Source organism: Streptomyces cyslabdanicus (genome assembly GCF_052663305.1).
In genome coordinates, this window is record NZ_JBQRUW010000002.1 from 1 (window position 1) to 56332 (window position 56332).

Below are 56332 nucleotides of genomic sequence, written 5' to 3' on the forward strand. Positions count from 1 at the left end.
GGGGGGGGGGGGGGGGGGGGGGGAGGGGGGGGGGGGGGACAAAAAACCCCCCCCCCCCCCCCCCACGACCCGCAGCCCGTCCCCCGCCAGCCGTGCGAAGCCGGCGAACGTCACGGACGTGCGGCCGCGCAGGCAACCCGCGCAGACGGCGGTCAGCGCCCACCAGCCGGGCCTGCCCCAGCCCGCGTCGGCCAGGGCGGAGGCGGGCGCGCCGCACGCGCACGGGCCGACCGTCGCCGTGTGCACCCGCTGGCGGGCGTAGCGGAATCCGCGTTCGTAGCGGATGTAGCTGCCGAGGACGGAGACCTTCAGCAGGACGGCGCCGCGGTGCTCGGCCGTGCAGAGCAGGGCCTCGGCGGCGGCGCGTCCGCACACGCAGTGGAAACCGCAGTCGCACCGGCGCACGGGTGGCCGGTGGCGACGGCCGTAGACGCAGGCCGCGTCCGCGACGACCCCGTACGGCAGCGCGCCGCCGAGCGACACACCCGTGAAGCGGGCCCGGGCTCCGTCGTGGGACAGCACCGGGTGGGCGATCTTGTATCCGGTCGGCGGCTCCGTCGGGCGTTCCGCGGGCAGCCGCAGCCTCATCGGGCGGCCGGAGCCTCTTCGGGCGCGACGGCGGCCTGCGGTGCCCGGATCTCCTGGCTCGCCCGGAATTCCCCGGCCTCCTGGATCCCCTGGCTCGTCTCGGGGAGTCCGGACTTCTCCGCGCGGACCGGCGACCGTTCCTCCGCGACTCCGGTGGCCAGTGCCTTGCCGAGCTTCATGACGCCTCCCGTACCTGCCCGTCGGTGACCTCCAGCCCATGGTGACGCATGACGGGCAACTTGGACACGGGACACCTTCGATCCAGCTTTGCTTAGGGGTATCCGGTAGAAGAATTAAGTGGAGCTTCACAATCGACCGGTCGACACTGCTCTCATGACGACCACAACCCCTCCCGCCCCTCCCTTCGGCCGCGCCCTGTGCGCCATGATCACGCCCTTCACCGACGCGGGCGCGCTCGACCTCGACGGCGCCCAGCGGCTCGCCGACCGCCTGGTGGCCGACGGGTGCGACGGTCTCGTGCTCAGCGGCACGACGGGCGAGTCGCCGACCACGACGGACGCCGAGAAGTCGGCGCTGGTCCGGGCCGTGCGCGAGGCGGTCGGTGAGCGCGCCTCGATCGTCGCGGGCGTGGGCACCGCCGACACCCGGCACACCGTGGAGCTGGCGCTGGAGGCGGAGAAGGCGGGCGCGGACGGGGTGCTGGTGGTGACGCCGTACTACAGCAGGCCACCGCAGGACGCCGTGGAGGAGCACTTCCGCACGGTGGCGGACGCCTCCGGGCTGCCCGTGGTGCTCTACGACATCCCCGGCCGCACCGGCACACGCATCGAGCCGGACACCATGCTGCGACTGGCCGCGCATCCCCGGATCGTGGCGGTCAAGGACTGCTCCTACGACTTCCTCGGCACCCAGAAGGTCCTGGCCCGCACCGAGTTGGCGTACTACGCGGGCTGCGAGGAGCACATCCTCGCGCTGTACGCGGTGGGCGGGGCCGGATACGTCAGCACGGTCGCGAACCTCGTCCCACGCCAACTGCACTCTATTCTCGACGCGTTCGACGCGGGCGACACCGCTGGCGCCGCCCGCCTCCAGCAACAGGCCACCGACCTCATCGAGTCGACGATGTCCGCCGGCCTGCCCGGCACGGTCACCGTCAAGGCCCTCCTGAACGACCTGGGCCTGCCCGCGGGCCCGGTCCGCGCCCCCCTGCGGCCCGCCGACCGCGAGACGACCGACGGGCTGCGGGCAGCGTACGAACGACTGCAAGCGGCGTAGTCACGGCTACGCGCCCGCCGTCATGACACCACGTCAGTCATGGCTGTTCAGCTCGCCCGCATACGCCACGTTGTCCCACGCCTGCCGCTGCTCGTGGCGCCCAGCACAGCGGCGGACGACCACGAACGTTGGCGCGACCACCCGCCCAAGCGGCGGGTGAGTTCCGCCAGCACCCTGCCCTCCGCGGGCTGACGGGGCCGTTTCTGTCTGCAACGGTACCCGGCGGAGGCCCGCCTGCGCGGCGGCGGACGGTCGGGAAGCCTGAAGCCGACGGGGTCCAGCCCTCGCGCAGGGCGCGTTCGATGACTTGGGCAACGTCGGATGGCAGTACCGCCTTGCCCTCGCGTCCGACCCAGTTGCTCGGGTGCGCCTGGCTGGTCGCAACCACGAGCGTTGTCCCCGGAATGTCAGCATGCTCAACCGCGAGCGTGCAGGCACACGTTGGTGGGACGGCTGGCCCAAGACCGTCCCGCGCATGCCACACGCAGAAGTCCGGCTGGAGAAACTAGAACCCCGCCAGTAGGGCGGCGATCAGGAGGAGAGCGACCACGGCCCCGAAGATGACACCCGCCATGGAGAGAACTTTCCAGGTGGGGGCCAGAGCGGTGCGGGCGATTTTAAGGTTGATGACCGCGCCGAGCACGCCGATGAGGCCGCCGAGCAATCCACCGATGAGGGGCAGGCCCAGGGGGAGGGTCGCGAGTATGCGTTGCCATCCAGGAAGATTACGGATTTGAGTGAGCCAGTTCTCTTTTGAGGTATCCAGGCGGAGATCGGGCATTTCAGCCATGTGGGCTTCCTCGGTAGCTTGAGAGTGGAAAGCGTGAAGATCCCAGAGCTGCCGGACACACATGGAAACTGTCCATTAACGATCAAGTGGAGCTGGATGTCATCGCAGGGAATTCGCCACTCCTCCACGGGCCGAAGCCTCACGACGGGAGTCGGCGCACTCAACTCGGGCCATTTCACGCTCGTTTCTCGCGCGTTGGCACGCGTCGTCCAGCCTTCATCCGATGCGACTAACCACCTCGACTGGTCCGAGTGGAGGCGTCGCCACCAGGCCGTGAGGCTGTCGGGGATCTTGAAGAGCGGGAGCGGCGACAGCGTCAGGCATTGAGGTTCTCGGCAAGCGCCGCCGGTATCGCTGCGGGTGAGTGCCGTCGTTACCCGGGGCCGGCCCATCTGGGCTGCCGATCTCTCCCGCCGGGTGTCTCCGCCAGCCTTGCCGCCGACTGCCAACTGGGGCTGCAATGAAGCCGGGAGAAGGGACATCGTGGTGAAGACGCTTGTCGCGGGAGGAGCCGGTTACATCGGCAGCACCGTCGCCTCGGCCTGCCTGGACGCAGGCATCACCCCCGTGATCCTGGACAGTCTTGTCCGGGGCCGCCGCGAGTTCACCGTAGGCCGTACCTTCTACGAGGGCGATATCGCGGACGGCGCGCTGGTCGACCGGATCTTCGCGGAGCACCCGGACATCTCCGCGGTGGTGCACTGTGCGGCGCTGATCGTGGTGCCCGAGTCCGTCGCGGACCCGATCGGCTACTACGAGGCGAACGTGGCCAAGAGCCTGGCCTTCGTCGGTCACCTGCACCGCAACGGCTGCGACCGCATCATCTTCAGCAGCTCGGCCTCCATCTACCAGGCCGAGGATGGCTCGCCCGTCGACGAGGACTCACCGCTGGCGCCGCAGAGCCCCTACGCACGGACCAAGGCCGTGTGTGAGGAGATGTTCGCCGACATCGCCGTGACGGGACCGCGTGTGCTGTCGCTGCGCTACTTCAACCCGGTCGGGGCCGACCCGCAGCTGCGCACCGGGCTCCAGCTCAAGCGGCCCAGCCATGCTCTGGGCGTACTGATCCAGGCACATGACGAAGGCCGTCCGTTCCCGGTCACGGGCACGGACTACCCGACACGCGACGGCTCGGGCATCAGGGACTACGTGCACGTCTGGGATCTCGCCGCCGCCCACATCGCGGCGATTGAACGCTTCGACACCATCCTCGTGGGGGCGGCACGCTCGATCGCGATCAACCTGGGTACGGGCTCGGGGACCACAGTTCGCGAGTTGTGCGCCGCGTTCAACAACGTCGTCGACACACCTCTGGCGACCATGGACACCGACCGGCGGCCCGGTGACGTCGCGGGCGGCTACACGCAGAGCGACCGGGCGGACAGGCTGCTGGGGTGGAGGCCGAAGTTGTCCCTGGAAGACGGCATCCGGTCGGCCCTGGACTGGATGCCGGTGCGCGACAAGCTGTTGAAGGACTGAGTGCCTGACGCTCTCGAGGGTCTTGAGGGTCAGGACTTCCCTGCGGTGCGCCATGCGGTTGGCCTTGGGATGCGCTGCCGGTCCAGGAAGCTCTGGGGACGAAGGGGCTGGCCAAGCTCCGAATATGAACATCCCCATCCCGTCTCCGGGGCCAATCACAGCTCCGTCGGCAGTCTCTCAGGCAGTGGGCAGGCGGTGTGGTGCTGCGCGGCGATGTCGAGGGCGGTCTCCAGGCGGGTTGCGGCGACGGCGTTGGCGATGTGCCCGCGGCGCATTGGAGCAGCCGACGACGGCACCGGGGACGGGTTCAGATCGAACTCCCCGTTCGGTGCTCACGCACGAGCGCCCTCCCAGGCCGTCCTCGGGCTGTGGAAGGGCGCTCAACCATGACCGACGTCGACCTCTGTCGTCGGCTCAGAGCGGCAGGTCAGAGCGTTGGTCCAGTACGCGGCCGCAGGTCACGGCCGCCCATGGTCAGTTGTGGCTGTGCAGGATCTCGTTCAGGCCGCCCCAGACCGCGTTGTTCGGGCGGGCCTCGACGGCGCCGGTGACCGAGTTGCGGCGGAAGAGGATGTTGGAGGCGCCGGACAGCTCGCGCGCCTTGACGATCTGGCCGTCGGGCATCGTCACCCGGGTGCCGGCGGTGACATAAAGGCCGGCCTCGACCACGCACTCGTCGCCGAGCGCGATGCCGACGCCCGCCTCGGCGCCGACCAGGCAGCGCTCGCCGATGGCGATGATCACGTTGCCGCCGCCGGAGAGCGTGCCCATGGTGGAGGCGCCGCCGCCGATGTCGGAGCCGTCGCCGACCACGACGCCGGCGGAGATGCGGCCCTCGACCATGGAGGTGCCGAGGGTGCCCGCGTTGAAGTTCACGAAGCCCTCGTGCATCACGGTGGTGCCCTCGGCGAGGTGCGCGCCGAGCCGCACCCGGTCGGCGTCGGCGATACGGACGCCCTTCGGGGCGACGTAGTCGGTCATGCGCGGGAACTTGTCGATCGAGGTCACCTGGAGGTGCAGGCCCTGGGCGCGGGCGTTGAGCCGCACCTTCTCGATGTCTTCCACGGCGACCGGGCCGAGCGAGGTCCAGGCGACGTTGGCGAGGTGACCGAAGATGCCGTCCAGGCTCTGGCCGTGCGGCTTGACCAGCCGGTGCGAGAGCAGGTGGAGGCGCAGGTAGACGTCGTGCGCGTCGATCGGCTTCTCGTCGAGCGAGGCGATGACCGTGCGGACCGCGACCACCTCGACGCCCCGGCGCGCGTCCGGTCCGATCGCCGCGGTGGCGCCGTCGCCGAGCAGCTCCGCGGCCCGCTCGGCGGACAGCCGCTCGCTGCCGGCCGGGCCGGGCTGGTCCGTCAGCTCGGGGGCGGGGAACCAGGTGTCGAGAACGGTGCCGTCGGCGGCGATCGTGGCGAGTCCGGCGGCCACGGCGCCGATGGTGCGGGGAGCAGTCGTGTCGGTCATAGAAGGAAACCTAACGTGAGGCGGCGCGCACCGGCGAACCGGTGCGGTGGGCGTCTCATGTGCCGGTCCGCGGCCCACGCGGGAGGTGGCGCGGCGGGCGCGCCAACCCTGCTCAGGTGTCCGCGGACGGCGGGATCACCCGCGCCAGGATCTCGCGCGCGTAGCCCTCGTCGTACGGGGTTCCGGTCAGCAGCACCTGGAGGCAGATGCCGTCCATCAGGGCCACCAGGGCGCGGGCGGTGGTGGGGTCGGTGCGGCGGGAGAGCAGGGCCGCGACGTCCTCGGCCCACTCGGCGGCGACGGGACGGAGCGCGGGGCGACGCAGGGCGGCGAGGTACAGCTCGTACTCCAGCTCGACTCCAGTGCGGTCACCGGCCAGCCACTGCCCCATCCAGCCCGCGAGCGCGTCCGCGAGGTCGGTGCGCGGGTCGTCGAGGCCGCCGCGCGCGGCGATCACCTTGGCGAACCCCTCGTTCGCCTGCCCGAGGGCCGCGACCATCAGCTCGTCCAGGGTCCGGAAGTGGTAGGTGGTGGAGCCCAGCGGTACGTCCGCCTCCTCGGCCACCGTGCGGTGGGTCAGCCCGGCGAGGCCCTTGGCGCCGACGACGCGCAGCGCCGCGTCGATGATCCGCTGCCGCCGCTCGGGGTCGTACCGCCGGGCCATCAGTGGGCCCCGCCCAGGCTGAGCACGACCACTCCGCCGATGATCAGGACGATCCCCGCGACCTTGGCGAGGCCCATCCCCTCCCCGAACAGCACCAGACCGAGGGCGGCGACGGCCGCGGTGCCGATGCCGGACCAGATCGCGTAGGCCGTGCCGATGGCCACGGTCCGCAGGGTCCGGGCGAGCAGCACGAAGGACAGGACGTACCCGAGGACGGTCACCAGCGAGGGCCCGAACCTGCTGAAGCCGTTGCTGTACTTCATGGCCGTCGTGGCGGCGACCTCCGCGGCGATGGCGCCGACGAGCAACACGTATCCCATGGGGGCGAGCGTATCCACCGATGTGTACGGTCGTACATATCGAGGGGCCGCGATGTCGATGCCGTCACGAAGAGCGGAACGACGAACGGGTGAGCGGAACGACGAACGGCGAGGCCCGTTCGGACCTCGCCGTTGGTCGTCGTGCTCGTGGATCTCAGACGTTGAAGCCGAGCGCCCGCAGCTGCTCGCGGCCGTCGTCCGTGATCTTGTCGGGGCCCCACGGCGGCATCCAGACCCAGTTGATGCGCAGCTCGTTGACGAGGCCGTCCGTGGCGGACTTGGCCTGGTCCTCGATGACGTCGGTGAGCGGGCAGGCCGCGGACGTCAGGGTCATGTCGACGGTCGCGATGTTCGACTCGTCGACGTGGATGCCGTAGATCAGGCCGAGGTTGACGACGTCGATGCCCAGCTCGGGGTCGACGACGTCCATCAGGGCCTCGCGGAGCTCCTCCTCCGAGGCCGGCTTCATCTCCACGGTCTCGCTCATGCGGTCTTCCTTTCGGCGTCGGCGCCGCCCAGCGCCTGGGCCGTCGCGTCCTTCCAGGCCATCCAGCTCAACAGGGCGCACTTGACCCGGGCCGGGTACTTGGACACCCCGGCGAACGCCACCGCGTCCTCCAGGGTCTCCTCCATCGCGTCGTCGGGCTCGATCCGGCCCTTGGACTGCATCAGCTCCAGGAAGGTCTCCTGGATCTTCTGCGCCTCGGCCAGTTCCCTGCCGACGAGCAGGTCGTTCAGCACGGAGGCCGAGGCCTGGCTGATCGAGCAGCCCTGGCCCTCGTACGAGACGTCCTCGATCGTCGTGCCGTCGTACTTCACTCGGAGCGTGATCTCGTCGCCGCACGTCGGGTTCACATGGTGCACCTCGGCGTCGCCATCCCTCAGACCACGCCCGTGCGGGTGCTTGTAGTGGTCCAGGATGACCTCCTGGTACATCGAGTCCAGCTTCATCCGATCGCTCGTCCCGTCAGCCGAAGAAGTTCCGTACGTGCTCCAGGCCGTCGACCAGAGCGTCGATCTCGGCCGGCGTGGAGTACAGATAGAACGACGCTCGCGTGGTCGCAGGAATTCCGTACCGCAGGCACACCGGCCGCGCGCAGTGGTGGCCCACGCGCACCGCGATGCCCTGCTCGTCGAGGACCTGGCCCACGTCGTGCGGGTGGATGTCACCGAGCGTGAAGGAGATCGCCGCGCCCCGGTCCTCGGCCGTGGTCGGGCCGATGATCCGCAGGTCGGGCACCTCCGCAAGCCGCCGCACCGCGTACTCGGTGAGCGCGTGCTCGTGGGCGAGGACCTTGTCCATCCCGATGGCGCTCAGGTAGTCGATCGCCGCGCCCAGACCGACCGCCTGCGCGATCGGCGGCGTGCCCGCCTCGAACTTGTGCGGGGCGGGGGCGTACGTCGACGAGTGCATCGACACCGTCTCGATCATCTCGCCGCCGCCGAGGAACGGAGGCAGGTCCTCGAGCAGCTCCTGGCGGCCCCAGAGCACACCGATGCCGGTCGGGCCGCACATCTTGTGACCGGTGAAGGCCACGAAGTCGGCCTGGAGGGCCTGCACGTCCAGCGGCATGTGCGGCGCGGCCTGCGAGGCGTCGATGCAGACCAGCGCGCCGACCTCCTGCGCGCGCCGGACTATCGCCTCGACCGGGTTCACGGTGCCGAGGATGTTGGACACCAGCACGAAGGAGACGATCTTCGTCTTCTCGGTGATGATCTCGTCGATGTTCGACAGGTCGAGGCGGCCGTCGTCGGTGAGGCCGAACCACTTCAGCTTCGCGCCCGTGCGCTGCGCCAGCAGCTGCCAGGGAACGATGTTGGAGTGGTGCTCCATCTCGGTGATGACGATCTCGGTCTCGTGGTCCACCCGGTAGGGCTCCTCGGCCCAGCCGAGCATGTTGGCCACGAGGTTGAGCGACTCGGAGGCGTTCTTGGTGAAGATCACCTCGTCGCGGCTCGGCGCGTTGACGAACGCGGCGACCTTGTCGCGCGCGCCCTCGTACAGCGCCGTGGCCTCCTCGGCGAGCACATGCACACCGCGGTGGACGTTGGCGTTGTAGCGCTCGTAGTACTCGCTCAGGGCGTCCAGCACCTGGCGCGGTTTCTGCGAGGTCGCCGCGTTGTCCAGGTACACGAGCTTCCGGTCGTCGTGGACCAGCCGGTCCAGGACGGGGAAGTCCTTGCGGATCGCCTCTGTGTCGAGGAGGCCCGGCAGCTGTGTCACGCGGATGCGCCACCCTTCACGTATGCCTCGTAGCCCTCGTTCTCCAGCTTGTCCGCGAGCGCGGGGCCGCCGGACTCGACGATCCGGCCGCCCGCGAACACGTGGACGTGGTCGGGCTTGATGTAGCGCAGGATGCGCGTGTAGTGGGTGATCAGCAGGGTGCCGACCTGGCCGCTCTCGCGGACCCGGTTCACGCCCTCCGACACGATGCGCAGGGCGTCGACGTCGAGGCCGGAGTCGGTCTCGTCGAGGATCGCGATCTTCGGCTTGAGCAGCTCCAGCTGGAGGATCTCGTGCCGCTTCTTCTCACCGCCGGAGAAGCCCTCGTTCACGTTGCGCTCGGCGAAGGCCGGGTCCATGGAGAGACGCTCCATGGCCTCCTTGACCTCCTTCACCCAGGTGCGCAGCTTCGGCGCCTCGCCGCGGACGGCGGTGGCGGAGGTGCGCAGGAAGTTGGAGACCGAGACGCCGGGGACCTCGACCGGGTACTGCATCGCCAGGAACAGGCCCGCGCGGGCGCGCTCGTCGACGGGCATCTCCAGGACGTCCTCGCCGTCAAGGGTGACGGAGCCGCTGGACACGGTGTACTTGGGGTGGCCCGCCAGGGCGTAGGCGAGAGTCGACTTGCCCGAGCCGTTGGGGCCCATGATGGCGTGCGTCTCGCCCTGCTTCACGGTGAGGTCGACGCCCTTGAGGATCTCCTTCGTGGCGTTGTCGGCCTCGACGGTGACGTGCAGGTCTCGGATTTCAAGCGTTGCCATGGATGCCTCAGGACTCCTGGGTGAGGGAGACGAGCACGTCGTCCCCTTCGATCTTTACGGGGTAAACGGGGACAGGGCGCGTCGCGGGGAGGCCGGACGGCTTGCCGGTGCGGAGGTCGAAGCTGGAGCCGTGCAGCCAGCACTCGATCTGGCAGTCCTCCACCTCGCCCTCGGAGAGGGAGACGTTCGCGTGCGAGCAGATGTCGTTGATGGCGAACACCTCCCCCTCGGTCTTCACGACCGAGACCGGCGTGCCGTCGAGTTCCACCCGCTTCGGGGTGTCCTCCTCCAGCTCGCTCAGTCCACAGACGCGTACGAAGGTGCCGCTCATCCGACCGCCGCCTCCAGTTCCTCCTCGATCTTGGCGATGAGGCGCTCCTCGATGTCCGTGACACCGATCTGCTGGACCAGCTCGGCGAAGAAGCCGCGGACCACCAGACGGCGGGCGTCCTGCTCCGGGATGCCGCGGGCCATCAGGTAGAAGAGCTGCTCGTCGTCGAAGCGGCCGGTCGCGGAGGCGTGGCCGGCGCCGACGATCTCGCCGGTCTCGATCTCGAGGTTCGGCACGGAGTCGACGCGGGCGCCGTCGGTCAGCACGAGGTTGCGGTTCATCTCGTAGGTGTCCGTGCCCTCGGCCTTGGCCTCGATCAGGACGTCGCCGATCCACACCGCGTGCGCGTCGTCGCCCTGGAGGGCGCCCTTGTAGGCGACGTTCGACTTGCAGTGCGGGGCGTTGTGGGTGACCAGGAGGCGGTGCTCCTGGTGCTGGCCGGCGTCGGTGAAGTACAGGCCGTACAGCTCGGCCTCGGCGCCGGGGCCGGCGTAGGTCACGCGCGGGTTCAGGCGGACGAGGTCGCCGCCGAAGGTGACGACGACCGACTTGAAGGAGGCGTCCCGGCCGATCAGCGTGTTGTGCTGGGCGACGTGCACGGCCTTGTCGTCCCAGTCCTGGATGGAGACGACGGTCAGCTTGGCGCCGTCGCCGAGCAGGTAGTCGACGTTGGCGGCGAGCACCGCGTCACCGGTGTGGTCGATGACGACGACGGCCTCGGCGAAGGCCCCGAGCTCGATGACCTGGTGGGCGTAGGCGACCCCGCCCTCGCCGTGCACCGCGATGCGGATCGGCTCGGTCAGGACGGCCTCCTTGGGGACGCTCACGACCGAGGCCTTCTCGAAGGCGGAGTAGGCCTGGGCGGCGACGCGGTCCACCGGGGTGCCGGCCTTGCCGAGCCGCGCGTCGTCGCGGCCGACGGTCTCGACGGTGACGCCGTCGGGGGCCTGGACGTCCACCTTGACGCCCTCGCCGGTGGCGGTCGCGGTGCCGTCGTGCAGACCGCGCAGCCGCTCCAGCGGGGTGAAGCGCCACTCCTCCTCGCGGCCGTGCGGGACCGGGAAGTCCGCCACGTCGAAGGAGGGCGGCGCGCTCATGCGCGTGGCGACGGTCGACTCGGCGGCGACCGCGATCTGGCCCGCGGTCGTCGAACCGACGGGGATGTTCTGGGCCTCAGCCATGGCTGTCGTATTGCTCGCTTTCTTGCGTATGGGCTGGATGGCGGACTGCGGGCCGGCGAATCGCCGGCCCGGGTCGGTGCTTAGCCGACCGCGCCCTCCATCTGCAGCTCGATCAGCCGGTTGAGCTCCAGCGCGTACTCCATGGGCAGCTCCTTGGCGATCGGCTCGACGAAGCCGCGCACGATCATCGCCATCGCCTCGAACTCGCTCAGACCACGGCTCATCAGGTAGAAGAGCTGGTCCTCGGAGACCTTGGAGACGGTCGCCTCGTGGCCCATGGACACGTCGTCCTCACGAACGTCCACGTAGGGGTACGTGTCGGAGCGGGAGATGGTGTCCACGAGCAGCGCGTCGCAGAGCACGTTGGACTTGGAGCCCGCGGCGCCCTCGCCGATCTCGACCAGGCCGCGGTACGAGGTACGGCCGCCGCCGCGCGCCACCGACTTGGAGACGATGTTGGACGAGGTGTTCGGCGCCATGTGGACCATCTTGGAACCGGCGTCCTGGTGCTGGCCCTCGCCCGCGAAGGCGATGGACAGGGTCTCGCCCTTGGCGTGCTCGCCCATCAGGTAGACGGCCGGGTACTTCATCGTCACCTTGGAGCCGATGTTGCCGTCGATCCACTCCATGGTCGCGCCCTCGTAGGCCACGGCGCGCTTGGTGACCAGGTTGTAGACGTTGTTCGACCAGTTCTGGATGGTCGTGTAGCGGCAGCGGGCGTTCTTCTTGACGATGATCTCGACGACCGCGCTGTGCAGGGAGTCGCTCTTGTAGATCGGGGCGGTGCAGCCCTCGACGTAGTGCACGTAGGCACCCTCGTCGACGATGATCAGGGTCCGCTCGAACTGGCCCATGTTCTCCGTGTTGATGCGGAAGTAGGCCTGGAGCGGGATCTCCACGTGCACGCCCTTCGGCACGTAGATGAAGGAGCCGCCGGACCACACGGCGGTGTTCAGCGCGGCGAACTTGTTGTCACCGGCGGGGATGACGGTGCCGAAGTACTCCTTGAAGAGCTCCGGGTGCTCCCGCAGCGCGGTGTCGGTGTCGAGGAAGATGACGCCCTGCTCCTCCAGGTCCTCGCGGATCTGGTGGTAGACGACCTCCGACTCGTACTGGGCCGCGACACCGGCGACCAGGCGCTGCTTCTCCGCCTCGGGGATGCCGAGCTTGTCGTACGTGTTCTTGATGTCCTCGGGCAGGTCCTCCCAGGACTCCGCCTGCTTCTCCGTGGAGCGCACGAAGTACTTGATGTTGTCGAAGTCGATCCCCGACAGGTCCGAGCCCCAGTTCGGCATGGGCTTCTTCTCGAAGAGCTTCAGGCCCTTCAGGCGCAGCTTGGTCATCCACTCCGGCTCCGACTTCTTGCCGGAGATGTCGCGGACGACGTCCTCGTTCAGACCACGCCTGGCAGAGGCACCGGCCTCGTCGGAGTCGGCCCAGCCGTATTCGTAGTTGCCCAGGCCCTCGAGTTCGGGGTGGGCAGTCTCCGTGGGGAGAGTCATGCGGGGTTCCTCCCGGCCGTGCTTGCGGATGCGTTGTGGCTGTGGTGATCGGTCTGGGAAATCTTGGGGATGAACGTCGTGCAGACGCCGTCGCCGTGCGCGATGGTCGCCAGTCGCTGGACGTGGGTCCCCAGCAGCTCTGCGAAGATCTCCGTCTCCGCCTCGCACAGCTGCGGGAACTGCTCCGCGACGTGGGCGACCGGGCAGTGGTGCTGACAGAGCTGCTCACCCCGCTGCGGGAGGGGCGCGTTGCGCGCCGTAGCAGCGTACCCGTCCACGCTCAGGGCCTTGGCCAGCGCCGCGGTGCGCTGGTCGGGAGCGACGGCCTCGATCGCCTTGCGGTACGCGCCCGCCTGCGCGGCGATCCGCGCCCGGGCGAAGGCGGCGACCGCCCCCTGCCCGCCCTCGTGCTCGGCGATCCAGCGGAGCGCGTCCACGGCGAGCTTGTCGTACGACTGGTCGAAGGCGTCCCGCCCGCAGTCGGTGAGCGCGAAGACCTTGGCGGGCCGGCCGCGCGTCCGCGCGCCGTACACCCGCTGCTCCCGCGCCTCGACCACGTCGTCGGCTACCAGGGCGTCCAGGTGGCGCCGCACGGCGGCCTGGGTGAGCCCGAGCCGGCCGGCCAGCTCGGCGACCGTCGACGGGCCGTGGTCCAGGATGGACCGCGCGACCCGGTTGCGCGTGGAGTGATCCGAGCGCAATCCGGTCGCGAACTCCTCCTGCGGGGCCCCCGTGGGGGTCTCCCGAGCCTGGCCGACGTTTTTCACAACGCCATTGTTGCGTAATTCCTCGAGACCTGACAAGCGGCGCTGCTCCGCCCGGGCGGTGCCCTGCATCACTTAGGCAAACCTAATCCCACCTGCGGAAACGATCTCCGGTCGAGCAAAGCGGTGGCATCCCCCCGCAGCCGTGCGCCAGACTGCCCGACCATGCCCACACCCCTGCCGACCGGCCCACTCGTCACCCGGGGCACGATCGCCGAGGCTCTGCGCGACCTCGGCGTCCGCCCCGGCGAGACCCTCCTCGTCCACTCCTCCCTCAGTTCGCTCGGCTGGGTCTGCGGCGGTCCGGTCGCGGTCGTCCAAGGGCTGCTCGACGCGCTCGGTCCCGAGGGCACGCTCGTGGTCCCCACCCAGTCCGGCGACCTCTCCGACCCGGCGCACTGGAGCAGACCGCCGGTACCCGAGGAGTGGTGGGACACCATCCGGGCCACGATGCCCGCCTACGACCCGCGGATCACCCCCACCCTCGGGGTCGGAGTGATCCCGGAGACCGTGCGCACCTGGCCGGGCACCCTGCGCAGCGCGCACCCGCACACCTCGTTCGCGGCGATCGGGCCCCGCGCCGCCGAGATCGTCGACGGGCACGCCACCGACTGCCGGCTGGGCGAGCGCAGCCCGCTCGCCCGGCTGGAGGCGCTCGGCGCCCGGGTGCTGCTGCTGGGCGCCGGATACGACTCCTGCACCTGCTTCCACCTGGCCGAGTACCGGATCCCCGCGCCGCTCGTGCGGGTGGGCCGGCCGGGGCCGCACGGCTGGGAGGTCGTCACCGACGTGTCCATCACCTCCGAGCGGTTCGACGAGCTCGGGCACGACTTCGAACGCGACCGGCCGGTGGTCCGCGGCACGGTGGGTGCCGCCCGGTCGCGGCTGTTCCCCCTGGCGGACGCGGTGGCGTACGCGCAGCGGTGGCTTCCGGTGCACCGGCCCCGGGAGGATGACTTCCCTCACCCGGCCGCCTGAGCCGTCCGGCGCGTCCCTAGACTTTGGCCTCATGCGAAGTGAGCCCGTGGTCCAGGTCCAGGCCCTGGTGAAGCGGTACGGCACGAAGACCGCGGTGGACGGCCTCGACCTGGTGGCCCGGGCGGGTGTGACCGCCGTGCTCGGCCCCAACGGCGCGGGCAAGACGACGACGGTCGAGACCTGCGAGGGGTACCGGCGGCCGGACTCCGGCACGGTGCGCGTCCTGGGCCTCGACCCGGTGAGACAGTCCGCGCGGCTCAGGCCCCGTATCGGCGTGATGCTCCAGTCCGGTGGCGTGTACTCCGGGGCCCGGGCCGACGAGATGCTGCGGCACGTCGCCAGGCTGCACGCCCGCCCGCTGGACGTGGATGCCCTCATGGAACGGCTCGGGCTCGGCAGCTGCGGGCGCACCTCCTACCGCCGGCTCTCCGGCGGCCAGCAACAGCGGCTCGCGCTCGCCATGGCCGTCGTCGGCCGGCCCGAACTGGTCTTCCTCGACGAGCCGACCGCCGGACTCGACCCGCAGGCCCGCCATGCCACCTGGGACCTCGTGCGCGACCTCTGCGCCGACGGCGTCTCGGTGATCCTCACCACGCACTACATGGAGGAGGCCGAGCAGCTCGCCGACGACGTCGCGATCATCGACGCCGGCCGGGTCATCGCCCAGGCCTCCCCGGAGGAGCTGTGCCGCGGTGGCGCCGAGAACACCCTGCGCTTCACCGGCCGCCCGGGACTCGACGTCGCCTCCCTCCTCAAGGCACTGCCGGCCGACTCCTCGGCCGCCGAGCTGACCTCGGGCTCCTACCGCGTCGTCGGCAAGATCGACCCGCAACTGCTGGCGACCGTGACGTCCTGGTGCGCGCAGCACGGCGTGATGCCGGACCACATCTCCGTGGAGCGGCACACCCTGGAGGACGTTTTTCTGGAGCTGACCGGCAAGGAGTTGCGCTCATGATTCCGGTGATTCCGGCCCACTTGAAGCACGGCCGGGGGTCCGGGGGTTGTCCCCCGGGAGAACACAGCCTGGAGCTGACCGGCAAGGAGTTGCGCTCATGATTCCGGTGATTCCGGCCCACTTGAAGCACGGCCGGGGGTCCGGGGGTTGTCCCCCGGGAGAACACAGCCTGGAGCTGACCGGCAAGGAGCTGCGCTCGTGACCACCGTCACCGCCACCGGTACGTACACCCCGGAGCCCGGCGCGGCCCCGCTGACCCGCATGATCGCGGCGCAGGCGGCGCTGGAGACGAAGATGCTGCTGCGCAACGGGGAGCAGCTTCTTCTCACCGTCGTCATCCCCACCCTGCTGCTGGTGCTGTTCAGCTCCGTGGACATCGTCGACACCGGCGCGGGCAGGGCGGTGGACTTCCTCACCCCCGGCGTCCTCGCGCTCGCCGTGATGTCGACCGCGTTCACCGGGCAGGCCATCGCGACCGGCTTCGAGCGGCGCTACGGCGTGCTGAAGCGGCTGGCCGCCTCGCCGCTGCCGCGCTGGGGACTGATGACCGCCAAGACGGCGTCGGTGCTGGTCACGGAGGTGCTTCAGGTCGTACTGCTGACCGTGATCGCCTTCGCGCTCGGCTGGTCGCCGCACGGCAACCCGTTCGCCGTGCTGCTGCTGATGGTGCTCGGCACCGCCGCCTTCTCCGGTCTCGGCCTGCTGATGGCGGGGACCCTGAAGGCCGAGGCGACCCTGGCCGCCGCCAACCTGGTCTTCCTGCTGCTGCTGGTCGGCGGCGGGGTGGTCGTACCGCTGGACAAGTTCCCGCCCGTCGCCCAGGACGTGCTCGGCCTGCTGCCCATCTCGGCGCTCTCCGGCGGACTGCGGGACGTGCTCCAGCACGGCGCCGGGATGCCGTGGGGCGACCTCGCGATCCTCGCCGTCTGGGCGGTGGCCGGTCTCGCGGCCGCCGGGAAGTTCTTCCGCTGGGAGTAGGACGCGATGGACCCTCGTGAAACCGTGCACAAGCGGACGCCTACGATGGATCGCGTGCCGAACCTGACCCGCGCCGACGCCATGGCCGCCGTGCGCAACCCGCTCGCCTTCATCGCCGAACGCTGGACCCCGCACCCGAGGACCGTCCGGCGGGCGGCCCTCTGCGCGCTCGTGATGGCGGTGGTCATCGTCGTCACCGGCGGCGCCGTCCGCCTGACCGGCTCGGGCCTCGGCTGCCCGACCTGGCCCACCTGCACGGACGACTCGCTGACCACCACCCGCGAGATGGGTGTGCACGGCGTGATCGAGTTCGGCAACCGGATGCTGACGTACGTGCTGTGTGCCGCCGTGGGCTGGGCGATCGTCGCCGCACGCGCCCAGAAGCCGTGGCGGCGCAGCCTCACCCGGCTGGGCTGGGCGCAGTTCTGGGTGGTCATGGGCAACGCGGTGCTCGGCGGCATCGTCGTCCTCGTCGGCCTGAACCCGTACACCGTCGCGGCGCACTTCCTGCTGTCCACGGCGCTGATCGCGGTCGCCACGGTGATGTGGCAGCGCACCCGCGAGGGTGACGCCGAGCCGCGCCCGCTGGTCGGCAAGCCGATCCGGCAACTGGTGGGGTTCCTGGTCCTCGCGAGCGTGCTGCTGATCGCGGTGGGCACGGTGGTGACCGGTGCCGGGCCGCACGCGGGCGACTCGAAGGAGGTCTCCCGCATCCCGATCGACTGGCAGACGGTCGCGAAGATGCACGCCGTGCTGGCGTGGATCGTGGTCACGCTGACGTTCGCCCTGTGGTTCATCCTCAAGGCCGTCGACGCGCCGCGGGGCCCGCTGCTGCGGACCCGCGACCTGTTCCTGATCCTGCTGGCCCAGGGCGCTCTCGGCTACGTCCAGTACTTCACGCACCTGCCCGAGGTCCTGGTCGGCCTGCACATGCTGGGCTCGTGCGTCATGTGGATCTGGGTGCTGCGCGTGCTGCTGTCGCTGCGCGAGCGGCCGCAGGCGGTGGCCGGCCTTCCGGGTCCCCTCGCCGAGGCGACGCCGGCCAGGGCCTGACGGCCGACGCCCAGCCGGGGCTCACCCCGGCCCGCACCCACGCTTCCAGCCGGCCGACCGGTCAGAACCCTGTATCCCAGAGGCCCTGACCGGTCGGTCGGCTGTCGGTGTCGCCGAGCCCGGTCCCGACGCTCCGCACCGGGGGTCAGCGGTTGGCGGGGCCGCCCAGCTGGAGGCCCGCCATGCGGCTCCACTCGTACGGGCCCGTCCGCACCTTGGCCGCGAACTCGCCGTCGAACGCCTCGTGGACGGTGATCCCGGACTTCTCCATCGCCTTCTCGGCGATGGCGTACGTCGGTGCCACGAGGTCGCCCCAGGTGCCGTCCTCGCCGACCAGGACGATCCTGGCGCCGCGCTCCCCCAGGTACGCGACCTGTCCCTCGGCCCCTCCATGGGCCTTGGAGAAGGAGCCGATCCGCCGCGCGAGGCGGGCGGCCCTGCGCTCGTTCTTGGGGTCAACCTGCTGCGTGTCTGCCATGTCTGGATGCTACCCACGAGTAGATCAAACGGCGACGGGCGGGGTGCGTGGCCTCGACCACGCACCCCGCCCGAGAAGAACCGCTACCACCCCCGCGCCCCCGCGCGGCAGGTCAGCGCAGGAACGGATCCACCGCCACCGCCACGAACAGCAGCGACACATAGGTGATGGACCAGTGGAACAGGCGCATCTCCTTCAGCTTCGTGCCGGTCGCCTCGGCCTTGGCCCGGTTCTGCAGCGCGTGCGCCTCCCACAGCCACCAGCCGCCCGCGGCCAGCGCCACCACCGTGTAGAACCAGCCGGTGTAGCCGAGCGGGGTCAGCAGCAGCGAGACCGCCACCATCACCCAGCTGTAGAGCACGATCTGCCGGGCGACGACCTTGTTCGAGGCGACGACCGGGAGCATCGGCACGCCCACACGCGCGTAGTCCTCCCGCACCTTCATGGACAGCGGCCAGTAGTGCGGCGGCGTCCAGAAGAACATGACGAGGAAGAGGATGACGGGCGCCCACGACATCGAGTTCGTGACCGAGGACCAGCCGATCAGGACCGGCATGCAGCCGGCGATGCCGCCCCACACGATGTTCTGCGACGTACGGCGCTTGAGGATCATCGTGTAGACGACGACGTAGAAGAGGAGCGCTGCGAGCGACAGCCACGCGGACAGCCAGTTGACGGTGAGGCCGAACAGCAGCGTGGAGACGACCGCCAGCGTGATGCCGAAGGCCAGACACTCGCGCGGGCTGACCATGCCGGTGACCAGCGGGCGCTGGGAGGTCCGGTCCATGAGCGCGTCGATGTCGCGGTCGATGTACATGTTCAGCGCGTTGGCGCCACCCGCCGACAGGTAGCCGCCGAGGCAGGTGATCAGGACCAGCCCCAGGTCGGGCACACCCCGCTGGGCCAGGAACATCACCGGCACGGTGGTGATCAGCAGCAGCTCGATGATCCGCGGCTTGGTCAGCGCCACGAACGCCTTGACACGGGCCCCGAACGGCCGGTGGCTCGGGCTCTGGCTCGCGAGCACCCCCGCTGGACGGGATTCGACGGCCGTCACGCACACCCCTGACAGAGACATCCCAGCGAGCCGACCGTGTGAACCGACGGTGAGGACTCGCGCGTACCACGCCACTGTAGACGTTGCCCAGACCCGGACATTCGCGGGGGTGGCGTCGTGTTGGCGGGGCCCTCCGGACGGGCGCGATCCGGCTCGATTGAGCGATCGGATGAGCACCCCCGTATTCATGTGTCCCATGGGATTCCGGCCGGTGGGGAGGCGGATCGAGAAGAGTCCCGGCACTCTGGAACGACGCGGAAAAACGCACGTTCTGACGGGATAGGCTCACATCGGCCGGCCGACGCCGAGAACGCCGGCAACCGGTGCGCGGTCCCCCCGCACGCCGGCATCCGACATGTGGAGAGGAGCCCTGACCCAGGGTGAGCACCAAGCCGACCACCACAGACCTCGAGTGGACCGAGTTGGACCAGCGTGCCGTGGACACCGCGCGCGTCCTGGCCGCCGATGCCGTACAGAAGGTCGGCAACGGCCATCCCGGCACGGCGATGAGTCTGGCTCCCGCCGCCTACACCCTCTTCCAGAAGGTGATGCGGCACGACCCGGCCGATCCGCAGTGGGTGGGGCGCGACCGCTTCGTGCTGTCCGCCGGCCACTCCTCCCTGACCCTCTACACCCAGCTGTACCTGGCCGGTTTCGGGCTGGAGCTGGACGACCTGAAGGCCTTCCGCACCTGGGGCTCGAAGACGCCCGGCCACCCGGAGTACGGGCACACGGCGGGCGTGGAGACCACGACCGGCCCGCTCGGCCAGGGTGTCGCCAACGCGGTGGGCATGGCGATGGCCGCCCGCTACGAGCGCGGCCTGTTCGACCCGGAGGCCCCCGCGGGCGAGTCCCCGTTCGACCACTTCGTCTTCTGCATCGCCGGTGACGGCTGCCTCCAGGAGGGCATCTCCGCCGAGGCGTCCTCGCTGGCCGGCCACCAGAAGCTCGGCAACCTGATCCTGCTGTGGGACGACAACCACATCTCGATCGAGGGCGACACCGAGACGGCCGTCTCCGAGGACACCGCTCTGCGGTACGAGGCCTACGGCTGGCACGTGCAGCGCGTGGAGGCCAAGGAGGACGGCGACCTCGACCCGCGGGCGATCCACGCGGCCGTCGAGGCGGCCAAGGCCGTCACCGACCGGCCGTCCTTCATCGCGATGCGCTCGATCATCGCCTGGCCGGCCCCGCACGCGCAGAACACCGAGGCCGCGCACGGCTCGGCGCTGGGCGAGGAAGAGGTCGCGGCCACCAAGCGCGTCCTCGGCTTCGACCCCGAGCAGCACTTCGAGGTCTCCGACGAGGTGCTGGAGCACACCCGCGCCGCCGTCGAGCGGGGCCGCCGGGTCAGGACCGAGTGGGAGAAGTCGCTCCAGGTCTGGCGCGAGGCCAACCCCGGGCGGGCCGCCGAGTTCGACCGGATCGCCGCGGGCGAGCTGCCCGCCGGCTGGGACGAGAAGATCCCGGTGTTCGAGGCGGGCAAGGGTCTCGCCACCCGCGCCGCGTCCGGCAAGGTGCTCCAGGCGCTCGGCGACGTGATCCCGGAGCTGTGGGGCGGCTCGGCGGACCTGGCCGGCTCTAACAACACCACCATCGACAAGACCTCGTCGTTCCTGCCCGAGGGCAACCCGCTGCCGGAGGCGAACCCGTACGGGCGCACCCTCCACTTCGGCATCCGTGAACACGCGATGGCCGCGGCGATGAACGGCATCACGCTGCACGGCAACACCCGCGTCTACGGCGGCACCTTCCTGGTCTTCTCCGACTACATGCGCAACGCGGTGCGCCTGTCGTCCCTGATGCACCTGCCGGTGACGTACGTCTGGACGCACGACTCCATCGGCCTGGGCGAGGACGGCCCCACCCACCAGCCGGTCGAGCACCTCGCCTCGCTGCGCGCCATCCCGGGCCTGAACATCGTCCGCCCGGCCGACGCCAACGAGACCGCGATCGCCTGGCGCGAGATCCTGCGCCGCTGGACCAAGGAGTTCGGCAAGGGCGCGCCGCACGGTCTGGCGCTGACCCGCCAGGGCGTGCCGACGTACGAGCCCGACGACGACGCCGCGCGCGGCGGTTACGTCCTGTTCGAGGCCGAAGGTGGCGAGCCCCAGGTCGTCCTGATCGCCACCGGTTCCGAGGTGCACGTGGCCGTGGAGGCCCGCGAGCAGCTCCAGGCCGAGGGCATCCCCACCCGGGTGGTGTCCATGCCGTCCGTGGAGTGGTTCGAGGAGCAGGACCAGGGGTACCGGGACAGCGTGCTGCCGCCGGCCGTGCGGGCCCGTGTGGCGGTCGAGGCAGGCGTGGGTCTGACCTGGCACAAGTACGTGGGAGACGCCGGCCGCATCGTTTCCCTCGAGCACTTCGGTGCTTCGGCCGACGCCAAGGTGCTCTTCCGCGAGTTCGGTTTCACCGCCGAGAACGTGGCGGCCAAGGCCCGGGAATCCATCGCCGCCGCCCAGCGCTGACGCTCATACACGACCCGTAGGAGATGCAATTTCCATGACAGACGCACTCAAGCGCCTTTCCGACGAAGGCGTCGCGATCTGGCTGGACGACCTGTCGCGCAAGCGGATCACGTCCGGCAACCTCGCCGAGCTGATCGACCAGCAGCACGTCGTGGGCGTCACCACCAACCCGACGATCTTCCAGAAGGCCATCTCGCAGGGGGACGGCTACGCACAGCAGGTCGCCGACCTGGCCGCCCGCCGGGTCACGGTGGAAGAGGCCATCCGCATGATCACCACGGCGGACGTCCGGGACGCCGCCGACATCATGCGTCCGGTCTTCGACGCCACCGGTGGCAAGGACGGTCGGGTGTCCATCGAGGTGGACCCGCGCCTGGCCCACAACACCAGGGCGACGGTCGCCGAGGCCCGCCAGCTGGCCTGGCTGGTCGACCGGCCCAACACGCTCATCAAGATCCCGGCCACGAAGGCGGGCCTGCCGGCGATCGCCGAGACCATCGGCAACGGCATCAGCGTCAACGTCACCCTGATCTTCTCGCTGGAGCGCTACCGCGCGGTGATGGACGCGTACCTGAGCGGCCTGGAGAAGGCCGCGGAGCGCGGCCTGGACCTGTCGAAGATCCATTCGGTGGCGTCCTTCTTCGTGTCCCGCGTGGACACCGAGATCGACCGGCGGATCGACGAGCTGGGCACCGACGAGGCCAAGGCGCTGCGCGGCAAGGCGGGCGTGGCCAACGCGCGTCTGGCCTACGAGGCGTACGAGGAGGTCTTCGCCTCCGACCGGTGGAGCGCGCTGGAGCGGCACGGCGCCAACAGGCAGCGTCCGCTGTGGGCGTCCACCGGTGTGAAGGACAAGGCGTACAAGGACACCATGTACGTCGAGGAGCTGGTGGCGCCGAACACGGTGAACACCATGCCCGAGGCCACGCTGGAGGCCACCGACGACCACGGCGCGATCCGCGGCGACGCCGTCACCGGCACCTACGAGCAGGCCCGTGCGGACATCGACGCGCTGGAGAAGATCGGGATCTCGTACGACGACGTGGTCCAGGTCCTGGAGGACGAGGGCGTCGAGAAGTTCGAGTCGTCCTGGAACGACCTGCTGAAGTCCACCGAGGCGGAGCTGGAGCGCCTCTCCCCCGCGGAGGGCTGAGAACCTTGGCGCCCCTTTCCGTCACCGGAGCGAACCCGCTCCGTGACCCCGCCGACCGACGGCTCCCGCGTATCGCGGGGCCGTCCGGCCTGGTCATCTTCGGCGTCACGGGCGACCTGTCGCGCAAGAAGCTCATGCCCGCGGTGTACGACCTCGCCAACCGGGGTCTGCTGCCGCCGGGCTTCTCGCTCGTCGGATTCGCCCGCCGCGACTGGGAGCACGAGGACTTCGCCCAGGTCGTGCACGACGCCGTCAAGGAGCACGCGCGCACGCCGTTCCGCGAGGAGGTCTGGCAGCAGCTCATCCAGGGCATGCGCTTCGTGCAGGGCACGTTCGACGACGACGAGGCGTTCGAGCGGCTGCGCGGCACGATCGAGGAGCTGGACAAGGCGCAGGGCACGGGCGGCAACTTCGCCTTCTACCTGTCGGTGCCGCCGAAGTCGTTCCCGGTGGTCATCCAGCAGCTGAAGAAGCACCAGCTGGCCGACCAGAGCCAGGGCTCGTGGCGGCGCGCGGTCATCGAGAAGCCCTTCGGCCACGACCTGAGGTCGGCCGAGGAACTCAACAAGGTCGTGCACGAGGTCTTCGCCCCGGACCAGGTCTTCCGTATCGACCACTACCTGGGCAAGGAGACCGTCCAGAACATCCTGGCCCTGCGCTTCGCCAACACCATGTTCGAGCCGATCTGGAACCGGTCCTTCGTGGACCATGTGCAGATCACCATGGCCGAGGACATCGGCATCGGCGGCCGGGCCGGCTACTACGACGGCATCGGCGCCGCCCGTGACGTCATCCAGAACCACCTGCTGCAGCTCCTGGCGCTGACCGCGATGGAGGAGCCCGCCTCCTTCGGCGCGGACGCGCTGGCCGCGGAGAAGACCAAGGTGCTCGGCGCGGTGAAGCTGCCCAAGGACCTGGGCAAGTCGACCGTGCGCGGGCAGTACGCGGCGGGCTGGCAGGGTGGCGAGAAGGTCATCGGCTACCTCGAGGAAGAGGGCATCGACAAGAAGTCGAAGACCGACACGTACGCGGCCGTCAAGCTGGAGATCGACAACCGCCGCTGGGCGGGCGTCCCCTTCTATCTGCGCACCGGCAAGCGCCTGGGCCGCCGGGTCACCGAGATCGCGGTGGTCTTCCAGCGGGCGCCGCACTCCCCCTTCGACACCTCGGCCACCGAGGAGCTCGGGCAGAACGCCATCGTCATCCGCGTCCAGCCGGACGAGGGCGTCACGGTCCGCTTTGGCTCCAAGGTGCCCGGCACGTCGATGGAGATCCGGGACGTGTCGATGGACTTCGCCTATGGCGAGTCCTTCACGGAGTCCAGCCCGGAGGCGTACGAGCGCCTGATCCTGGACGTGCTGCTCGGCGACTCCAACCTCTTCCCGCGCACCGAGGAGGTCGAGCTGTCCTGGCGGATCCTCGACCCGATCGAGACGTACTGGGACAAGCACGGCAGGCCCGCGCAGTATCCCTCCGGGACCTGGGGGCCCACCGAGGCGGACGAGATGCTCGCACGAGACGGACGGAGCTGGCGCCGGCCATGAAGATAGACCTGACCGACACCACGGCCAGCAAGATCAACAAGGCGCTGGTGCAGGGTCGCCGGGCGATCGGCACCCCGGCGGTCGGCATGGTGCTCACGCTGGTCGTCGTCACCGACGAGGAGAACGCCTACGACGCCCTGAAGGCCGCCGGCGACGCCTCGCGCGAGCACCCCTCGCGCAAGCTGGTGGTCATCCGGCGGGTCTCGCGCACGATCCGCGACCGCACGTCCTCTCGGCTGGACGCCGAGGTGCGGGTGGGCGCGGACGCGGGCAGCGGCGAGACGGTGGTGCTGCGGCTGTACGGCGAGGTGGCCGACCACGCCCAGTCGGTGGTGCTACCGCTGCTGCTCCCCGACGCGCCGGTCGTCGTCTGGTGGCCGGTGAACGCGCCGCTCGACCCGGCCAAGGACCCGCTGGGAGCGCTGGCGCAGCGCCGGGTCACCGACACCTACGCCTCCGAGCAGCCGGTGCGGGAGCTGTCGGCGCGAGCCGACGCGTACACGCCCGGCGACACGGACCTGTCCTGGACCCGGATCACGCCCTGGCGCTCCATGCTGGCGGCCGCCCTGGACCAGGTCACCTGCGAGGTCAGGGCCGTGGAGGTGGAGGGCGAGGAGTTCAACCCGAGCTGCGAGCTGCTGGCGATGTGGCTCGCGGACCGGCTGGACGTGCCGGTCAGGCGCGCGCAGTCCGCGGGTCCCGGTCTGACCGCGGTCCGCATGGACACCAGTTGCGGCCCGATCGCCCTGGACCGCGCCGACGGCAGGCTGGCGACCCTGTCCATCCAGGGGCAGCCGGAGCGGGCCGTGGCGCTGAAGCGGCGGGAGACGGCCGAGCTGATCGCGGAGGAGCTGCGGCGGCTGGACCCGGACGACACCTACGCGTCCGCGCTGCGGTTCGGCGTGGACCGGCTGGAGGGCGCCGGGGCGTCCGCGGGCTCCACGGCGTCCGCGAAGGAGCCGGTCGCGGTGCCCGTGCCGCAGGAGGAAGCCGCCAAGTGAGCACTCCGCAGCTGGTCGTCCACCACGACAAGGAACTGATGGCGCAGGCCGCCGCGGCCCGGCTGATCACCCGGATCGTGGACGCGCAGGCCTCGACGGGTTCGGCGTCCGTGGTCCTCACCGGCGGACGCAACGGCAACGGGGTGCTGGCCGCGCTGGCGGCCGCGCCCGCCCGCGACGCGATCGACTGGGGCCGCCTCGACCTGTGGTGGGGCGACGAGCGGTTCCTGCCGGAGGGCGACCCGGAACGCAATGTCACGCAGGCCCGCGAGGCCCTGCTGGACTCGGTGCCGCTGGACCCCGGGCGCGTGCACGCCATGCCCGCGTCGGACGGTCCCTACGGCACGGACGTCGAGGCGGCGGCGGAGGCCTACGCCGAGGAGCTGGCCCGCGCGGCCGGCCCCGAGAACCACGGCGCGGTCCCGGCGTTCGACGTCCTGATGCTGGGCGTCGGCCCGGACACCCATGTCGCCTCCCTCTTCCCGGAGCACCCGGGGGCGCGCGAGACGGAGCGTACGGTGATCGGCGTGCACGGCTCCCCCAAGCCGCCGCCCACCCGCGTCTCCCTCACCCTGCCCGCCATCCGCTCGGCCCGTGAGGTGTGGCTGCTGGCGGCCGGCGAGGACAAGGCCAACGCGGTGGCGATGGCCCTGTCGGGCGCGGGCGAGATCCAGGCCCCGGCAGTGGGCGCCCGGGGCCGCGCCCGCACCCTGTGGCTCCTGGACACGGCGGCGGCCTCCCAGCTGCCGCGGTCGCTGTATCCGCCGGCGTCGGCGTGAACGACACAGGTGCGGCGGCGGTGAGAACACCGCCGCCTCCCCCGTGTTGTTTTTCGTTTTAGGAAGAGGGCGTACCAGCCGAAGCGGGGGTCCGGGGGCGGCAGCCCCCGGGGACGGGAAGGGAAGGGGCGGCGAGGGCGAGAACCCTCCCCCGCCGCCGCCCACCGCACCGTCACTTCACCGACCCCGCCATCACCCCCTGCACAAAGTGCCGCTGGAAGGCGAAGAACACGACCACCGGCACGACCAGCGACAGGAACGCCCCCGGCGCCAGCACATCGATGTTGCTGCCGAACTGCCGGATCTGCGACTGGAGTTCCACCGTCAGCGGCTGCGACGAGGTGTCGGCGAACAGCAGCGCCACCAGCATGTCGTTCCACACCCACAGGAACTGGAAGATGGCGAGGCTCGCGATCGCGGGCCGCCCCACTGGCAGCACCAGCCGGGTGAAGATCCGCCACTCGTTGCCCCCGTCCATGCGGGCCGCCTCCAGCATCTCCTTGGGCATCTCGGCGAAGTAGTTCCGCAGCAGGAACACCGCGAACGGCAGTCCGTAGGCGACGTGGAAGAGGACCACACCGGGGATCGTGCCGAACAGGCCGAGCTGTCCGAAGAGTTTGGCGACGGGCAGCAGACCGATCTGCACGGGCACCACCAGCATGGCCACCACCAGCAGGAACAGCGGCTCACGGGCCGGGAAGTCCAGCCAGGCGAAGGCGTATCCGGCCAGCGCCGCGATGACCACGACCAGGAACGTCGTGGGCACCGAGATCAGCACCGTGTTCCAGAAGGCCCTGGTGATGCCCGAGTTCTTCAGCAGCGCCGAGTAGTTGTCGAAGGACAGCTGCCCGGGGCTGGCCAGCGCCGTCCACCAGCCGCCCTTCGCGGTGTCCGCAGCCGAACGCAGCGACGACAGGAACAGTCCCGCGAGCGGGGTCATCCAGACCAGGCCGATCACCACGAGGACGGCCTGGACCAGCCCGTTGCCCAGGCTCCGCCTGACCGCGTTCATCGCTGACTCCTTCGGAAGCGGCGGACGTTGAACACCATCGCCGGGATCACCAGGAGCAGCAGCAGCACACCGAGCGCGCTGCCCAGGCCCTGGTTGTTGCCACCGCCGAACGACACCAGCCACATCTGGGTCGCCAGCACGGTGGCGTCCTGCTGCACCGGGCCGGGCGCGATGATGTAGACGAGGTCGAAGACCTTCATCACGTTGATCACGAGGGTGACGAAGACGACGGTGAGGACGGGGGCGAGCAGCGGCACGGTGATCCGGCGGAAGATCTGCCACTCGTTGGCCCCGTCGATGCGCGCCGCCTCCAGCGCGTCACGCGGCAGCGCGGACAGTCCGGCGCCGATCAGCACCATCGCGAACCCGGTCCAGATCCACAGGTAGGCGCCGATGATCATCGGAGTGACGAGGGTCGGGCCGAGCCAGGAGACGCCCTGGTAGGGCTGCGCGAAGTTGGCCTGGGGCAGCTTCACCTCGTACGAGCCGGCCGTCAGGCCCGTGAAGCGGAAGGTGCCGTCGGAGCCCGTGGTGGTGCTCGCGACCGTCCGGCCGTCGCGCACCGCCTCGACCTCCATGCCGGGCAGACCGCTCTCGCCGTGGTCGACCTTGCCCTGGGTGCCGCCTCCGCCGGGCGCGAAGTCCAGGTAGACGACACCGCGCAGTTCGTCCGCGGCGGCCTTCTCGCCCTCCACCGGGCGGGCGGGCGCGGCATCGCCGGGCAGGTCCTTGGGCAGCACGCCGACCATCGGCAGGGTCACCGTGGCGCCCGGGGACAGGCTCGCGTCGGTGAGGTACGAGCCGTCCCGGCCCTGGGTCAGCCCGAACCCCTCACGGGCGCGGGCGCTCGGGTAGGACGGGGATCCCTTGAAGACGTCGTGCACGGAGACCACGGCGGCGTTGAGGACGCCCTTGTCCGGGTCCTCGTCGTAGGCGAGCCGGAAGATGATGCCGGCGGCCAGGAAGGACACGGCCATCGGCATGAACAGCAGCAGCTTGAACGCCGTCGCCCAGCGGACCTTCTCCACCAGCACGGCGAGGATCAGTCCGAGCCCGGTGAGCAGCGCCGGGGCGACGACGACCCAGATCGTGGTGTTCCGGACGGCCTTCAGCGTCGCCGGGTCGCGGAACATCTCGGTGTAGTTGTCCCCGCCGACGAAGCGGGTGCCGGAGGCGTCGAAGAAGCTCCGGCCGACGGAGAACAGCACCGGGTAGGCGACGAGCGCGCCGAGCAGCAGCAGTGCGGGGAAGACGAACAGCAGCGCGACGACCCGCCCCCGCCGCCGCGCGCGCCGGGCACGCTCGGCGTGCGCGGCGGGCGACGGGGGGCTCGCGCCCTTCTCCTTCGCGGGCATGGTGGCGGTCATGGTGGGTCAGCCCTGGTTCTTGTACGCCTTGGCCGCCGCGGCCTCCAGCTTCGCCGCGGTGCCCTTCGGGTCCGACGGGTCGCGCAGGAAGTCCTGGAGCAGCTTCCACTCGCCGACGCCGGCGGTGCCGCCGAAGGCCGCCGGGGCCTGGTCGGACATGTCGAACCGGACCGCGTCCGAGTCACCGGACTCGATCAGGGACTTGGCGGTGGCGCGGGTGACGTCGTCGCCGTAGGAGGCGAGGTCGAGGTTCTTGTTCGGGGACAGGAAGCCGCCGGCCTTGGCCCACACGGCCGCGGCCTCCGGAGTGGCCAGGTACTCGAGGAGCTTCATGCCGGCCTTGGCGTTCTTGCCGTCCTTGAGGACGACGGCCGCGTCACCGCCGCTGACGACCGGAGCGTTGCCGCCGTCGACCGGCGGGAAGGGGAAGAAGTCCGCGTCCTTGCCGATGGTCCGGTTGAACTGGTCGTGGGCGACGCCCGCGACGAAGTCGCCCTCGTAGACCATGCCGGCCTCGGGCTTGGGTCCGAAGACCTTCTCCACCGAGCCCGGGAAGTCGGTGTTGAGGGCGCCCTTCTGGCCGCCCGCGATCAGCTGCTTGTCCTTGAACAGCTTGCCGAGCGTGGTGAGCGCCTTGACCACGCTGTCGTCGGTCCACTTCAGCTCGTGCGCGGCGAGGGCGTCGTACTTGTCGGCACCGGCCTGGGAGAGGTAGATGTTCTCGAACCAGTCGGTCAGGGTCCAGCCGTCCTGTCCGGCGACCGCGAAGGCGGCGAGCCCGGAGTCGGAGAGGGTGTGCCCGGCCTTGAGCATCTCGTCGTACGACTTCGGCGCCTCGACCCCGGCCTGGCTCAGCGCGTCCGGGCTGAACCAGACGGTCGACTTGTGGGCGGCCTTGAAGTAGAGGCCGTACAGGGCGTCGTCGACGCTGCCGTACTGCTTCCACACGGGCGCGAAGTTGGCGTCCACCGACTTCTGGGTGGTGGCGGACAGCGGCTCGAGCCAGCCCTTCTTGGCGAACTGCTGGAGCACGCCGACCTGCGGGACCATCACGACGTCGGGGGCGTTGCCGCCCTCGATCTTGCTGCCGACGACGGTGGAGACGTTGTCGCCGGTCGACATGAACTGGGTCTTGGCGCCGGTCTTCGTGGAGAACGCGTCCAGCACCTTCTGGAAGTTCTTCTGCTCGCTGCCGGACCAGACGCCGGCCACGGTGACCGTCTGGCCGCTGAGCGTCTTGTCGCCGCCGCCCGCGGAGACGGGGTCGTCGCTGCCGCAGGCGGTGGCGCCGAGGGCGAGGACGAGGGCGGTGCAGCCGGTGAGCAGGGTGGTACGTCGTCGCATCATCGTTGATGTCCCTTCGGAAGGTGGGGAATTGACGAGGTTCAGAGGTCGGTGCCGTCGGTGATCCACCAGGCGGCGGAGGACCCGGCGAGCACCCCGGGCGGGCAGTCGCCGCTGGCCAGGAGCGGAGTGCCGGAGACCGGCGCGGCCGTGGGCGACGTGCCGAAGTTGACGGCGCAGACCAGTCCGTCGCCGCGGACGAAGGCGAGCACGTCGGGCTCGGTGTCCAGCCAGCGCAGTGTGCCGTCGCCCAGCTGGGGCAGGGCGGAGCGCAGTTGCAGGCCGTCGCGGTACAGGTGCCAGAAGGAGCGGGTGTCGGCGAGGGCGCGTTCGGTGACGTACTCGGCGAAGTACGCGGGCTGCGGCAGCCAGGGCTTGGCGCCCCCGGGTCCGGAGGTGAAGCCGAACGGGGAGGCCTGTCCCGACCAGGGCAGCGGCACCCGGCAGCCGTCGCGGACGTGGGTGCGGCTTCCGGTGCGGTGGAAGATCGGGTCGGTGAGCACGTCGTCGGGCAGGTCGACGACCTCGGGCAGGCCGAGTTCCTCGCCCTGGTAGACGTACGCGGCTCCGGGCAGCGCCAGCATCAGCAGGGCGGCGGCGCGGGCGCGGGCGGCGCCCAGGCCGCTGCCCTCGAGGGCCGGTTCGCCGTAGCGGGTGACCGTGCGGACCTGGTCGTGGTTGTTGAGGACCCAGGTGACCGTGGAGCCGGTGCCGGCGATGTCCTCCATGGCCTCGGAGATGACCTTGCGGAAGGCGTCGGCGTCCCAGGGGGCGCCGAGCAGGTCGAAGAAGAAGGCCTGGTGCAGCTCGTCCGCGCGGACGTACTGGGCGTGTTCGCGGGCGCTGGGCACGGACACCTCGCCGACCAGCAGGCGTTCGCGGCCGTCCCGCGCGGTGTACTCCTCGCACACCGCACGCCAGTGCCGCCACACGTCGTGCACCTCGGGCTGGTTCCAGGCGAGCGGGTTGACCGAGTCGCGGGTGCGGGCGTCGGCCTCCGGGTCCGGGGAGTCGGGCAGTTCGGGGTGCTTGAACAGGCCGGCGGCGACGTCGATGCGAAAGCCGTCCACGCCCCGGTCCAGCCAGAAGCGCAGGACGCGCTCGAACTCGGCGGGGATCTCCGGGTTGCGCCAGTTCCAGTCGGGCTGCTCGGGCGTGAACATGTGCAGGTACCACTGGCCGGGGCGGCCGTCCGACTCGGTGACCCGGGTCCAGGCGGGGCCGCCGAACATGGCGTGCCAGTTGTTGGGCGGCTCGGCGCCGTCCGGGCCGCGGCCGTCGGTGAAGTGGAAGCGGGCGCGCGCGGGACTGCCGGGTTCGGCGGCGAGCGCCTCGCGGAACCACGGGTGTTCGCTGGAGCAGTGGTTGGGGACGATGTCGAGAAGCACCCTGATCCCGAGCCGACGGGCGGTGTCCGTCAGCAGGTCGAACTCGGCGAGGTCGCCGAAGAGCGGATCGACGCCGCAGTAGTCGGCCACGTCGTAGCCGTGGTCGTGCTGCGGGGACGGGAAGAAGGGGCTCAGCCAGATGCCGTCGACGCCGAGCTTCTTCAGATAGGGCAGCCCGGCCCGGACCCCGGCGAGATCGCCGATGCCGTCGCCGGTGCTGTCCAGGAAGCTGCGGACGTACACCTGGTAGATCACCGCGTCGCGCCACCAACCATGCCTGTTCAATCCATTGACCTGTTCCTGTGAAGGCAGCAGTTATGCATGCATGTTAGGTAGCGGTGTCACGAAGGTGTCAATGAACGGAACAGAAGCTCCCGGGGAGTTGACTGCCCATGTCCGGACTTGTCCAGTCGAGTCGGACGCAGATGTGATGGCGGCGTTACCTAACAAGTAACTAGGGGCGGGGCTCCTGACGGCGCTTCCGCCGCACGCCCTTGCCGAATGTCCTACGAGCGGTCGGCGATGGCGTCGAGCTCGCGCGCGAGGCGCCGCACGGCCGCCTCGGGGGTCTGCCGCCCGGCCAGCGTGTCGTGCACGACCGCCTGCACCACCAGGCTGACCTGGTCGTAGTGCGGGCTCTTGGGGCGCGGCGCGGCGGCCAGCACGGAGGCACGCAGGGTCGGCAGGTACGGGAACCGCCGCACGAGCGCGGGGTCTTCGTACAGCGCGGCGCGCACGGGCGGCAGCGCGCCCTTGGTGAGCACCTGGCGCTGGACGGGCTCGCTGGTGAGGTACGCGATGAGGCGCGCGGCCGAATCGGGGTGCCGCGCATGTGTGTTGACGGCCAGATTGGAACCGCCGAGGACACTGGTGCCCGGCCCGTCGGGGCCGGGCAGCTGCACGGCCCCGACCTTCCCGGCGACCGCGGACCCCTCGCCGGAGGCGACGACGTACGCGTACGGCCAGTTGCGCAGGAAGAGCAGCCGGCCGTCCCGGAAGGCCTGCTTGGACTCCTCCTCCTTGTACGTCAGCGCCTCCTTGGGGATCCAGCCCTCACGGAAGCCGCGCGCCAGGAAGCCGATGCCCTCGCGGGCCGCGCCCGAGTCGACGGTGACGCGCTCGCCCTCGTCGCCGAGGATCGTGCCGCCCGCCGAGTACACGGCCTCCGCCGCGTTGACCGTCAGCCCCTCGTACGGCAGGAACTGGCCCGCGTAGCCGTCCAGTCCGTACTTCGGTGCGATCGTCCTGGCGGCGTGCTCCAGCTCGGCCCAGGTACGCGGCGGCGCGACGCCCTCCTTGTCCAGGATGTCCTTGCGGTACAGCAGCAGCCCCGCGTTCGTGACGTAGGGGACCGCGTACAGCCGTCCGTCGTAGGTGGCCGTGTCGACGACCGGGGGCAGGAAGGTGTCCAGCGGGAAGCGCTCGCGCGGCAGCGGGCGGATCCAGCCGGCGGCGGCGAACTCCGAGGTCCAGTTGACGTCGATGTTGAGCACGTCGAACCGGCTGCGGTTGCCGCCACGCAGGTCGGTGGCCATCTGCGCCCGGGTCTCGTCGGCCGCGTCGGGCAGCTCGACGAGGGTGACCCTCTCGGCGGGGTGGGTGCGGTTCCAGCCCTCCAGCAGCGGGCCGAGGTAACCGGTCAGATCGCCCGCGGTGGCCAGGGTGAGCGGGCCGCGGCCACCGCCCCCCTCGGTCGCCCGGGCCCCCGATGCCGTGTAACCGGTCATGATCACGACGAGAACGAGGAGGCCCCTACCAGCGGCGTGGATCCACCGCATAGGTTCCTCCTTGCACACCGGCGCCGGGCATCTTCGCGCGGCTCAGGCCATGTATACCTGTTAGGTATGGGCGATACTAGGGCCTGGCGTCAATCTCACGCCGTCCACCCCGAGACACCACGCATGACGCGTCTGACGAGGACCTAGGAGGAAAGCACGCGTGCGCCTGCCCCTCCTGGCACTTCTCGCGCGCGGTCCCGCCCACGGCTACGAGCTGAAGCAGGACCTTGAGCAACTGCTGGGCTCCGCGTACCCTCAGCCGAACGTCGGCCAGATCTACGTGACCCTCGGCCGCCTCGAGAAGTCGGGACTGATCGAGGGCGAGGAGGTCGAGCAGTCCAGCCGGCCCAACAAGAAGATCTACCACCTCACCGACCCCGGGCGGGAGGCGCTGCGCGCCTGGTTCGCGGAGCCCGAGGACGAGCCGCGGGTGCGGGACGAGTTCTTCATGAAGCTCGCCCTCGCCCCGCAGACCGGTCTCGCCGACCAGGTCGCCCTCATCAACAAGCAGCGGCGCCAGTACCTCAACACCATGCGCAACCTGTCCAAGCTGGCCGCCGCCGAGAGCCGGGACAACCGAATCGCCCATCTGCTGATCGAGGGCGCCATGCTGCACCTTCAGGCCGACCTGGACTGGCTGGAGCGGTGCCAGGAGGAACTGGAGGGGCTGGAGTGAGCGACGTCCGAGCTCCCGTGCTGCTGCGGGCCGAGGGCCTGGTCAAGACGCACCACGGCCAGGGGGCGCCCGCCCGGGCCGTGCGCGGGGTGGATCTGTCGGTGACCCGCGGCGAGTTCGTGGCGGTCACCGGCCCGTCGGGGGCGGGCAAGTCGACACTGCTGCACCTGCTCGGCGGGCTGCAACGGCCGGACGAGGGCAGCATCTGGCTGGACGGCCGGTGCACCGACGCCTACAGCGAGGCCCGCTGGGCCGAGGCGCGCCGCAACGGCATCGGGATCGTGTTCCAGTTCTTCAACCTGGTCTCCAACCTGTCCGTCGCCGACAACGTCGAACTGCCCGCCCTGCTCGCCGGCCGCTCACCGCGGCAGGCGCGTGCCGAGCGGGAGGAACTGCTGGCCGAGCTGGGCCTGGAGGGCAAGGAGCGCAGCATGCCGGGCGAGCTGTCCGGCGGGGAGCAGCAGCGGGTCGCGCTGGCCCGCGCGCTGGTCAACCACCCTCCGCTGCTGCTCGCCGACGAGCCCGCCGGCAGCCTCGACAGCAAGGGGACCCGCGAGGTGATGCGGCTGCTGTCCCGCTTCCACGGGCGCGGTCAGACGATCGTGCTGGTCACCCATGACGCCCGGCTGGCGAGCGCCGCGGACCGGGTGATCAGTTTCTTCGACGGCCGGATCGCCGACGACGCGGAGCTGGACGGGACGACGCCGTCGCGGAGCACCGGGATCTCCGGCGTGCTGGAGCTGAGGGACTGAATGCGGTGTACGACGACCTGATGTGCCCGGGTCCGCGCTCCGGACCGAGGGACTGAGGCCGGTGCGAGCCATGTTGCGCTGGGCGCACTCCGATCTGCGCGCCCACCGGGGGGAGGCGCTGTTCATCGTGCTGGCCACGGCCGGCATCGTCGCCTCGCTGCTGCTGGCCACCGCGCTGTTCGGCTACGCGACCAACCCCTGGCAGCGGGTGTTCACCCAGTCCCACGGGGCCCATGTGTGGCTGCACACGGCGCGGTCCGCCGAGACGGGACGGCTCGCCGGGCTGGACGGCGTGGAGGCGGTCACCGACGCCTACCTCGTCGAGTCCACCACCGTCGTCGCCCGCGGCACCCGCGCCACCGTGGAGTTGCGCGGTACGCCCTCGGCTCCCACCGTGGGCCGCCCGCTGCTCACCGCGGGGCACTGGCCGACCGCCGGGGAGCCGGACGGCGTGGTCCTGGAGAGCCGCCTGGCCACGGCGCTGCTCGCCGAGCCCGGGGACACCCTCGCCCTGCCCGGCACCGGACGCACGCTGAGCGTGGTGGGCATCGCCGACAGCGCCGAGCCCCGCTACGTCCCCGGCGAGCAGCCGGGGCTGGTGTGGGCACAGCCGTCCGCCGTGCGCGAGCCCGGCGGACGGGTGGTCGGGCTGCGGCTGACCGATCCCGGCGACACGGACTACGCCGTGCAGCGCGCCGTCACCGTGCTGGGCGCCGGCGTGGTCGGCGAGGTGTCCACCTGGCAGCAGGCGCGGGCCGAGGCGCAGGGCGACAACCGGCTGCTCGGGCAGGTGCTGGGCCTGTTCGGGCTGGGCGCGCTGGTCGCGGCCGGGCTGGCGGTGCACGGCGCGATCGGCACCCGTATCCGGGGGCATCTGCGGGACATCTCGGTGCTGAAGGCGATCGGTTTCACGCCCGCCCAGGTGGTCCGGATCTTCCTGCTCCAGCATGTGGCGTACGCCGTGCTGGGCGCCGTGGCGGCCGTGGCGCTGACCGCGGGTCTTGGCGCGCGGATCCCGGGCCGGCTGGGCGACGCGGTCGGGGTGTGGCAGGGCCTGCCGGGTCACACGGTGGCCGTGTTCGCCGTTCCGGTGGGCGCGGTGCTGTTCATCGGCGCGGTGACCGGGCTCGCGGCGTGGCGGGCGGGCCGGGTGCCACCGGTCCCGGTGCCGCGCCCCGTGGCGGTGCCGGGCGGCGGCCTGACCGCGGTCGCCCGCCGGGCGCTGGGTCTGCGCCTGCCGCCCGCGCTGGTCCTGGGCTGGCACCGGGCCTTCACCCGCCGCCCCCGCACGCTCGCCACCGTGGGACGGCTGGCGCTGCCGCTGCTGCTGATCGTGGTGGCGATGAGCGCCTGGACCACGATCGACCGCTTCCACAGCAGGCCGGAGGAGCTGGGGCTGCCGGCCGCGCTCACCGTCCGCCCCGACAGCACCCTGAACGATCCCGGGGCGCGGGAACTGCTGGCGCGGGAACCCGGGGTCGCCGCCGTCTACCCCGGTGTGGAGGTGGCCGCCCTGGTCCCCGGGCAGACGGCCACGATCGCCCTGCGGGGCCTCGGCACCCGCGCGGCCCCCTACCCGTTCGCCCTGGCCGAGGGCCGCCGTGCCGACGGCCCCGACGAGGCGGTGGCCGGGCAGGGCCTGCTGGACCTGCTCGACGTCCGGGTCGGCGACTGGGTGCGCATGACGGTGGGCGACCAGCCGCAGATCCTGCACATCGTCGGCCGCAGCATCGAGCCGGAGAACGCCGGCCGGGTCATCTCCACGTCCCTGGACACCCTGCACGAGAACGACCCGAACCTCAGCCCCACCTTCTACCAGCTCCGCCTCGGTCAGGGCGCCGATCCGCGCCAGGTCGCCACGGCCCTGTCCGCCACCGCCCACGGCCACCTGGACGTCCACCCGGTGACCAACCCGGCCGACGGCCTGTCGTCAATGCGCGCGGTCATCGCGGGCCTGATCTGCGTCCTGGCCCTGATCGGCCTGATCGAGCTCCTCTCCGCGATCGGCGGCACGATCCGCGAGGGCGAACGGGACCTGCTGGCGCTGAAGGCCATCGGTCTGTCCCCCCGCCAGATCACCGCGATCACGGTGACCTCGACCAGCTGCACCGCCCTGGCCGCCGCGGCCGCCGCCACCGCCCTGGCCCTCCCCCTCTCCACCTGGCTGATCAACACCCAGGGCCGCTCCAGCGGCGTCGGCGCCGGCATCGCCAGGACCCCCTCCCCGCTGCTGCTGCTCCTCTTCGTCGCCTCGGCGGCCCTGGGTGCCGCGGCCCTCTCCGCCCTTCCCGCCACCAGGGCTTCCCACCGCCGCCTGGCAGACACGCTGACGGCGGTGGCTTGAACCCTCAGGAGGGACCGGCGGGAGCGAGGGACGCGCTGCTCAGCGGGAGCGAAGGGCGCGGTACTTGGCGACCAGGGTCGTCGTGGACGGGTCAAGACCCTCCACCCGCGCGCCCTCCGTCAGAGCCGGCTCCACCCGCTTCGCCAGGACCTTGCCCAGCTCGACCCCCCACTGGTCGAAGGAGTCGATGTTCCAGACGGCGCCCTGGACGAACACCTTGTGTTCGTACAGCGCGATCAGCTGCCCCAGCACCGACGGAGTCAACTCGCGCGCGAGGATCGTGGTCGTGGGGTGGTTCCCCCGGAAGGTCTTGGGCGGCACCAGCTCCGGCGCCACCCCCTCCGCCCGCACCTCCTCCGGCGTCTTGCCGAAGGCCAGCGCCTGGGTCTGCGCGAAGAAGTTGGCCATCAGCAGATCGTGCTGCGCCCGCAGTTCGCCGCTCAGCTCGGCCACCGGCTCCGCGAAGCCGATGAAGTCCGCCGGGATCAGCTTCGTGCCCTGGTGGATCAACTGGTAGTACGCGTGCTGCCCGTTCGTGCCCGGCGTCCCCCACACCACCGGCCCGGTCTGCCAGCCCACCGGCTCCCCGTCCCGCTGCACCGACTTCCCGTTGGACTCCATGTCCAGCTGCTGGAGATACGCGGTGAACTTCGACAGGTAGTGCGAGTACGGCAGCACGGCATGCGACTGCGCGTCGTGGAAGTTGCCGTACCAGATCCCCAACAGGCCCAGCAGCAGCGGCACGTTGGACTCGGCCGGGGCGGTCCTGAAGTGCTCGTCGACGAGACGGAAGCCGTCCAGCATCTCCCGGAACCGGTCCGGCCCGATCGCGATCATCAGGGACAGGCCGATCGCGGAGTCGTACGAGTACCGCCCCCCGACCCAGTCCCAGAACTCGAACATGTTCTCGACGTCGATGCCGAACCCGGACACCTTCTCCGTGTTCGTCGACAGCGCCACGAAGTGCCGGGCGACCGCCTCCGGGCCGGCCTTCAGCTCGCCCAGCAGCCAGTTGCGCGCCGAGGTGGCGTTGGTGATCGTCTCGATCGTGGTGAACGTCTTGGACGCGATGACGAACAGCGTCTCCGCCGCGTCCAGGTCCCGCACGGCCTCGTGCAGGTCCGCGCCGTCGACGTTCGACACGAACCGCACCGTGATACCGCGGTCGGTGTAGGCCCGCAGCGCCTCGTACGCCATCGCGGGGCCCAGATCGGAGCCGCCGATGCCGACGTTGACCACGGTGCGGATCCGCTTGCCGGTGTGCCCCGTCCACTCCCCCGACCGCACCCGGTCGGCGAAGTCGCTCATCTTGTCGAGGACGGCGTGCACCCCGGGCACGACGTTCTCCCCGTCGACCTCGACCACCGCGTCCCGCGGCGCGCGCAGCGCCGTGTGCAACACCGCCCGGTCCTCGGTGACGTTGATCTTCGCACCGCGGAACATCGCGTCCCGCAGCCCGAACACGTCCGTCGCGGCGGCCAGCTCCCGCAGCAGCCGCAGGGTCTCGTCGGTGACGAGGTGCTTGGAGTAGTCGACGTACAGATCACCGACCTGGAGGGCGTACGCCTCGCCGCGCTCCGGGTGGGCCGCGAACAGATCTCGCAGACCGGTGTCGGCGAACTCCTCACGGTGCCTGGCCAGAGCGGTCCACTCCGGCCTCTGGTCGAGCCTGGTACGGGCGTCTGCGTTCATTCGGACCTCAGCCTTCTTTCCTAGCTGTCCTGCGTCCCTGCCCCGCTGCCGCACCAACCTAGTTGATCAGCGGGTGGCATGAGTCGTCGTCACGCCGTCCTCCGGCGCAACAACGAGTACGTCGGCGCGACGCGCGGGTATCAGCGCGGCCACGGAGAGGACGAAGAACCCGGCCGTGAGCAGCGCCGGCCAGTTCGGCCCCCACATCGCGGCGACGGCCCCGCCGAGCACCGCCCCGAGCGGCGCCCCGGCCACCGCGAGGGTGCGGAAGGCCGCGCTGACCCGGCCCAGCATCCCGGCGGGGCTGCGCTGCTGCATCAGTGTCGTCGTGTTGACGTTCCACACGATGCCCATCAGCCCGAAGACCGCCAGCGCGACCACCGCGACGGCCAGGCCGCGCACCAGCCCCACGGCCACCAGCGCGGCGATCTGCACCCCGCCGGCCAGCAGTACGGCCCGCATCCGCCCGAGCCGGTCCACGATCCAGCGGTTGGCCGCTCCCCCGGCCAGGCTGCCGAGCGTGTACGCCGTCAGCGCCGCCGCGTACCCCTTGGTGCCCGCGCCCAGCCAGCCTGTCACCACGATCACCAGGGTGGCGATGAGCGCGCCCATCCCGACGTTGCACAGCGCGGTGGCGGCGCACAGCCCGCGCAGGGCCCGGTCCCGCCCGAGGGCGCGCAGTCCTTCGGCGATCTCCCGCCGCAGCGTGCTGCCCGCGGGTCTCGGCTTCCGCTCGGGCGCGGGGACCCGCAGGGAGGCCACGAGCGCGGCGGCGACCAGGAAGGTGACCGCGTCGGCCGCGAAGGGGGCGGCGGCCCCCGCGGCGATCAGCAGGGGCACGACCGGGCCGCCCAGCAGCCCGCCCGCGAGACGCTGCCCGGTCATCAGACGGGCGTTGGCACTGCCGAGCGTCCGGGGCTCCACCAGGGCGGGCAGCAGCGCCGTGGCCGCGTTGTCGAAGAGCGTCTGGAGCGTGGTCAGCGCGAAGGCCAGGGCGATCAGCAGGCCGATCGAGGCGTGCCCGAGGGCCACCGCCAGGGCGAAGCCGCCGACCAGCAGGCCCCGTACCGTGTCCGCCGTCCACATCGCGCGCCGCTGGTCCACGCGGTCCGCGACGGCGCCGCCGAGCAGTCCGAAGACGATCCAGGGCAGATAGCCGCAGGCCGTGACGGAAGCGATGAGCAGCGGGTCATCGGTCAGGGACAGGGCGAGCAGCGGCAGCGCGGCCGTACGCAGCGCGTCGCCGAAGCTGGACAGCACGGCGGCGCTCCACAGCCGCCCGAATCCACCGCGCCACGCCGGCGCACCCGCGTCCACGGCCTCACGCCCGGCCTCTGCCCCCGTCATGGCTTCCCCTCCGCTCACGATTCGCCGATGCACAAACCGTAGAGGGCACCACTGACAATCGGTCCGCGGCGGCCGGTCCGCCCCGATACGCAACAGGCCCGGCCCCGCGCCTGAAGGCGGCCGACCGGACCTCAAGTCCTAGATCTCGCCCCGCAGTTTGGCGAGCGCCTCGGCCAGGATCGCCTCACCGTCCGCGTCGCTGCGCCGCTCCCGCACATAGGCCAGGTGCGTCTTGTAGGGCTCGGTGCGCGGCGGGGCCGGCGGGTTGTCCTGGTCCTGACCGGCCGGGAAACCGCAGCGCGGGCAGTCCCAGGTGTCGGGGACCTGCGCGTCGCTGGCGAAGCTCGGCTGAGTCTCGTGTCCGTTGGAGCACCAGAAGGAGATGCGCAGACGTGGCGCGGACTCGCCACGCTCGGCCTCGCCCATCGGCCCCGCCCCGACCCGGCTTCCTCGGATCGCGTTGCCACTTGCCACGGTCGTAACTCCCTGCGTGATGGTGCCGCGAAGCGAGTCGGCCTCCGCTCCGCTGCGAGCGCCTCAGTCTACGTAAGGCCCAACGCGCGTCCAGTGATAGGAGTTACCGCTCCCACACAGACGCAAGCCCCATGATAGGCCGCGCTCAGCAGCGCGCACCGACCATGGGGCTTTACGTACGGAATATGCGGTCCCGACCGACGGGCCGCCGCTCGTCAGCTGCTCGTCTTCATCAGGATGCCGAGCACGATGATGCAGGCGAGCCACAGCAGGCCGATCACCACGGTGATGCGGTCGAGGTTGCGCTCGGCGACCGAGGAGCCGCCGACGGACGACTGCATACCGCCACCGAACATGTCGGAGAGGCCGCCACCCTTCCCCTTGTGCATCAGCACCAGCAGCATCAGCAGCAGGCTGAAGACGATCAGGGCGATCGAGAACCCCAAAACCACGGCTGGACCAACTTCCTCGGATTCGGATGGACGACGGAGTCTGGCAGGTCATGCCTACCATGCCCCCGCAAGGGTACGACGGATCGCCGCCCGCGCATACTCACGGCCCGGCCCGCCGCGCACGGTGGGCCCGCGGCCCGGTACCCGCGGCGGGCCCGGCTCACTGCTCGGCGAAGCGCACGATCTTGACGAACTCGTCCGAGTCCAGCGAGGCACCGCCGACCAGGGCGCCGTCGATGTCCTCCTGCGCCATGATCTCGGCGACGTTGCCCGACTTCACCGAGCCGCCGTACTGGATGCGCACCTGGTCGGCGACCTCCTTCGAGTACAGCTCGGCGAGCTTGCCGCGAATGGCGCCGCAGACCTCCTGGGCCTCTGCGGCGCCGCAGACCTTGCCGGTGCCGATGGCCCAGACGGGCTCGTAGGCGATCACGATCGACTCGGCCTGCTCGGCGGGGATGTCCTTCAGGCCCCCCTCGACCTGGGCGAGCGTGTGCGTGACGTGGTTGCCCGCGTCGCGGACCTCCAGCTCCTCGCCGACGCACAGGATGGGGGTCAGGCCGTGCTTGTAGGCGGCCTTGACCTTGGCGTTCACCAGCTCGTCGGTCTCGTTGTGGTACTGCCGGCGCTCGGAGTGGCCGATCGCCACGTAGGTGCACTTCAGCTTGGCCAGCATGGGGCCGGAGATCTCGCCGGTGTAGGCGCCCGAGTCGTGCGCCGAGACGTCCTGGGCGCCGTACTTGATCTTGAGCTTGTCGCCGTCGACCAGCGTCTGCACGGAGCGCAGGTCGGTGAAGGGCGGCAGGACGGCGACCTCGACGGCCTCGTAGTCCTTGTCGGCCAGGGCGAAGGCGAGCTTCTGGACGTGCGCGATGGCCTCGAGGTGGTTGAGGTTCATCTTCCAGTTGCCCGCCATCAGCGGCGTGCGGGTGCTCATACGGTTTCAGTCCTCCAGTGCGGCGAGGCCGGGGAGCGTCTTGCCCTCGAGGTATTCGAGGGAGGCGCCGCCACCGGTCGAGATGTGGCCGAATGCCGACTCGTCGAAGCCCAGCGTACGGACGGCCGCGGCGGAGTCGCCGCCGCCCACGACGGTGAAGCCGTCCGAGTCGACCAGGGCCTGGGCGACCGCCTTGGTGCCCTCGGCGAAGTCGGGGTGCTCGAAGACGCCCATCGGGCCGTTCCAGAAGACGGTGGCGGCGTCGGCGAGCTTCGCGGCGTACAGCTTGCGGGTCTCCGGGCCGATGTCCAGGCCCATCTGGCCGGCGGGCATGGCGTCCGCGGCGACGGAGGCGGGGTGGGCCGGAGCCTTGGTCTTCATGTCGGGGAAGGCGGGCGCGACCAGGGTGTCCACCGGCAGGAGCAGTTCGACGCCGGTCTTGGCGGCGCGCTCGAGGTACTCCTTGACCGCCGGGATCTGGTCCTCCTGGACGAGGGACGTGCCGATCTCGTGGCCCTGGGCCTTGAGGAAGGTGTACGCCATGCCGCCGCCGATGAGCAGCCGGTCGGCCTTGCCGAGCAGCTCGTCGATGACGGCGAGCTTGTCGGAGACCTTGGCGCCGCCGAGCGCGACCACGTAGGGCCGCCGGACGTCCTCGGTGAGCTTCCTCAGGACGCCTACCTCGGTGGCGATGAGGTGGCCCGCGTAGTGCGGGAGGCGGGCCGGCAGGTCGTAGACGGAGGCGTGCTTGCGGTGCACGGCGCCGAAGCCGTCACCGACGTAGACGTCCGCGAGGGCGGCGAGCCGGTCGGCGAACTCGCCGCGCTCGGTGTCGTCCTTGGACGTCTCGCCGGGGTTGAACCGCAGGTTCTCGATGACCGCGACCTGGCCGGGCTGGAGGCCGTCCACGGCGTCGTGGGCGGCCGGGCCGACGGTGTCCTGGGCGAACGCCACGGGGGCACCCAGGAGTTCGCCGAGCCGCTCGGCGGCGGGCAGCAGCGAGAAGGCCGGGTCCGGGGCGCCCTTGGGGCGGCCCAGGTGGGAGGCCACGATCACCTTGGCACCGGCCTCGGCGAGGGCCTTGACGGTGGGCAGGACGGCGCGGATGCGGCCGTCGTCGGTGATGACACCGTCGGCCAGCGGCACGTTGAGGTCCGCGCGGACGAAGACCCGCTTGCCGTCCACGCCTTCAAAGAGAAGTTCGTCGATCGTCTTCATGGGGTGGGACTCCTGGGGAAGGGGCTCTTGATCGTACGAGGGCTGATCGATCCGCACGTGGGCGGGTTGTGGTCGTTCGGCCCGCTGTACGTGCGTCAGGGCCCGGACGACGCGTTGACGCGCCGTCCGAGCCCTGCTCTCACATGGAGGTGCCTGCCCTGCCGGTCAGAGCTGGTTGCCGACGAAGACCGTGAGGTCGACGAGGCGGTTGGAGTAGCCCCACTCGTTGTCGTACCAGCCGATGACCTTTACGTTCTTGCCGTCCTGAACCATGGTCAGGGAGGAGTCGAACGTGCAGGACGCCGGGGCGTTGACGATGTCCGAGGAGACGATCGGGTCCTCGGTGTAGTCCAGGAGGCCCTTCAGCTCGCCCTCGGCGGCCTTCTGGAAGGCGGCGTTGACCTCTTCCTTGGTGACCTCGCGGGACAGCTCGATGACGAGGTCGGTGACCGAGCCGGTGGGAACCGGGACGCGCATGGCGATGCCGTCCAGCTTGCCCTTGAGCTGCGGCAGCACCAGGGCGGTGGCCTTGGCGGCGCCGGTGGTGGTCGGGATGATGTTCTCGGCGGCGGCACGGGCGCGGCGCAGGTCCTTGTGCGGGAAGTCCAGGATGCGCTGGTCGTTCGTGTACGCGTGCACCGTGGTCATCAGGCCCTTGACGATGCCGAAGTTCTCGTCGAGGACCTTCGCCATCGGCGCCACGCAGTTGGTGGTGCAGGAGGCGTTGGAGATGACGTGGTGGTTGGCCGGGTCGTACTGGTCCTGGTTGACGCCCATCACGATGGTGACGTCTTCGTTCTTCGCGGGGGCGGAGATGATGACCTTCTTGGCGCCGCCGGCGATGTGCTTCTCGGCGTCTTCCTTCTTGGTGAAGATGCCGGTGGACTCGATGACGATGTCGACGCCGAGTTCACCCCAGGGGATGTCGGCGGGGTTGCGCTCGGACAGCACCTTGATGGTGTGGCCGTCGACGGTGATGGTGTCGGCGGTGTGGGAGACCTCCTGCTTGAGGCGGCCCAGGATGGTGTCGTACTTCAGCAGGTGAGCGGTGGTCGCGGTGTCACCCAGGTCATTGACAGCCACGATCTCGATGTCTGCACCCTGCTCCAGCAGCGCGCGGAAGTAGTTACGACCGATGCGGCCAAAGCCGTTGATGCCTACGCGGATCGTCACGAACCGATCTCCTCGTTGGTACGCCGGTTTCGACGCCGGCGAGCTGTGTTTGGGATGTCCCCGACCACCCACGACCCTACCCCTCCGAGGCCTCCGAAGTGACATCCGGACGCGACCCGGACAGCACGGCTTCGACAAAGACCCGAACTCGTCGCGCGAGCTGCCTGGATCACCCGATTTCGCTATGGATTGCCCATACCAATTGACCACGTTGGTCACTCGTTCGTGAGCCCCCCAGCTCACTTGTGAAATGCCGCGATCTCCGGCCAATCCGGACTTCCGGCAAACCCGGCAATTGCCTCACGGGGACCACCCCTGGAGCGGGCCGCCCCACCCTCCGCCCACGCCCCGTCCACCCCGCCTCGCGGTGACCTGGGACGGCGGTCGAGCACCGTCGCGGCCCGCGCCCGCCGACCCGGGTCGGTCACTGTCGGTAGTTGCCCGAACGACCGACCGGCCACCACCGATCAACCGTTCAGTGCCGGTTGGCCGGTGGTGGCCGGTCGGGATGAGGCGACAGTCGATGCGGGGCGGCGGTCGCTGGGGGCGGCGGTCGATGTGGGCGTGCCGATCGGGACGTGGGGGCCGGCCAGGACATGGGGTCCGGCCGGGCGGTCCGGCCCTGGCGGTCCGGCAGCGGTCAGCCCACGAGGTTGTCCGCCAGTTCCTCGGAGAGGTTCGCCTCGGTGCCGGGGACGCCGAGGTCGGAGGCCCGCTTGTCGGCCATGGCCAGCAGGCGGCGGATGCGGCCGGCGACGGCGTCCTTGGTCAGCGGGGGGTCGGCGAGCGCGCCGAGCTCTTCCAGGGAGGCCTGCTTGTGCTCCATGCGCAGGCGCCCCGCGGCGGCGAGGTGCTCGGGGACGTCGTCGGCGAGGATCTCCAGGGCGCGGGCCACCCGCGCGCCGGCGGCGACGGCCGCGCGCGCGGAGCGGCGCAGGTTGGCGTCGTCGAAGTTGGCCAGGCGGTTGGCCGTGGCGCGGACCTCGCGGCGCATCCGCCGCTCCTCCCAGGCCAGCACGGACTCGTGGGCGCCCAGGCGGGTGAGCAGGGCGCCGATCGCGTCGCCGTCGCGGACCACCACCCGGTCCACGCCCCGCACCTCGCGGGCCTTCGCGGCGATGGACAGCCGGCGGGCGGCACCGACCAGGGCGAGTGCCGCCTCCGGGCCCGGGCAGGTCACCTCCAGGGAGGAGGAGCGGCCGGGCTCGGTGAGCGAGCCGTGGGCCAGGAAGGCACCGCGCCAGGCGGCCTCGGCGTCGCAGGTGGCCCCCGAGACCACCTGCGGCGGCAGGCCGCGGATCGGCCTGCCCCGCCCGTCGACCAGCCCGGTCTGGCGGGCCAGCTGGTCGCCGCCCGCGACGACGCGCACGACGTAGCGCGAGCCGCGGCGCAGCCCACCCGGCGCCATCACGATCAGCTCGGAGCTGTGGCCGAAGATCTCCAGGATGTCCCGCTTCAGGCGCCGTGCCGCCATGGCGGTGTCCAGCTCCGCCTCGATCACGATCCGCCCGCTGACCAGATGGAGGCCGCCGGCGAACCGCAGCAGGGCGGAGACCTCCGCCTTCCTGCAGCAGGTCCGGGTGACGGGGAGCCGGGAGATCTCGTCCTTCACCGCTGCCGTCATCGCCATGGGCCGATCCTTCCATGCATCCGAAAAATACGGTCGTACGCGGCGGCCAGCAGCTCCGGGTCGTGCCGCGGAGTTCCGTCCCTCCGGGCCACCGGCGCGAGCTCGACCGCGGCACCGAACCGCTTGGCGGCCTCGGTGAGCACTTCGCGGTCGGGCACGGCGGCCTCGTCGGCCAGCACCACGTCCAGGGCGAGTTTAGGGGCGTGTCGTCCCAAAACCTCCAAATGACGCTGCGGGGAGAAGCCCTCGGTTTCTCCCGGCTGCGGCGCGAGGTTCAGGGACAGCACCCGGCGTGCTCTGGTCTCGGTGAGCGCCTCGAGCAGCTCGGGCACCAGCAGGTGCGGAATGACCGAGGAGAACCAGGAGCCGGGTCCGAGCACCACCCAGTCCGCGTCCAGGACCGCGTCGACGGCCTCGGGCACGGCGGGCGGGTCGTTCGGGACCAGGTGCACGGACTGCACCTCGCCCGGGGTGAGCGCGACGGTGGCCTGGCCGCGCACGGTGTCGACGGCCTCGGGCCGCTCCGGGTCGTGCCCCTTGACGAGCGCCTGGAGCTCCAGGGGCACGGCGGACATGGGCAGCACGCGCCCGTGCGCGCCCAGCAGCTTGCCCACCAGGTCCAGCGCCTGGACGTGGTCGCCGAGCTGTTCCCACAGGGCGACGATCAGCAGGTTGCCCACCGCGTGGTCGTGCAGGTCGCCCTGGGAGGTGAAGCGGTGCTGGATCACTCGGGCCCAGGTCTGGCCCCAGTCGTCGTCGCCGCACAGCGCGGCCAGCGCCTTGCGCAGGTCCCCGGGCGGCAGCACGCCCAGCTCGTCGCGCAGCCGCCCGCTGGAGCCCCCGTCGTCGGCCACGGTGACGACGGCGGTCAGGTCGCCGGTGATCCTGCGCAGTGCCGCGAGCGAGGCGGACAGACCCATGCCGCCGCCGAGGGCGACCACCTTGGGCTGGGCGCCGCGGCGGCGCGGCCGGGCGCCCCGGGCCTCGGCCGGGCGTGCCGCGCGCGCCGCGAGCGCCTGCCGTGCCGAACGCCCCTCCGGCACCACCCGGCGCAGCCTGCTCAGCCGGGGAGTACGTCTGCTCACTCGCGCCCCATGTCCCGGTGGACGACGACGGTCTCCACGCCCTCGGCCGCGAGCCGCGCGGCGAGCTTCTCCGACATGGCCACCGAGCGGTGCTTGCCGCCCGTGCAGCCGATCGCGATGGTCACGTACCGCTTGCCCTCACGCCGGTAGCCGGCCGAGATGAGTCGCAGCAGCTCGGCGTAGCGGTCGAGGAACTCCTTGGCACCGGGCTGGTTGAAGACGTACGCGGCGACCTCGTCGTTCAGGCCGGTGTACGGGCGCAGTTCGGGAACCCAGTGCGGATTGGGCAGGAACCGCATGTCGGCGACCAGGTCGGCGTCGACCGGCAGGCCGTACTTGAAGCCGAACGACATCACGGTGGCCCGCAGCTCGGGCTCCTCCTCGCCGGCGAACTGGGCGTCCATCTTGGCGCGCAGTTCGTGCACGTTGAGGCTGGAGGTGTCGATCACCAGGTCGGCGTCGCCGCGCAGTTCGCGCAGCAGCTCGCGTTCGGCCGCGATGCCGTCGACGATCCGCCCGTCGCCCTGGAGCGGGTGGGGCCGGCGCACCGACTCGAAGCGGCGCACCAGGGCCTCGTCGGAGGACTCCAGGAAGACGATCCGCCGGGTGACGTGCTTGGCCTCCAGGTCGGCCAGGGACTCGCGCAGGTTGTCGAAGAAGCGGCGGCCGCGGACGTCGACGACGACCGCGATGCGGGCCACGTTGCCCTGCGAGCGGGCACCGAGCTCCACCATGGTGGGGATCAGCGCCGGCGGCAGGTTGTCGACGACGAACCAGCCGAGGTCCTCCAAACATTTGGCGGCCGTGGACCGGCCGGCCCCGGACATGCCGGAGATGATCACCAGCTCGGGAATGGCCGTGTCGGGGACGCCGGCCGTGTCGATGCCCGTACTCACCTGTGCTCCGTTTTCCTCGGGCGCGCGCTCGTGCTGTTCCTCGCGCGGTCCCTCGTGGGACTGATCTCGCTCGGCGCTTCGCCGTGCGTCGTGCTCGGTCATGTCTCCTGCCCCCGTCGGTCGTCCGGGACGCCCGTGGGCACGGGCGCCTCCGCGTCACCCGCCGTCGTCACCGATGGCGCTTCTTCCACGTCTTCCATGATCTCTCCAGTCGCCGTGTTGACGGCCGGTGCGGCCGGGGCCGCCTGGGCGAGGGCCGCGGCGATGGTCTCGGCCGTTTTGCGGCCTATACCGGGTACCCCGCAGATCTGGTCGATTGTCGCGGACCGCAGCCGCTTCACCGAGCCGAAATGCTTGATCAGCGCCTGTTTGCGTGTCTCGCCGAGGCCCGGCACGTCGTCCAGGGGGCCGGCCCGGAAGCGCTTGGCCCGTCTGGTGCGCTGGTAGGTGATCGCGAACCGGTGGGCCTCGTCGCGTACGCGTTGCAGCAGGTACAGGCCCTCGCTGCTGCGGGGCAGGACCACCGGGTCGTCGTCGCCGGGCAGCCACACCTCCTCCAGGCGCTTGGCCAGCCCGCACACGGCGATGTCGTCGATGCCGAGTTCGTCCAGGGCCCGCTGGGCTGCCGCCACCTGGGGCTGACCGCCGTCGACGACGACGAGTTGGGGCGGGTAGGCGAAGCGCTTGGGGCGGCCGTCGTCCTCGGTGAGGGCGCCGACGGGGCCGCCGGGTGCGCCGTCGGGCGAGTCACCGGGGGTTCCGTCCGCTGTTCCGCCGGGCGATCCGTCCACGGCGACGTCCTCGCCGTCGACCCACTCGCCGGTCCTCTCCTTCTCCGCGAGGTAGCGCTTGAAGCGGCGGGTGATCACCTCGTGCATGGAGCGGACGTCGTCCTGCCCCTCGCCGTGCCAGAGCTGCGTGTCCCCGACACGACCCTTGATCTGGAAACGGCGGTACTCGCTCTTGCGCTGGAGGCCGTCCTCGAAGACGACCATGGAGGCCACCACGTCGTCGCCCTGGAGATGGGAGATGTCGTAGCACTCGATCCTGAGCGGGGCGCTGTCCAGGTCGAGGGCCTCGGCGATCTCCTCCAGGGCACGCGAGCGCGTGGTGAGGTCGGAGGCGCGCCTGGTCTTGTGCAGGACGAGCCCCTGCTGGGCGTTGCGCTGCACGGTCTCCATGAGCGCCTTCTTGTCGCCGCGCTGCGGGATGCGCAGCGAGACGTTGGAGCCGCGGCGCTCGGCGAGCCACTGCTGGACGGGCTCGACCGGGTCGGGCAGGGCCGGGACGAGGACCTCCTTGGGGACGGCGTCCCCGCTCTCCTCGCCGTACAGCTGCTGAAGGGCGTGCTCGACGAGGGCGCCGGTGGTGACGTCCTCCACCTTGTCGGTCACCCAGCCGCGCTGGCCGCGCACCCGGCCGCCGCGCACGTGGAAGATCTGCACCGCGGCCTCCAGTTCGTCCTCGGCGACGGCGATGAGGTCGGCGTCGGTCGCGTCGGCGAGCACGACCGCGTTCTTCTCCATGGCCTTCTTCAGGGCCTCGATGTCGTCGCGCAGGCGGGCGGCCCGCTCGTACTCCATCTCCTCGGCCGCCTCCGTCATCCGCCGCTCCAGGCGGCGCAGATACGTGCCGGTGCGGCCGGCCATGAAGTCGCTGAAGTCCTCGGCCAGTTCGCGGTGCTCCTCGGCGGAGACGCGGCCGACGCAGGGCGCGGAGCACTTGCCGATGTAGCCCAGCAGGCAGGGGCGGCCGGTACGGGCGGCGTTCTTGAAGACACCGGCCGAGCAGGTGCGCACCGGGAAGACGCGCAGCAGCAGGTCGACGGTGTCGCGGATGGCCCACGCGTGCCCGTACGGCCCGAAGTAGCGCACGCCCTTCTTCTTGTGGCCGCGCATCACCTGCACGCGCGGGAACTCCTCGTTCATCGTCACCGCGAGGTACGGGTAGCTCTTGTCGTCGCGGTACTTGACGTTGAACCGGGGGTCGAACTCCTTGATCCAGGAGTACTCCAGTTGCAGCGCCTCGACCTCCGTGGACACCACCGTCCACTCCACGGACGCGGCCGTGGTGACCATGCTGCGGGTGCGCGGGTGGAGGTTCGCGAGGTCCTGGAAGTAGTTCGCCAGGCGCTGGCGCAGGCTCTTCGCCTTTCCCACGTAGATGACCCGGCGGTGCTCGTCGCGGAAGCGGTAGACCCCGGGAGAGTCCGGGATGTCTCCCGGCTTGGGGCGGTAGCTGGAGGGGTCGGCCATGACTCAACCCTACTGTCGGGCGCTGACACCGCGGCGGCCCTCCACACCCCGGGCCGCGGCGCGCCCCGGGCGGGGCGGCTTCCCCGGCCGGGAGAGCACTCCCGTCGTGTCCCGGGTGTTGTCGGGACTTGGTCAACACGCTTCAATGCGGGGGAACTCGGGGCCGTGAACGACGGCGTACGGATGTGAAGAACCTCTGCCTTCGCGCGGGCGGCCCCGACGACCCGCGTGAGGGGTCCGCCGAGCGGCCCGCACCTTCACAGAAAGGCCCGCGCATGCCGCACGCCCCACAGCAGGCGGACGTCGCCACCGCGGAACTGGACACGGCCCTGCGGGGCGGCCCCTTCCACGTGGCGCTGCGCGCCGCGATCGCCGCCCGTGGGCTGCCGTTGCAACGCGTGCAGCACCATCTGACGCGCTACGGGGTGAAGGTCGGCGTCACCAGTCTCAGCTACTGGCAGCAGGGCGCCCGGCGCCCGCAGCGCCCGGAGTCCCTGCGGGCCGTGCGGGCGCTGGAGGAGATCCTGCGGTTGCCCGACGAGTCGTTGATCCGGCTGTTGGCCGACGCCGACGAGCACGCGGCGGCCGGGCGGCCCGCCGTCCGCTCCTACCGCTCCCTCGTCCAGGCCTCAAACGTGCTGCGCGGGCTGCTGGCGGAGCTGGACTGTCCGCCCGGCGACGGGCTGCACGTGCTCGGACACCACGAGCGGGTGCTGATCGGGGCGCGGCGCGAGCTCGCGGGCCGCGAGTCCCAGCACATCGTGCGCGCCCACCGCGACGGCGTGGACCGTTTCGTGGCCGTCCACCACGGCGATCCGGGGTGCGCTCCGGAGCGGATGACCGTGCACGCCCTGGAGAACTGCCGTACCGGGCGGATACGCCGGGACCACGACACCGGAGTGGTGGTGGCCGAACTGCTCTTCGACACCCGGCTACGGGCCGGTGACACGTTCCTGTTCCGGCACGGCGTGGAAGACGGAACGGCCGGGACGACGCGCGAGTACGTCCGGGAGTTCGCCTCCGCCGGCGGCCAGTACGCCCTTCAGGTGCGGTTCGACGCCGGCACCCTGCCGGTGCGCTGCCACCGGTTCACCCAGGCGTCGGCGGCGGCTCCGCGCAGCGGCCGCCGGGACCTGCCGGTGAGCGAGCGGCACCGTTCGGTGCACCTGGTGGAGCCGCGCGTGCGGTCGGGGACCCTGGGGGTCGGCTGGGACTGGGAGTGAACGGGCCGGGCCGGCGGCGGCCGTCAGTCGCCGGGTCCGGCGACGAGCCGGCCGCCCTGCGCGCGCACCGGCAGTTCGGGCAGCGGCACGCTGGCCGGGGAGCGCACCACCTCGCCGGTCGTGGCGTCGAACTCGCTGCCGTGGCAGGGACAGATCAGCTTCGTGCCCTCCAGCTTGTTGATCGGGCACTGCGCGTGCGTGCAGATCGTGCTGAACGCCTTGAGGGTGCCGTCCGCCTCCCGGCTGACCACCACGTTGTGGTCCCGGTACAGCTTGGCGCCGCCCTCGGGAACCTCGCTCTCGGCGCCGAGGTCGACCGGCGCGGTGGGCGTGGCGGGGGTCGAGACGCCGCCGATCGGTCCGCAGGCGGTGAGCCCGAGCGCGACGGCGGGGGTGAGGGCCGCTCCCCGCAATATCGTGCGGCGGCTCGCGGAGGGATGGCCGGACATGAAGGCCTCCACTGGTCAAGGGGCTGGACACGCCGACGATACCCAGCGGGTCCGGACCGTACGGGGGCGGGTCGGGCGGATCGGGGCGGGTCGGGCGGACCCCCGGGCCGGCGTTTTACCTCCGGCGCGCGATGGGATACCTTCCCGGGCCCGAGCTGTCCGAGGAAGGAACCGACTCGTGATCGTCGTCGCCGGTGAGGCCCTGATCGACCTGGTACCGCGGGGAAGGGGCGCCCTCGCGGACCTCAGACCGGCGCTCGGCGGCGGCCCGTACAACACGGCCGTCGCGTTGGGCCGCCTCGGCTCGCCGACGGTGTTCTGCTCGCGCACGTCGTACGACGCCTTCGGCGAGGCCCTGCTCGACGGGCTGCGGGGGGCCGGGGTGGACGTGTCCGGTGTGCAGCGCGGCGCCGAGCCGACCACCCTGGCGGTCGCCACGGTCGGCACCGACGGCTCCGCCGCGTACTCGTTCTACGTCGACGGCACCGCCGACCGTCTGTTCACCGCGCCGGCGGCGCTGCCCGCCGGGACCCGCGCGGTGTCCTTCGGTACCTGTTCGCTGGTGCTGGAGCCGGGCGCGAGCGCCTACGAGGAGCTGATGCGGACGGCGTCCGAGCAGGGTGTGTTCACCGCGCTCGACCCGAACATCCGGCCCGGGCTGATCGCGGACGCGGACGCCTACCGGGCGCGCTTCGCGAGCTGGCTGCCCTCGGTGTCGCTGCTGAAGCTCTCCGAGGAGGACGCAGAGTGGCTGGGCGGCACTCCGCGCGAGTGGCTGGCCGCCGGACCCTCGGCGGTGGTGATCACCCACGGCGGCGACGGGCTCACCGCGTACACCCGGGACGGCGCGGAGCACTCCGTGCCGGGCGAGAAGGTCGACGTCGTCGACACCATCGGCGCGGGTGACACCGTGAACGCGGCCCTGCTGCACGGACTGTCCGTCCAGGACGCCCTCTCCGCCGAAGGCCTCGCGGGCCTCGGCGCGTCCGGCTGGAGCCGGCTGCTGCGGTTCGCGGCACGCGCGGCAGCGATCACCTGCTCCCGCGCGGGAGCGGAGCCGCCGTACGCGGCGGAGGCGGGCGCGCCGTAGGCGTCCGGTGCCCCTCGCGCCCCACGGGAGTGCCCCGGGGCGCGAGGGACCTGTCGGACGGTGCCTCAGGCCTTGCGGGCCCGCGTCGTCTTCTTCGCGGGCGTCGCCTTCTTGCTCGCCGTGCTGTTGACGGTCTTGGTCGTCGTCCTGGCCGTGGCCGTCTTGCGGGTCGCCGACGCGGCCGCGACGCCCTTCTTGGCGGCGGTGCCTCGCGAGGCCTTGGCCGAGGAGGCGGCGTCGCTGATCCGGTCCGGCTGGAGGATCTCGCGCAGGAACTTCCCGGTGTGGCTCGTCGGCACGCCGGCGACCTGCTCGGGTGTGCCCTCGGCGACGACCAGGCCGCCGCCGGCACCGCCCTCGGGACCCATGTCGACGACCCAGTCGGCGGTCTTGATCACATCGAGGTTGTGCTCGATGACGATGACCGTGTTGCCCTTGTCGACCAGTCCGGACAGCACCTTCAGCAGCTTGCTGATGTCCTCGAAGTGCAGACCGGTGGTGGGCTCGTCCAGGACGTAGACCGTGCGTCCGGTGGAGCGGCGCTGGAGCTCGCTGGCGAGCTTCACGCGCTGCGCCTCACCGCCGGACAGGGTGGTCGCGGACTGGCCGAGCCGGACATAGCCGAGGCCGACGTCCTTGAGGGTCCTGAGGTGGCGGGCGATCGCCGGGACGGCCTCGAAGAACTCCGTCGCCTCCTCGATCGGCATGTTCAGCACGTCGGCGATGGACTTGCCCTTGTAGTGGACGTCCAGGGTCTCCCGGTTGTAGCGGGCGCCGTGGCAGACCTCGCAGGGGACGTAGACGTCGGGCAGGAAGTTCATCTCGATCTTGATGGTGCCGTCGCCCGCGCAGTTCTCGCAGCGCCCGCCCTTGACGTTGAAGGAGAAGCGGCCGGGCTGGTAGCCCCGGACCTTCGCCTCGGTGGTCTCGGCGAACAGCTTGCGGACGTGGTCGAAGACGCCGGTGTACGTCGCCGGGTTGGACCGTGGGGTGCGGCCGATGGGCGACTGGTCGACGTGCACCACCTTGTCGACGAGATCGTCGCCGTCCACGCGCGTGTGCCGGCCGGGCACGTTGCGCGCGCCGTTCAACTCGCGGGCCAGGTGTGTGTAGAGGATGTCGTTGACCAGCGTCGACTTGCCGGAGCCCGAGACTCCGGTGACGGCCGTGAACACGCCGAGCGGGAAGGACACGTCGATGTCCTGGAGGTTGTTCTCCCGGGCGCCGTGCACGGTGAGCTGCCGCGACGGGTCGAGCGGGCGCCGGATGTCGGGCAGCGGGATCGCCTTCTCGCCGGACAGGTACTGCCCGGTCTGCGACTCGGCGTTGGCGAGCAGTTCCTTCAGGGAGCCGCTGTGCACGACCTTGCCGCCGTGCTCGCCCGCGCCGGGGCCGATGTCGACGATCCAGTCGGCGGTCTTGATGGTGTCCTCGTCGTGCTCGACGACGATGAGCGTGTTGCCCATGTCGCGCAGCCGGACCAGGGTCTCGATCAGCCGGTGGTTGTCGCGCTGGTGCAGGCCGATGGACGGCTCGTCGAGGACGTACAGGACGCCGACGAGCCCGGAGCCGATCTGCGTGGCCAGACGGATGCGCTGGGCCTCGCCGCCGGAGAGCGTGCCGGCCGCGCGGTTCAGCGAGAGGTAGTCGAGGCCGACGTCGACCAGGAACCGCAGCCGCTCGTTGACCTCCTTGAGCACCCGCTCGGCGATCTTCTTGTCGCGGGCGTCGAGCTTCAGCCCGCGCAGGAAGTCCGCGCAGTCGCTGATCGACATCGCGGAGATCTCGGCGATCGACCTGCCCATGAGCGTGACCGCGAGGACGACCGGCTTCAGGCGCGTGCCCTCGCAGGTGGGGCAGGGCACCTCGCGCATGTACCCCTCGAAGCGCTCGCGGCTGGCGTCGCTCTCGGCCTCGCTGTGGCGGCGCTTGACGAACGGCACGGCACCCTCGAAGGGCGTGGTGTAGACGCGCTCGCGCCCGTACCGGTTGCGGTACCGGACCTCGATCTGCGTCTTGTGGCCGTAGAGCAGGGCCTTCTTGGCGCGCTGCGGAAGGCCCGCGAAGGGGATGTCGGTGCGGAAGCCGAGGGCGTCGGCGAGGGCCCCGACCAGCCGTCCGAAGTAGTCCTTGGTGTGCCCGTGCGACCAGGGGTGGATGGCGCCCTCGTCGAGGGTCTTCTCCTCGTCCGGGACGATCAGCTCCGGGTCGACCTCCATGCGGGTGCCGATGCCGGTGCACTCGGGGCAGGCGCCGAAGGGCGAGTTGAAGGAGAAGGAACGGGGCTCCATCTCCTCGAAGGACAGGTCGTCGTACGGGCAGTACAGGTGCTCCGAGTACATCCGCTCGCGCTCGGGGTCGTCCTCGGGCAGGTCGACGAAGTCGAGCACGACCATGCCGCCGGACAGGCCGAGCGCGGTCTCGACGGAGTCGGTGAGGCGGCGCTTGGCGGAGTCCTTGACCGTGAGGCGGTCGACGACCACCTCGATGGTGTGCTTCTCCTGCTTCTTCAGCGTGGGCGGGTGGGAGAGCTGGATGGTCTCGCCGTCCACGCGCGCGCGGGAGTAGCCCTTGGTCTGGAGGTCGGCGAAGAGGTCGACGAACTCGCCCTTGCGCTCGCGCACCAGCGGCGAGAGGACCTGGAAGCGGCTCCCCTCCGGCAGCTCCAGCACCTTGTCGACGATGGCCTGCGGCGACTGGCGCGAGATCGGGCGGCCGCACTCGGGGCAGTGCGGCTTGCCGATGCGGGCGAAGAGCAGCCGCAGGTAGTCGTAGACCTCGGTGATGGTGCCGACCGTCGAGCGCGGGTTGCGCGAGGTCGACTTCTGGTCGATGGAAACCGCCGGGGACAGGCCCTCGATGAAGTCGACGTCCGGCTTGTCCATCTGGCCGAGGAACTGGCGGGCGTACGAGGAGAGCGACTCCACGTAGCGCCGCTGGCCCTCGGCGAAGATCGTGTCGAAGGCCAGGGAGGACTTGCCCGACCCGGACAGGCCCGTGAAGACGATGAGCGAGTCCCGAGGCAGGTCGAGCGAGACGTTCTTCAGGTTGTGCTCGCGCGCGCCACGGACGATGAGACGGTCGGCCACGCCGGTCCGCACCTTTCTTGAGAGAAGTGACAGGGGCGGGGCCCCCGTGCTTTCTCAGACTAGGGGGAGCCACTGACAACGCCGGGCGGGATTCCCGGATGCACCCGGATACACAACAAACCCCGGCTCTCCAGCATGCCCGATGCCACGCCCGAGCTTATAGCACGTACATTCGATTTACGGTCGTCCTTCGCCACCTTCACCCGAAGGTGTGGTGGGACTAGGGTCGGCGTCATGATTGATCACGTACGCGACCTGGCGTCTGTGCAGGACGCAACCGAGCGACTGCTGACCGCAGTCGGCAAGCTGGACAACGCGGCTGTGACCGACCAGTCACGCCTGCCCGGCTGGACCCGGGGTCACGTCCTGTCCCACCTCGCCCGCAACGCGGACGCACTGGTGAACGTGTTCGAGGGCCGTCCCATGTACACGTCCGCCGAGGCCCGGGACGCCGACATCGAGCGGGACGCCCCGCGCCCCCTCGACGCCCAGCTCGCCGACGTGCGCGAGAGCGCGGCCCGCTGGCAGCGGACGGCGGACGCGCTCTCGGACTGGTCGCGGACGGTGGAGCTGCGCAACGGCGTCACCGACTCCGCGTCCCGGGTGCCGTTCCGGCGCTGGGTGGAGGTCGAGCTGCACCACGTCGACCTCGGGATCGGCTACGAGCTCGAGGACCTTCCGGCGGAGTTCGTCGAGCGGGAGATCGGGTTCCTCGCGGAGCGGTTCACGAACCATCCGGAGGTTCCGGGCATCGCGCTGATGGCCCAGGAGGACGCGGTCCGTCTCGAGTGGTGCACGGGCCGGCAGCTCGACGACGAGCCGATCGTCGTCCTGGGCCCCTCCACCGCACTGCTGGGCTGGCTGTCGGGGCGGACTCGGGGCGAGGGCGTGGACGTCCTCGACGAGGGTGTGG

52 protein-coding genes (1 of these 52 cut by a window edge) are annotated in these 56332 nt (G+C 70.9%); 18 read left to right on the forward strand and 34 right to left on the reverse strand.

Features of this window, described 5'->3' with window-relative positions:
- Both ACTYVM_RS00595 and ACTYVM_RS00600 read right to left on the reverse strand, forming a co-directional pair.
- Positions 1 to 588 (reverse strand): hypothetical protein (locus ACTYVM_RS00595; RefSeq protein WP_445523986.1); only part of this gene is annotated, 588 nt, incomplete at its 3' end.
- The gene (locus ACTYVM_RS00600) at positions 585 to 767 is read right to left on the reverse strand and encodes a hypothetical protein (RefSeq protein ID WP_445523987.1); all 183 of its coding nucleotides are present in this window, start codon (positions 765 to 767) and stop codon (positions 585 to 587) included. The genes ACTYVM_RS00595 and ACTYVM_RS00600, both read right to left, overlap by 4 nt.
- A 154-nt stretch (positions 768 to 921) precedes the next feature.
- On the opposite strand from ACTYVM_RS00600, the gene dapA reads away from it, so the two are divergent.
- Together dapA and ACTYVM_RS00610 are read left to right on the forward strand one after the other, a co-directional pair.
- Positions 922 to 1824: a 4-hydroxy-tetrahydrodipicolinate synthase gene (gene dapA / locus ACTYVM_RS00605; protein WP_445523988.1), complete on the forward strand. Its 903-nt coding sequence runs from the start codon at positions 922 to 924 to the stop codon at positions 1822 to 1824.
- Between the two features lie 39 nt (positions 1825 to 1863).
- On the forward strand, positions 1864 to 2016 hold the full coding sequence (locus ACTYVM_RS00610) for a hypothetical protein (RefSeq protein ID WP_445523989.1): 153 nt from the start codon (positions 1864 to 1866) through the stop codon (positions 2014 to 2016).
- Between the two features lie 313 nt (positions 2017 to 2329).
- Here the strand turns inward: ACTYVM_RS00610 and ACTYVM_RS00615 are convergent, their stop codons facing one another.
- A complete protein-coding gene (locus ACTYVM_RS00615; protein WP_445523990.1) occupies positions 2330 to 2614 on the reverse strand; it encodes a hypothetical protein in 285 nt (94 codons plus the stop codon).
- Positions 2615 to 3097: 483 nt separating this feature from the next.
- Between ACTYVM_RS00615 and galE the strand changes: the two genes are divergently transcribed.
- Positions 3098 to 4093, forward strand: coding sequence for a UDP-glucose 4-epimerase GalE (galE, locus tag ACTYVM_RS00620; RefSeq protein ID WP_445523991.1), 996 nt, complete (start codon positions 3098 to 3100; stop codon positions 4091 to 4093).
- Positions 4094 to 4567: 474 nt separating this feature from the next.
- Here the strand turns inward: galE and dapD are convergent, their stop codons facing one another.
- From dapD to ACTYVM_RS00675, 11 genes are all read right to left on the reverse strand, one after another.
- A complete protein-coding gene (gene dapD / locus ACTYVM_RS00625) occupies positions 4568 to 5557 on the reverse strand; it encodes a 2,3,4,5-tetrahydropyridine-2,6-dicarboxylate N-succinyltransferase (RefSeq protein WP_445523992.1) in 990 nt (329 codons plus the stop codon).
- A 112-nt stretch (positions 5558 to 5669) separates the two neighbouring features.
- Positions 5670 to 6221 (reverse strand): TetR/AcrR family transcriptional regulator, encoded by a 552-nt coding sequence (locus ACTYVM_RS00630; RefSeq protein WP_445523993.1) that lies wholly within the window; start codon positions 6219 to 6221, stop codon positions 5670 to 5672.
- Positions 6221 to 6541, reverse strand: a complete 321-nt coding sequence (locus ACTYVM_RS00635) for a DMT family transporter (RefSeq protein WP_400026352.1) — start codon at positions 6539 to 6541, stop codon at positions 6221 to 6223. The genes ACTYVM_RS00630 and ACTYVM_RS00635 overlap by 1 nt, the downstream gene beginning before the upstream one ends.
- A 154-nt stretch (positions 6542 to 6695) precedes the next feature.
- On the reverse strand, positions 6696 to 7028 hold the full coding sequence (locus tag ACTYVM_RS00640; protein WP_010039749.1) for a metal-sulfur cluster assembly factor: 333 nt from the start codon (positions 7026 to 7028) through the stop codon (positions 6696 to 6698).
- Positions 7025 to 7492, reverse strand: coding sequence for a Fe-S cluster assembly sulfur transfer protein SufU (gene sufU / locus ACTYVM_RS00645; protein WP_445523994.1), 468 nt, complete (start codon positions 7490 to 7492; stop codon positions 7025 to 7027). Before sufU ends, ACTYVM_RS00640 begins: the two co-directional genes overlap by 4 nt.
- Before the next feature lie 16 nt (positions 7493 to 7508).
- Complete coding sequence (locus ACTYVM_RS00650; protein WP_445523995.1) at positions 7509 to 8765, reverse strand: cysteine desulfurase; 1257 nt, start codon at positions 8763 to 8765, stop codon at positions 7509 to 7511.
- Positions 8762 to 9526 (reverse strand): Fe-S cluster assembly ATPase SufC, encoded by a 765-nt coding sequence (gene sufC / locus ACTYVM_RS00655; protein WP_400026350.1) that lies wholly within the window; start codon positions 9524 to 9526, stop codon positions 8762 to 8764. The genes ACTYVM_RS00650 and sufC overlap by 4 nt, the downstream gene beginning before the upstream one ends.
- A 7-nt stretch (positions 9527 to 9533) precedes the next feature.
- Positions 9534 to 9857: a bifunctional 3-phenylpropionate/cinnamic acid dioxygenase ferredoxin subunit gene (locus ACTYVM_RS00660; RefSeq protein WP_445523996.1), complete on the reverse strand. Its 324-nt coding sequence runs from the start codon at positions 9855 to 9857 to the stop codon at positions 9534 to 9536.
- Complete coding sequence (gene sufD, locus ACTYVM_RS00665; protein ID WP_445523997.1) at positions 9854 to 11038, reverse strand: Fe-S cluster assembly protein SufD; 1185 nt, start codon at positions 11036 to 11038, stop codon at positions 9854 to 9856. The genes ACTYVM_RS00660 and sufD overlap by 4 nt, the downstream gene beginning before the upstream one ends.
- 80 nt (positions 11039 to 11118) lie before the next feature.
- Entirely contained in the window at positions 11119 to 12540 is a 1422-nt protein-coding gene (gene sufB / locus ACTYVM_RS00670; protein WP_445523998.1) for a Fe-S cluster assembly protein SufB, read from the reverse strand.
- Positions 12537 to 13307: a helix-turn-helix transcriptional regulator gene (locus ACTYVM_RS00675; RefSeq protein WP_445523999.1), complete on the reverse strand. Its 771-nt coding sequence runs from the start codon at positions 13305 to 13307 to the stop codon at positions 12537 to 12539. The genes sufB and ACTYVM_RS00675 overlap by 4 nt, the downstream gene beginning before the upstream one ends.
- A 162-nt stretch (positions 13308 to 13469) precedes the next feature.
- On the opposite strand from ACTYVM_RS00675, the gene ACTYVM_RS00680 reads away from it, so the two are divergent.
- The 4 genes from ACTYVM_RS00680 (at position 13470) to ACTYVM_RS00695 (ending at position 17268) form a co-directional block, all read left to right on the forward strand.
- Positions 13470 to 14282 carry an AAC(3) family N-acetyltransferase gene (locus ACTYVM_RS00680; RefSeq protein WP_445524000.1) on the forward strand — a complete coding sequence of 271 codons (813 nt, stop codon included), beginning with the start codon at positions 13470 to 13472 and terminating at the stop codon, positions 14280 to 14282.
- Positions 14283 to 14313: 31 nt separating this feature from the next.
- Positions 14314 to 15237, forward strand: coding sequence for an ABC transporter ATP-binding protein (locus tag ACTYVM_RS00685; RefSeq protein ID WP_445524001.1), 924 nt, complete (start codon positions 14314 to 14316; stop codon positions 15235 to 15237).
- Positions 15238 to 15498: 261 nt separating this feature from the next.
- Entirely contained in the window at positions 15499 to 16215 is a 717-nt protein-coding gene (locus ACTYVM_RS00690; protein ID WP_400026610.1) for an ABC transporter permease, read from the forward strand.
- A 45-nt stretch (positions 16216 to 16260) separates the two neighbouring features.
- Positions 16261 to 17268, forward strand: a complete 1008-nt coding sequence (locus ACTYVM_RS00695; protein ID WP_445524002.1) for a COX15/CtaA family protein — start codon at positions 16261 to 16263, stop codon at positions 17266 to 17268.
- A 145-nt stretch (positions 17269 to 17413) separates the two neighbouring features.
- Here the strand turns inward: ACTYVM_RS00695 and ACTYVM_RS00700 are convergent, their stop codons facing one another.
- Positions 17414 to 17746 (reverse strand): hypothetical protein, encoded by a 333-nt coding sequence (locus ACTYVM_RS00700; protein WP_445524003.1) that lies wholly within the window; start codon positions 17744 to 17746, stop codon positions 17414 to 17416.
- A 112-nt stretch (positions 17747 to 17858) separates the two neighbouring features.
- On the reverse strand, positions 17859 to 18809 hold the full coding sequence (locus ACTYVM_RS00705; RefSeq protein ID WP_445524246.1) for a heme o synthase: 951 nt from the start codon (positions 18807 to 18809) through the stop codon (positions 17859 to 17861).
- A 374-nt stretch (positions 18810 to 19183) separates the two neighbouring features.
- Here ACTYVM_RS00705 and tkt point away from each other — a divergent pair, with 374 nt between their 5' ends.
- From tkt to pgl, 5 genes are read left to right on the forward strand one after another with little or no spacing between them, the layout of a single operon-like run.
- On the forward strand, positions 19184 to 21271 hold the full coding sequence (gene tkt, locus ACTYVM_RS00710) for a transketolase (protein ID WP_445524004.1): 2088 nt from the start codon (positions 19184 to 19186) through the stop codon (positions 21269 to 21271).
- Positions 21272 to 21305: 34 nt separating this feature from the next.
- The gene (tal, locus tag ACTYVM_RS00715) at positions 21306 to 22424 is read left to right on the forward strand and encodes a transaldolase (RefSeq protein ID WP_445524005.1); all 1119 of its coding nucleotides are present in this window, start codon (positions 21306 to 21308) and stop codon (positions 22422 to 22424) included.
- A 5-nt stretch (positions 22425 to 22429) separates the two neighbouring features.
- Complete coding sequence (gene zwf / locus ACTYVM_RS00720; protein ID WP_400026331.1) at positions 22430 to 23968, forward strand: glucose-6-phosphate dehydrogenase; 1539 nt, start codon at positions 22430 to 22432, stop codon at positions 23966 to 23968.
- Complete coding sequence (gene opcA / locus ACTYVM_RS00725; protein ID WP_445524006.1) at positions 23965 to 24969, forward strand: glucose-6-phosphate dehydrogenase assembly protein OpcA; 1005 nt, start codon at positions 23965 to 23967, stop codon at positions 24967 to 24969. The genes zwf and opcA overlap by 4 nt, the downstream gene beginning before the upstream one ends.
- A 38-nt stretch (positions 24970 to 25007) precedes the next feature.
- On the forward strand, positions 25008 to 25748 hold the full coding sequence (pgl, locus tag ACTYVM_RS00730; RefSeq protein ID WP_445524247.1) for a 6-phosphogluconolactonase: 741 nt from the start codon (positions 25008 to 25010) through the stop codon (positions 25746 to 25748).
- A gap of 172 nt (positions 25749 to 25920) precedes the next feature.
- On the opposite strand, the gene ACTYVM_RS00735 is transcribed toward pgl, so the two are convergent.
- The 5 genes from ACTYVM_RS00735 to ACTYVM_RS00755 form a co-directional block, all read right to left on the reverse strand.
- Positions 25921 to 26760: a carbohydrate ABC transporter permease gene (locus ACTYVM_RS00735; protein WP_445524007.1), complete on the reverse strand. Its 840-nt coding sequence runs from the start codon at positions 26758 to 26760 to the stop codon at positions 25921 to 25923.
- Positions 26757 to 28127: an ABC transporter permease gene (locus ACTYVM_RS00740; protein ID WP_445524008.1), complete on the reverse strand. Its 1371-nt coding sequence runs from the start codon at positions 28125 to 28127 to the stop codon at positions 26757 to 26759. Before ACTYVM_RS00740 ends, ACTYVM_RS00735 begins: the two co-directional genes overlap by 4 nt.
- A 6-nt stretch (positions 28128 to 28133) precedes the next feature.
- Positions 28134 to 29474, reverse strand: coding sequence for an ABC transporter substrate-binding protein (locus tag ACTYVM_RS00745; protein ID WP_445524009.1), 1341 nt, complete (start codon positions 29472 to 29474; stop codon positions 28134 to 28136).
- A gap of 38 nt (positions 29475 to 29512) precedes the next feature.
- Positions 29513 to 31144 (reverse strand): glycoside hydrolase family 13 protein, encoded by a 1632-nt coding sequence (locus ACTYVM_RS00750; RefSeq protein ID WP_445524010.1) that lies wholly within the window; start codon positions 31142 to 31144, stop codon positions 29513 to 29515.
- Positions 31145 to 31365: 221 nt separating this feature from the next.
- On the reverse strand, positions 31366 to 32637 hold the full coding sequence (locus ACTYVM_RS00755; protein ID WP_445524011.1) for an ABC transporter substrate-binding protein: 1272 nt from the start codon (positions 32635 to 32637) through the stop codon (positions 31366 to 31368).
- 160 nt (positions 32638 to 32797) lie between these two features.
- Here ACTYVM_RS00755 and ACTYVM_RS00760 point away from each other — a divergent pair, with 160 nt between their 5' ends.
- The 3 genes from ACTYVM_RS00760 to ACTYVM_RS00770 all read left to right on the forward strand — a co-directional run bounded on the left by ACTYVM_RS00760 (position 32798) and on the right by ACTYVM_RS00770 (position 36409).
- Positions 32798 to 33313: a PadR family transcriptional regulator gene (locus ACTYVM_RS00760; protein WP_445524012.1), complete on the forward strand. Its 516-nt coding sequence runs from the start codon at positions 32798 to 32800 to the stop codon at positions 33311 to 33313.
- Positions 33310 to 34065, forward strand: coding sequence for an ABC transporter ATP-binding protein (locus ACTYVM_RS00765; protein ID WP_445524013.1), 756 nt, complete (start codon positions 33310 to 33312; stop codon positions 34063 to 34065). Before ACTYVM_RS00760 ends, ACTYVM_RS00765 begins: the two co-directional genes overlap by 4 nt.
- A 61-nt stretch (positions 34066 to 34126) precedes the next feature.
- Positions 34127 to 36409: an ABC transporter permease gene (locus tag ACTYVM_RS00770; protein WP_445524014.1), complete on the forward strand. Its 2283-nt coding sequence runs from the start codon at positions 34127 to 34129 to the stop codon at positions 36407 to 36409.
- 39 nt (positions 36410 to 36448) lie between these two features.
- On the opposite strand, the gene pgi is transcribed toward ACTYVM_RS00770, so the two are convergent.
- From pgi to uvrC, 11 genes are all read right to left on the reverse strand, one after another.
- Entirely contained in the window at positions 36449 to 38101 is a 1653-nt protein-coding gene (gene pgi / locus ACTYVM_RS00775; RefSeq protein WP_445524015.1) for a glucose-6-phosphate isomerase, read from the reverse strand.
- Positions 38102 to 38167: 66 nt separating this feature from the next.
- Positions 38168 to 39448, reverse strand: a complete 1281-nt coding sequence (locus ACTYVM_RS00780; RefSeq protein WP_445524016.1) for an MFS transporter — start codon at positions 39446 to 39448, stop codon at positions 38168 to 38170.
- Between the two features lie 138 nt (positions 39449 to 39586).
- Positions 39587 to 39922: an RNA polymerase-binding protein RbpA gene (locus tag ACTYVM_RS00785; RefSeq protein WP_073952427.1), complete on the reverse strand. Its 336-nt coding sequence runs from the start codon at positions 39920 to 39922 to the stop codon at positions 39587 to 39589.
- 215 nt (positions 39923 to 40137) lie between these two features.
- A complete protein-coding gene (gene secG / locus ACTYVM_RS00790) occupies positions 40138 to 40374 on the reverse strand; it encodes a preprotein translocase subunit SecG (RefSeq protein WP_100569504.1) in 237 nt (78 codons plus the stop codon).
- Between the two features lie 160 nt (positions 40375 to 40534).
- On the reverse strand, positions 40535 to 41311 hold the full coding sequence (tpiA, locus tag ACTYVM_RS00795) for a triose-phosphate isomerase (RefSeq protein WP_445524017.1): 777 nt from the start codon (positions 41309 to 41311) through the stop codon (positions 40535 to 40537).
- A 6-nt stretch (positions 41312 to 41317) separates the two neighbouring features.
- Complete coding sequence (locus ACTYVM_RS00800; protein ID WP_445524018.1) at positions 41318 to 42529, reverse strand: phosphoglycerate kinase; 1212 nt, start codon at positions 42527 to 42529, stop codon at positions 41318 to 41320.
- 165 nt (positions 42530 to 42694) lie between these two features.
- A complete protein-coding gene (gene gap, locus ACTYVM_RS00805; RefSeq protein WP_100569507.1) occupies positions 42695 to 43702 on the reverse strand; it encodes a type I glyceraldehyde-3-phosphate dehydrogenase in 1008 nt (335 codons plus the stop codon).
- A gap of 640 nt (positions 43703 to 44342) precedes the next feature.
- Complete coding sequence (gene whiA, locus ACTYVM_RS00810; protein WP_445524019.1) at positions 44343 to 45332, reverse strand: DNA-binding protein WhiA; 990 nt, start codon at positions 45330 to 45332, stop codon at positions 44343 to 44345.
- The gene (locus tag ACTYVM_RS00815; RefSeq protein ID WP_400026307.1) at positions 45323 to 46417 is read right to left on the reverse strand and encodes a gluconeogenesis factor YvcK family protein; all 1095 of its coding nucleotides are present in this window, start codon (positions 46415 to 46417) and stop codon (positions 45323 to 45325) included. Before ACTYVM_RS00815 ends, whiA begins: the two co-directional genes overlap by 10 nt.
- Positions 46414 to 47415 carry an RNase adapter RapZ gene (gene rapZ, locus ACTYVM_RS00820; RefSeq protein ID WP_400026306.1) on the reverse strand — a complete coding sequence of 334 codons (1002 nt, stop codon included), beginning with the start codon at positions 47413 to 47415 and terminating at the stop codon, positions 46414 to 46416. Before rapZ ends, ACTYVM_RS00815 begins: the two co-directional genes overlap by 4 nt.
- Positions 47412 to 49568 carry an excinuclease ABC subunit UvrC gene (gene uvrC, locus ACTYVM_RS00825; RefSeq protein WP_445524020.1) on the reverse strand — a complete coding sequence of 719 codons (2157 nt, stop codon included), beginning with the start codon at positions 49566 to 49568 and terminating at the stop codon, positions 47412 to 47414. The genes rapZ and uvrC overlap by 4 nt, the downstream gene beginning before the upstream one ends.
- A 275-nt stretch (positions 49569 to 49843) precedes the next feature.
- Here uvrC and ACTYVM_RS00830 point away from each other — a divergent pair, with 275 nt between their 5' ends.
- The gene (locus ACTYVM_RS00830) at positions 49844 to 50791 is read left to right on the forward strand and encodes a hypothetical protein (protein ID WP_445524021.1); all 948 of its coding nucleotides are present in this window, start codon (positions 49844 to 49846) and stop codon (positions 50789 to 50791) included.
- Positions 50792 to 50814: 23 nt separating this feature from the next.
- Here the strand turns inward: ACTYVM_RS00830 and ACTYVM_RS00835 are convergent, their stop codons facing one another.
- On the reverse strand, positions 50815 to 51240 hold the full coding sequence (locus tag ACTYVM_RS00835; RefSeq protein WP_445524022.1) for a Rieske (2Fe-2S) protein: 426 nt from the start codon (positions 51238 to 51240) through the stop codon (positions 50815 to 50817).
- Positions 51241 to 51418: 178 nt separating this feature from the next.
- Between ACTYVM_RS00835 and ACTYVM_RS00840 the strand changes: the two genes are divergently transcribed.
- A complete protein-coding gene (locus tag ACTYVM_RS00840; protein WP_400026300.1) occupies positions 51419 to 52330 on the forward strand; it encodes a carbohydrate kinase family protein in 912 nt (303 codons plus the stop codon).
- Between the two features lie 65 nt (positions 52331 to 52395).
- Here ACTYVM_RS00840 and uvrA read toward each other — a convergent pair whose 3' ends face one another.
- Positions 52396 to 55419, reverse strand: coding sequence for an excinuclease ABC subunit UvrA (gene uvrA / locus ACTYVM_RS00845; RefSeq protein ID WP_445524023.1), 3024 nt, complete (start codon positions 55417 to 55419; stop codon positions 52396 to 52398).
- 234 nt (positions 55420 to 55653) lie between these two features.
- On the opposite strand from uvrA, the gene ACTYVM_RS00850 reads away from it, so the two are divergent.
- Positions 55654 to 56332 carry the 5' portion of a maleylpyruvate isomerase family mycothiol-dependent enzyme gene (locus tag ACTYVM_RS00850; protein ID WP_445524024.1) on the forward strand. Its footprint extends 26 nt past the window's final position, so only the first 679 of its 705 coding nucleotides appear in the window; the start codon lies at positions 55654 to 55656; the stop codon falls past the right edge of the window.

Excerpts from the sequence above, each read along its gene's own strand:
- ACTYVM_RS00600 (WP_445523987.1), bottom strand. The coding sequence starts at position 767 with ATGAAGCTCGGCAAGGCACTGGCCACCGGAGTCGCGGAGGAACGGTCG.
- dapA (WP_445523988.1), top strand. The coding sequence starts at position 922 with ATGACGACCACAACCCCTCCCGCCCCTCCCTTCGGCCGCGCCCTGTGC.
- ACTYVM_RS00610 (WP_445523989.1), top strand. The coding sequence starts at position 1,864 with ATGGCTGTTCAGCTCGCCCGCATACGCCACGTTGTCCCACGCCTGCCG.
- ACTYVM_RS00615 (WP_445523990.1), bottom strand. The coding sequence starts at position 2,614 with ATGGCTGAAATGCCCGATCTCCGCCTGGATACCTCAAAAGAGAACTGG.
- dapD (WP_445523992.1), bottom strand. The coding sequence starts at position 5,557 with ATGACCGACACGACTGCTCCCCGCACCATCGGCGCCGTGGCCGCCGGA.
- ACTYVM_RS00630 (WP_445523993.1), bottom strand. The coding sequence starts at position 6,221 with ATGGCCCGGCGGTACGACCCCGAGCGGCGGCAGCGGATCATCGACGCG.
- ACTYVM_RS00635 (WP_400026352.1), bottom strand. The coding sequence starts at position 6,541 with ATGGGATACGTGTTGCTCGTCGGCGCCATCGCCGCGGAGGTCGCCGCC.
- ACTYVM_RS00640 (WP_010039749.1), bottom strand. The coding sequence starts at position 7,028 with ATGAGCGAGACCGTGGAGATGAAGCCGGCCTCGGAGGAGGAGCTCCGC.
- sufU (WP_445523994.1), bottom strand. The coding sequence starts at position 7,492 with ATGAAGCTGGACTCGATGTACCAGGAGGTCATCCTGGACCACTACAAG.
- sufC (WP_400026350.1), bottom strand. The coding sequence starts at position 9,526 with ATGGCAACGCTTGAAATCCGAGACCTGCACGTCACCGTCGAGGCCGAC.
- ACTYVM_RS00660 (WP_445523996.1), bottom strand. The coding sequence starts at position 9,857 with ATGAGCGGCACCTTCGTACGCGTCTGTGGACTGAGCGAGCTGGAGGAG.
- sufD (WP_445523997.1), bottom strand. The coding sequence starts at position 11,038 with ATGGCTGAGGCCCAGAACATCCCCGTCGGTTCGACGACCGCGGGCCAG.
- sufB (WP_445523998.1), bottom strand. The coding sequence starts at position 12,540 with ATGACTCTCCCCACGGAGACTGCCCACCCCGAACTCGAGGGCCTGGGC.
- ACTYVM_RS00680 (WP_445524000.1), top strand. The coding sequence starts at position 13,470 with ATGCCCACACCCCTGCCGACCGGCCCACTCGTCACCCGGGGCACGATC.
- ACTYVM_RS00685 (WP_445524001.1), top strand. The coding sequence starts at position 14,314 with ATGCGAAGTGAGCCCGTGGTCCAGGTCCAGGCCCTGGTGAAGCGGTAC.
- ACTYVM_RS00690 (WP_400026610.1), top strand. The coding sequence starts at position 15,499 with ATGATCGCGGCGCAGGCGGCGCTGGAGACGAAGATGCTGCTGCGCAAC.
- ACTYVM_RS00695 (WP_445524002.1), top strand. The coding sequence starts at position 16,261 with ATGGATCGCGTGCCGAACCTGACCCGCGCCGACGCCATGGCCGCCGTG.
- ACTYVM_RS00700 (WP_445524003.1), bottom strand. The coding sequence starts at position 17,746 with ATGGCAGACACGCAGCAGGTTGACCCCAAGAACGAGCGCAGGGCCGCC.
- tal (WP_445524005.1), top strand. The coding sequence starts at position 21,306 with ATGACAGACGCACTCAAGCGCCTTTCCGACGAAGGCGTCGCGATCTGG.
- opcA (WP_445524006.1), top strand. The coding sequence starts at position 23,965 with ATGAAGATAGACCTGACCGACACCACGGCCAGCAAGATCAACAAGGCG.
- pgl (WP_445524247.1), top strand. The coding sequence starts at position 25,008 with ATGGCGCAGGCCGCCGCGGCCCGGCTGATCACCCGGATCGTGGACGCG.
- ACTYVM_RS00735 (WP_445524007.1), bottom strand. The coding sequence starts at position 26,760 with ATGAACGCGGTCAGGCGGAGCCTGGGCAACGGGCTGGTCCAGGCCGTC.
- ACTYVM_RS00740 (WP_445524008.1), bottom strand. The coding sequence starts at position 28,127 with ATGACCGCCACCATGCCCGCGAAGGAGAAGGGCGCGAGCCCCCCGTCG.
- ACTYVM_RS00745 (WP_445524009.1), bottom strand. The coding sequence starts at position 29,474 with ATGATGCGACGACGTACCACCCTGCTCACCGGCTGCACCGCCCTCGTC.
- ACTYVM_RS00755 (WP_445524011.1), bottom strand. The coding sequence starts at position 32,637 with ATGCGGTGGATCCACGCCGCTGGTAGGGGCCTCCTCGTTCTCGTCGTG.
- pgi (WP_445524015.1), bottom strand. The coding sequence starts at position 38,101 with ATGAACGCAGACGCCCGTACCAGGCTCGACCAGAGGCCGGAGTGGACC.
- ACTYVM_RS00780 (WP_445524016.1), bottom strand. The coding sequence starts at position 39,448 with ATGACGGGGGCAGAGGCCGGGCGTGAGGCCGTGGACGCGGGTGCGCCG.
- tpiA (WP_445524017.1), bottom strand. The coding sequence starts at position 41,311 with ATGAGCACCCGCACGCCGCTGATGGCGGGCAACTGGAAGATGAACCTC.
- ACTYVM_RS00800 (WP_445524018.1), bottom strand. The coding sequence starts at position 42,529 with ATGAAGACGATCGACGAACTTCTCTTTGAAGGCGTGGACGGCAAGCGG.
- whiA (WP_445524019.1), bottom strand. The coding sequence starts at position 45,332 with ATGGCGATGACGGCAGCGGTGAAGGACGAGATCTCCCGGCTCCCCGTC.
- rapZ (WP_400026306.1), bottom strand. The coding sequence starts at position 47,415 with ATGACCGAGCACGACGCACGGCGAAGCGCCGAGCGAGATCAGTCCCAC.
- uvrC (WP_445524020.1), bottom strand. The coding sequence starts at position 49,568 with ATGGCCGACCCCTCCAGCTACCGCCCCAAGCCGGGAGACATCCCGGAC.
- ACTYVM_RS00830 (WP_445524021.1), top strand. The coding sequence starts at position 49,844 with ATGCCGCACGCCCCACAGCAGGCGGACGTCGCCACCGCGGAACTGGAC.
- ACTYVM_RS00835 (WP_445524022.1), bottom strand. The coding sequence starts at position 51,240 with ATGTCCGGCCATCCCTCCGCGAGCCGCCGCACGATATTGCGGGGAGCG.